We start from the raw sequence: 45,682 nt of genomic DNA, 5'->3' as shown, positions 1-45,682 counted from the left end.
AATCTTTAATCTTTAATCTTTAATCTTTAATCTTTAATCTTTAATCTTTAATCAAGGATAACCGTATCGATAACATGAATAATACCGTTAGTTGTATAAATATCAGAAACAGCAATTGTTGCGCCGCCAATCATTAACATACCGGATTCTTCATCGATACTTATCCCAACATCCGTGCCAGATAATGTTGCTAACGTTCGACCATTCGCTGCGTAAGCGTCTAATGAACTTAATGTGACTTCGCCTACTACGTGGGTGAGTAACACCTTGGTTAAAGCAGTTGTATCAGCAAGAAGCGCATTTAGCACTGCGCTATCAATTTTGTCGAACGCGGCATTAGTGGGTGCAAATACAGTAAATGTCTTCGCTTCATCAGCAAGAGTATCGACTAAATTCGCTGCGGTAAGTGCCGTCACTAGAGTAGAAAATGTATCAGGGTCAGCTAGCGCGACATCTACAATAGAATCTGTAGGTGTACCTGACTCTGTTGGCGGCATAATAACGTTATCAATAACATGAATAATACCATTGTCAGCCATAACATCTGCTGTACTGACCTTCGCACCATTAACAAACAGGGTTGAATTGGTAAATGATAAAGCAATTTTATCTCCATTAGCTGCATCTGCCAAATTTGATGACGATTGAGCTAAAGTAATTGCGCCATCGGCTAAAATCTTACCTGGTAGTACGTGGTACAATAAAATATCAGTTAGTTGTGTGGTAGTTAAACTTTCAAGTGTACCTGCAGGTAATTTTGCAAATGCGGCATCAGAAGGGGCAAAAACGGTGTAGTCAGTGTCTAAATCGGCTAAAACGGTATCTAGATTAGTTGCTTGCAATGCTGCAACTAAGGTAGTGAAACTACCGTTAGCTACGGCAACATCAACTAAACTCATTGCTGGTGCAGGTATTTCAACATCACCGACAATGACGGCATCGATCACATGAATAATACCGTTAGTTGTATAAATATCTTTAATAATGATATTTGCCCCACCAAACGTTAACATATCTGTAATTGAATTTATCACTAATGGTATTTTAGCGGTTGATGCTGTCAAGACCATTGCACCATTAAGAGAATAGGCCGTAACAGAATCTACCGCTATTTCAGGCACAACGTGTTGAAGTAATATATTCGTTAATACATCAGTATTGTCAAGCAACGTACTTATCGTCGCTTCACCAATAAGCGCAAAAGCAGCGTCTGTAGGGGCAAAAACGGTAAAGGTTGCACTTTCATCAGCTAATACAGCGTCTAAATCTGTCGCTTGTAAAGCCGCAACTAAAGTCGTGAAATTACCATTAGCAATGGCCGTTTCCACAATATTCGTTGTCGGTACAATAACATCTGCAGGCGGCATTAAAACCGCATCTACTACATGAATAATACCATTGTCAGTTTGAATATTTGTCGTAATAACCGTTGCCGTATTAACAAGTAAATTATCACCCGATAAAGAAAGTCCCACGGAGTCACCATTGACCATAGTAACCGTTGTTCCTGCCAGACCGATGGCTGTAGCAGCGTCTACTTCACCACTAATAACATGATAAGTGAGAATGTCACTTAACCTGTCTGTGTCGGCTAATAAACCATTAATCGTGTTTTGACCGAGTAATGCAAAAGCACTGTCTGTTGGCGCAAAGACAGTAAAAGAAGCGCTAGTATCAGATAAAACACTGTCTAAGCCAGTAGCCTGAAGTGCCTCCACTAATGTGGTAAAGTTGCCGTTACTAATAGCTGCGTCTACAATAGTTACCTTAGGCTCAGGTAAATCGGGCGTTGCATTAGTATCTTTATCATTACAGGCTTGCAAAAAAACTAAACTTATAATGGCTACACTTAACATTTTAAAATATTTCACTGGGCTTCCCTTATATGCATATTGAATTAATTACCTTTAAACTTACGAGAGAAAAAAACCTGAGGATCATAAAATATTTATAAAAAAAATATAAATATTTTGTAGATCTAAATCGACAAAACACGCGTATTAACTTAGTTGTTTAAATAATTAGGATGTACTTATGAATTTTCTTATTACCGGTGGTACTGGCCTTATTGGTCAAGCATTGATCAAATCTATAAATTTTAAAGACAACACCGTCACGGTGTTGACTAGAAATATAGCAACAGCTTCTTTACGATTAACAAATGACATTAACTTTATTGACGAACTGTCACTTTCAGATATAGAACACAGCGATATTGTTATTAACCTTGCAGGTGAGCCTATTGCGGATAAACGTTGGACAAGAGAACAAAAAAATAAAATTTGTGACAGCAGGTGGAATATTACGGCACAGATAACCCATTTAATTTCTATCGCGCAAAAGCCGCCCCGTGTACTCATTTCAGGGAGTGCTATTGGCATTTATGGTCGACAAAACGATATGCCGATTGATGAAGACTTTTCTGATTTCCATCAAGAGTTTACGCATGATGTATGTGCGAAATGGGAAGAGAATGCACTAGCCGCTATCTCTGCTAAGACTCGAGTTGCCATACTACGTACCGGCATCGTTTTAGATAGGGAGTCAGGTGCGTTAGCTAAAATGATACTCCCTTTTAAATTAGGCGTTGGTGGCAAAATTAGTCACGGTGGTCAATTCATGTCTTGGATCCATCTAGAGGATATGGTTTCAGCAATTATATATATTATTGGCAATAACAACTTGGCAGGGCCTATCAATATAACCTCACCTAACGCAGTAACCAATGAAAATTTTTCAAAAGCCTTAGCTAAATCACTGCATCGCCCTTGCATATTAATGACTCCTGCTCCATTACTTAAACTTATATTTGGTGAAATGGCAGAGCTGTTACTTTTTGGACAAAATGTAGTTCCACAAAAGCTATTGAATAACGGTTTTACTTTTAAACATAGTGATATTGGACCAGCTTTGACTGATTTATTAAAGTAATTTAAGTCGATGGGCAGCTCTGGTTTATTGTTTCCTTATCAAAAAACAAAGTCACTTCAGCAACTTTAATACCGAATTTAGACATAGATGTTTTATTCATGACTCTATTTTCGTCAAGTTGATACATCCAATCGTCCATAGTAACTTGTGTGATGTCACCGTCTATATTTAATGATAATTCATATTGAAATTGAAAAGCGAACCCTTGATGTTTACCTATAGCCGTACCAACAACATCTTCTGCTGTACCGGTGTAGCTTCCGTCGGCTAATTTAGTTAGTTGCCAATTTCTATAGCTAATTTCGCCATTATTAAAATAAAACTTTTCTGCTAATACACCTTTATCATCTTTCCATGTGCCATTGATTTCAACACAAAATCGTCTTTTTACTTTATTAGAATAATCTTGGATCATTCCCCAAGCAATAACTTGACGGTCAAAATAAATTTTTATATCAAATGGTTTATCTGCGGTTTTATAGTCATTTAAGACAACAGAGCAACTAGAAATAAGAAAACAGGTTGTCACAAAAACTAAAGATTTCATCAATTTATTCATCATTTTTAATTCCTAATAATTCAAGCCGTAGCTTGGGTTCACTGGTTTTTTCTGATAGCCATATATCTAGAAAAAGTTGACTAAATTCTGGTTGGTTAATTTCACCAATAAGGTTATTGTTGAAATAAAAGACACTTTTGTTATTGTTAACATACAATGACAAACTATCTCCTTCTTTAATATCTGGCCATATTTTATGGAGTATTGGTAAATAAACCGCATATAATTCTGGTTCAACACCCAGATATTGCCATTGCTCAACGGTACGATTGACCAAGTCTTTACTTGAAATACCGGTAAGGTAATTGATTTGATAAATAAGCTTATCCTTATCTGTTTGAATAGGATAAATGCCTGTTGTGGTCAATAATTTACTTTTATAAAGGTCCCAAAATAAAATAGAAAATGTGGTTTCGCCAACGGATATATAAGATTGTTCTTGAATAATATTATCTAATGTATTTAATGGCTTAGCTATTGTTTGACCCAATATAAAGTTTTGTAAACTCAAGGTCAGTATTAAGTACACGTAAAACTTAGGCATGACTCATCTCTCCTTTCATAATTTTACCTTTCAAACAATAAAACAAAATAAACAAACCACCCCACACCAGCGCTAAAACAACATAGGTGATAAACATTGAGTAACCAAAATCAACCACCATAAATTTATAACCAGCAATGTAACTTAACGGTGAAATTAAACCTCCTACGGCCAATTGCAACATTTTTGAAGACGCTAAAAAATTAAGGCTATGACAAATAGTGGCAGCAAAACTTGCCCACAGCATCATTAACCAAAATGGAATATGAGAAGGTTCAAGAAAAATAAAAAGCGCGAGTTGCTGTAATAAAGAATCAACACTTATACCAATCACACTGACGACTACTATCAGTAAAAATTCTTTGTAATTTTTTGATTGAAAAAAAAGATGTGCAAGCAGCAATAAAAAAGCAATAGGGATAAAATTATTGCCCCAGTAAACCAAGCCAAACCAAGAAACATTAAAACCAATTAAATTAATTAACATAAATCAAACCTACAACTTTATCTTAGTATACGTACAAGTAAAACGATAAGATCTATTCATCACCTATTTAAGCCTTATTTTCAGGTAAAATTATTGGATAACTTACGCGTAACATTTTTTATTAATTTGTTCAGTGAATTAGACTCGCCATACAAACCAAAACATAACGCTTCCGATTCCTTTATACTTGCTCTGCTCTGATTAACTGAATCTGGGATCATCACTATATTTTGACTAATTGCTGAATTGGCTAACGTTTGCTCTTTAGCCGCTGTTGCTAAATGTATTCATTTGGGCCAGGTTCGCCATTTCTTGAACATGTTCAGATATAAATTGCACCTGAAGGGCAAAAAAAGAAAATTGTTTGAACATTTCGTAAGTAGTTCTAGAAACAAATTAAATTTTATCGCTAAGTGGGCTATTTCTTTATTTTCATTAACCTATAATCATACGGTTAAATCGCCATCATTTTCTGTTAATGCTGTTACAGTTTTAGTGAACCCATCAATGGGTTTAAAAATCTTACCCACTAAAACCTGCACAAATGCAAAGCTGTTCAAGACAATAACTACGTCTACAATAATATTTTTATTTATTGCATTAATGATAAGCACATACTGTTTTTCCTCATGTATTTCAGCCACTAAATACCAATAAAGAGCATTAGAGACGTGCTAGATATAACATGGTCTCTTCCGTTAATTTCAATATTATAAATAGCGCTATTGTTGATAGAGAGAAGTTCGAAGCGTTGCCCTATTTATGATTTTCTACCCTAAAGCATAATTGTTCCATGACCTGAAACTAAATACACAGCACCTAACTTACCAATACGATAATTTTTTACTCGGTTAGTCATAGAATCTAGTGAACGTCCGATACCAGCGACAGCGATTCCCAAACCACCCGCCTAGACAAAGTGCAAGTTATAAACTCGTAAACGTAAACTCTACAGGGACGTTCGCATTCCCACTAAACCGTAATTTCACCGACTAAGTATTGAATGGCTTTACCTGATATATAAACGTTGTCATCTGTTATAAGAAATATTAATTTTCCTCCTCGGGCAGAAGCTTGATAAGCGACGAGTTCTTTTTTGTTTAATTGCTCAGCCCAATAAGGTGCTAAGCCTGTATGAATTGAGCCCGTAACAGGGTCTTCATCTCCACCATTTGCAGGCCAAAAATATCGAGAAACAAAATCATATTTGCTTGATCTTGACGTTACCACAACGTCATAAGGAGCAAGTTGTTTCAACTGCTCACTATCTTGTTCAACGCTAAGTACATCTTCTTCTTTTTCATAAACAACAAAATATGCTTGGTCATTTAATAAAACGTTCACGGGTTTAATCGACAAACCATTCAACAGCCCACTAGGGATTTTATCAACGACTGTAGGTTTTTTATTAGGGAAGCACATTTCGATAGCACCGTTGTTATTTTGTGTCACCGATAAACTGCCCACCGCTTGTGCAAAAAAAGTAATTTTATTCACATCGTTATTATGAGCAAAAATAACAAATGAAGCGGCAAGTGTTGCATGCCCACAAAAGTCAATTTCTGTTATCGGTGAAAACCAACGTATTTCATACTCTTTACTATTGATTTTTTTAACAAATGCCGTTTCTGAAAGGTTGTTTTCAAAGGCAATTGATTGCATAAGATCGCTTGAAAGCCAATTTTCCGTGATAATTACCGCGGCAGGATTACCTTTAAAAAGTTCATCAGTAAATGCATCTATGATATTAATTTTTAATTCCATTGAAAATAATCCTCCTGAGTATTACATGGGCTAATGGTATTATTCAGATACAGGTAAAATAAAGAAAATCATCAGTCCTGCGCTCAATATATAATTTCGCTACTCGTTTATTAGTTATGTCTATTGGGTTGATCTGTATCAATGTTTTTCAACATAAATTAGAGTTATTCATTGAATGTAACTAGACTAAAATTCAGCCTGTTAGTAGATAGTACACAATAAATTTTGTGTGATATTTCTACTAGAAAGACTTTATGAAGTCAAATAGCCTGATTTTATGATTGTTCACTCTTCCCTACAAACAATTAATGAGTGTGGCTATATTTTTTAATCATTGGAACACAAATAACTAAGGATAAACAATGAAATATACGCTCTCAACTTTATTTATCATGATGCTATTAACGTTAGCTAGTTGTGATAAAGGTGCTGATTCCCCGCGAGGCTTTAGCTTGCCTAAAGGTAATATGGAAACAGGAAAAGCCGTCTTTTTAAAATTTGAATGTTTAGCTTGTCATACACTCAAAGGCGTTGAAGACCCAAATGTTGTCAAACAGCTTGATATGTCAATTGTTCTTGGGGGCGAGAAAACTAAAATTGTTACTTATGCTGAATTAGTCACTTCAATCATTAATCCTTCTCATAAATTTTCGCCCCTTCATTTCGCTAAACAAAAAACACCTGAAGGTAAATCAAAGATGAAAGTTTTTAATGATGTTATGACTGTAAGTGAACTTATTGATTTAGTTTCATTTTTACAAAAAAATTACACCTTATCCCCTTATAAGCAAACCAAATATCAGTATTATCCTCAATAGTCATTACAGGAGTTAACATGAATATTAAATTCTTTGGCGCCACTCGAGAAGTCACAGGGTCTTGCTACTTGGTGCAAGTAAACAACAAAAACATACTGGTAGAATGTGGTATGTTTCAAGGCTCTCATGAACATGAAAAACACAATCATGATCCCTTCCCTTTTGAGGTAAGTGAGTTAGATGCCGTAATCGTTAGTCATGCCCATCTTGACCACACCGGTCGATTACCGCTACTTATCAAAGAAGGATTTCATGGCGCTATCTATACCCATAATGCGACCGTAGATTTATGTAAAATCATGTTAATCGACTCAGGCTACATTCACGAAAAAGAGGCACGGTGGGAAAATAAAAAACGCGAACGTAAAGGCTTAAGCTTAGTCGAACCTCTTTATACAACAGCAGAAGCCGAAACTACCTGCCAGTATTTTAAAGGTCTTAGCTATGATAAAGCATTAGAGATATGTGAAGGCGCAGAACTAACCCTTAGGGATGCGGGTCATATTATTGGTTCTGCCATTCTTGAATTAACCCTTGTTGAAAATGGCATTAGCAAAAAGATAGTCTTTAGCGGTGATTTAGGCCATAAAAACGCTCCTATCTTACGTGATCCCTTTATCGTTAAACATGCTGATCTTGTCATTATGGAGAGTACTTATGGCGATAGATTACATCGAAAATGGGATGATACTTGGCAAGAAATGGGAGAAATTATTGCTAAGGCTAAAAGTAGCAAAGGGAATATACTCATTCCTGCTTTTACCGTAGGACGAACGCAAGAATTACTTTATGAATTTAAACAGCATTTCGACCAATGGCAGCTAGGTGACTGGCAAATTTTCCTTGATAGTCCTATGGGGATTAAAGCAACAGCGGTTTACGCAAAACACCATGAGGTTTACGATGCAAAAGCCGAAGATATTAAACAAAAAGATGAGGGATTATTCAACTTACCTAATTTACATATGTCAGAAAAAACTGAATACTCGATGAAAATCAACCAAATATCCTCAGGCGCAATTATTATAGCAGGTAGTGGTATGTGTACAGGAGGCAGGATTAAACACCATTTTAAACATAATATTTGGCGCGAAAGTACCCATGTGATTATTGTTGGCTTTCAAGCAAAAGGAACATTAGGACGATCGCTTGTTGATGGCTGTGAATACATTAAGTTATGGGGTGAAAAAATACAGGTTAAAGCAACTATTCATACCATTGGTGGATTTTCTGCCCATGCTGACCAACAAGGCTTACTCAATTGGTATCAAGGTTGTGAAAATAAACCACCCGTAGTCCTTGTGCACGGAGAAGGTGAAGCTATGGATACACTTGCCCAAAAATTAAAACATCAACACCAAGTCAATGTTACACAAGCAAGTTATAAGCAAAATATTATTATCTAAAGGAGATCATTATGTACAAACATATTTTATTTGCCACAGAACTTACTGAAGATAAAAGCCTTGTCGAAGCTAAGGTAATGGCGTTACAGAAATTAACCCAAGCAAAATTGAGTGTTATTCATGTCATTGAGCCTATACCAAGTGCTTATTATGGCGGTGTATATGGTGTTATTCCTGACATAAACCCTATTGATAATATGAGTACGACAAACGCATTAGAAGAGCGAGCTAAGCATGCCCTAAAGCCATTAACCAAAAGGCTGAATATTCAAGAACAAGACCTGCACATACCTATCGGACATACCAGCGGTGAAATATTATCTTTTGCCAAAAAAGAAAACGTTGATTTGATTATAACCGGTAGTCATGGCGTGCATGGTTTGCAATTACTGCTAGGCTCTACCGCGAACGCTGTTTTGCATGGCGCAAACTGTGATGTGCTCGCTGTGCGACATTCAGACTAAAATAGTCGGCCAAAAAGGTGTTTTTTAATCCTGAGTGCTTAACGCCTTTATATAGACGTATATAAAGCGATTTTTTAAGTAGATATATCGTTAATTCATCTGGGGTTAAAAGTTGATGGTCTGAACATTACTGACATCAATATCACCCCATAATAACCGGTTCATATCTAATTAAAGAGGAAAGCTAACGTTATACTTTCCTTTATCATGTCAGTTATACATAACGGGAAAATACGGTGCTAACTGGACTTTCTCTTGGATAAAGTGAAGTTTGCATAAAAAGTTGTCACTACGCCCACAATAAGCGAAAGCATGGCTAAACCGAACAGTGCATTATCTTGAGATTCAAAAGCTAATAAATATAAACTTAGCGTAACCAGAAGTAGACCGACAAAAATAAAAATTTGAGGGTGCGAAATTATGAGTCCCTTAGGATGGATGTTTTTTGCCGTATGCGATTTTGAATGAGCTGAAGCTTTTCGTTTGTGCTTATTTGTTGGCATCACCAAGTCCTCAAGTATTATAATAATATGCTATGGTTACATCTCATTGATGCCCTTTTCATAACAGGTAATTAATTTATACTAATATTACAAAAAATCAAATGATTATATGTAGCTAGAGACTGCTGAATTACTTTATGATGACTTAAAACAACAAAGGTCATTAAAAATGTAGCAAAAAATTTAAATTTGCATGACTATGCCAGGAAGAACTCACTCTTTTTGATAAAGTATTAAGGATTGTTAGCAGAGCTTAACGATTTAACACATCACCTGATTTATTGACGATAATTAAACTGAATAAGTAGATAACTTAACGTTATCGGTTAAGTTATCTACTCTATACCCTAAAAAAGATTTTCTTAAGGTATTTAAATGAACTCAAAACTCATTAAAATACAAATTCTTCACTTGATAAAGCCATCATAGAATCTACGCCGCTTTCGATACAGGCAGCATGGCCCTGGGCACGAGGTAAAATACGTTGAAAGTAAAACGTTGCTGTTTTAATTTTAGCTTGATAAAAGGCTGCGTCTTCACCGCTGTCTTTTAGCTTATTTTGCGCAACAGAGGCCATTTTCGCCCAGAAAAATGCCAACGTAACATAGCCGGCAAACATTAAGTAATCAACGGAAGCACCACCAATTTCATCAGGATTCTTCATGGCTTTTTGCCCGACATCACCCGTGATCATCTGCCATTGCTTAGCGTATGCATTTAACGTATTTACATACTCAGTCATCGCTGGATTATCGGCATTATCTTTTGCAAACATAGCAACGTCGGTCATAAAGGGTTTTAAAATTTGACCTTTACTGCCTAAAATTTTACGGGCTAATAAATCTAACGCTTGGATACCCGTTGTACCTTCATAGATGCAACTAATTTTAGTGTCGCGTAGAAGTTGCTCCATACCCCACTCTTTTATAAAACCATGTCCACCAAATATTTGTACACCATGACTAGTACATTCAAAACCTAACTCCGTTAAAAATGCTTTTGCGATAGGTGTTAGTAAAGCCAACTTGTTCTCTGCATCTGCTTTAGTCTCAGCGTCTTCTGATGCGTGTGTTATATCAACTAATTGTGATAAATAGCTTATAAGTGCTCTACCACCCTCAGAAATAGACTTTTGGGTAAGTAGCATACGACGAACATCAGGATGAACAATGATAGGGTCTGCTGGTCCATCAGGGTTTTTCACGCCACTAATAGAACGCATTTGCAAACGGTCTTTCGCATAAGCTAATGAACCCTGAAATGACGCTTCAGCGGCGGCTGAGCCTTCCATTGCCACACCTAAGCGAGCAGCGTTCATGAAGGTAAACATGCAATGTAATCCGCGGTTCTCTTGACCAATTAAAAAACCTTTTGCGCTATCAAAATTAATAACACAAGTCGCATTAGCATTGATACCCATTTTATGTTCAATAGAACCACAACTCACCGCATTTCTGTCTGCTATCGAGCCATCGTCATTCACATTAAATTTTGGCACGATGAAGAGAGAAATACCTTTACTGCCTTCAGGTGCGCCTGGAAGTCTTGCAATAACAATATGAACAATATTATCTGACAAGTCATGCTCACCCGCTGAAATGAATATTTTTGTACCCGTAATAGCGTAACTGCCATCATCATTGAGTTCAGCTTTAGTGCGCAACATGCCTAAATCAGTACCACAATGTGATTCAGTTAAACACATGGTACCTGTCCAGCTACCCTCAACTAACTTAGGCATAAACTGCTGTTTTTGTTCACTGGTGCCATGAGCTTCAATAGTTGCTTGTGCTCCGTGACTTAAACCTGGGTACATGGCGAAACTATGATTTGCAGACGACATCATTTCACTAATAGACGCGTTAAGAGAATAAGGTAATCCTTGTCCACCAAACTCTTCACTTTGCGATAATGTTGGCCAACCGCCCTCAACATATTGTTGATAAGCCTCTTTAAAACCATCTGGGGTCGTTACTACGCCATCAGTCCACGTACAACCTTGTTGGTCGCCAATCTGATTTAAAGGGGCAATAACTTGTTCTGTAAACTTGGCAGCTTCTGTGATGATAGCATCGACCATATCTTCGCTGGCATCGTCGTAACCTAATTGCTTATAGTGTGTGTCGCAGTCTAATAACTCTTGCATTACAAACTTAATATCACGAACTGGGGCTTTATATTCAGGCATTCTATTGACTCCAAAAAATTCATTATTAAACGTTGATATGACTATTCAACATTATTACTTAACCAAGTGGTCATACCACTGATATTATCGACATGAAATAAATTAGTCAAATGAATTTAATTTATCTCTGACTATTCGATATCCGTATAGTAAAAATTAATACTTCTCTAGAACAATAGCTGAAAAATACCCGCCAACTATACGCATTATGAATAGGGCGTGATAATAATTATTCATTGGCTTTAGAAACATATCAGCCTTAGCATTCTTTCAGCGCTTAAATTGATTTTTACTCTATAACAGATATTATTTATACCTTCTTTTATAAGGAATGGATCACTTCCTTAAACGATTACTATAAGTGCAAGTTCTACTAGCGTTATAGCCAATAACAGATCCACAGAGATTTAGTCAGCCTCATATACTGCTTCACTTTATATGAGGAAAATTTTAAAGTATTAAGGAACATCAATGTCTTTGACCGCAATATTAGAAAAGCGCCATTCAGTGCGTGCTTTTTTGGATACACCTGTAAAGCAAGAACATTTAAATATTATTTTTGCCCAAGCACAAAGTGCGCCTTCAAATTGCAATGTACAACCTTGGCAAACTTGTGTGGTGTCAGGAGCGAAAAAAGAGTCACTTAAAGATGAGTTGACCACGACCGTCATGAGTGGAATGCCACCAAACCCTGATTTCAATTGGTTACCTAAATATGAAGGCATTCATAGAGACCGACAGTTTGGGTCAGCAAATGCACTTTATAGCGCAATTGGTGTTACCCGCGAAGACAAAAAAGGCCGCCAGATAGCCATGTTACGCAACTGGAGTTTTTTTAATGCCCCGCACGTTGCCTTTTTTACGATGGACAAGTATCTCGATATTATGGGCGCTGTTGACCTAGGTATCTATGCACAAACCCTGTCGTTAATTATGGCTGAACACGGTCTGTCTAATTGCATGCAAGGCGCACTAGGACAGTTTCCGGATCCCATCAAAAAAGCCTTGAATTTACCAGAACAACGCGGCATTTTGTTTGGTATGTCGTTTGGTTATGCAGATAAAAATGCGCCCGTAAACAAAACCTGTACTGACCGCGAAGATATTGCTAATGCTGTTAGCTTCTTTAAATAATGACGTAAAGATATACAACAATGAATCGTCGTCCACAATAAGTGGGTGAGTTATATCTAACAGCTTTATCCGTAGTTAACTATGTAAGAAAATAGTTTCATTTAGCCTTTACCCATCACATAACAACGTATACTGAGAGTTAATATGGAAGGTACTGAATTAGTTACACTTGTGAACACACAGGTTGTGCCTATTTGCATATTTTTAATTATGATGGGTATGGGGCTATCGCTTGTCCCCAATGACTTTAAACGTGTAGTTAATTACCCTAAAGCTGTTTCTATTGGCTTAATTAATCAGCTGATTTTATTACCGATTATTGGCTTTAGTTTGGCGCATTTTATGTCATTAGAGCCCGAATATGCGGTCGGCATTATGTTGTTAGTATTATGTCCTGGTGGCACAACGTCTAATATGTTTTCTCACTTGGCAAAAGGTGATGTCGCTCTTTCTGTCACCCTGACAGCCGTTGCTAGTGTTGTTACCGTTTTTAGCATACCTATTGTGTTAAATTTATCGTTAAGACATTTTATGGGAGCAGGCAGTGAGTTTGAGTTACCCATCATTAAAACCATGCTAAGTTTAATCGTTTTAACGATTTTTCCAATTACCATTGGTATGCTAATAAAAGCCCTTGCCCCAAAATTTGCTGACAGTACACAGGTTTATGTATCAAGATTTGGTATATTGTTTTTAACATTACTGCTGATTTTCTTAACCTATATTCAACAAGAAATTGTTGTTGAGGCATTTATCGCCGCGGGTCCCGTTTCGCTGATCCTCAATCTATTAACGATGGCACTAGGATATTACTCCAGTAAGTTTTTTAAATTAAGCCCCGCACAAACATCATCAATCACCCTTGAAGTAGGTTTGCAAAATAGCACTTTATCCATGTTTATGGCCTTAACGCTGTTAGCAAATTATAAAATGTCATTCGCTCCTGCGATTTATACGCTGGTTATGCTATTTACTGCCGGTATTCTTGTTAGGTTTTTACGTTCGAAATATCATCTGAGAGAGCAAAGCCTTAACTGAAAGTATGATAAAGTAGCATAATATCTCTTAAGGTAGAAAGTTAACCTTATGATTAAAGAACACTTATTCATTAACTTTATGCAAATGAATTAAAAAGGAAAAATGTAAACATGATTACTATTCATCATCTTAATAAATCACGATCTAAACGTGTTATTTGGTTGTTAGAAGAGCTTAAAATGCCTTATAACATTGTTGAGCATCAACGCGATCCGAGCACTAACTTAGCGCCGGAGAGTTTGAAATTAATTCATCCACTCGCAAAAGCGCCGATTATCGTTGATGGTGAGGTTACTTTATGTGAGTCGGGTGCGGTAATGGAATATATTCTCAACCATGCAACATCAACTAGCTTAAGACCCGCTATAGACAGCAGTGAATATTATCATTATTTAGAATGGTTGCATTTCGCCGAAGGATCGTTAAGTTTACCGGTAATAACAACATTGTTGATGTCAATGGAAACGCGCGATGCCGCCAAGCCCCTCGACGGTTATATTGCTAAAGAAAACCATCTTGATTTTTCATATATCGAAAATACTTTACGCTCAAGACGTTATTTTGCTGGTGATTCTTTTAGTGCTGCTGATATTATGATGGCTGTGATACTCGAGATTGCAGAAAGTCTTGGTTTATTAGAAAATAAAAACAACACTAAAGACTATCTCGTAAATATGAGACAAAGACCTGCTTATCAAAAAGCGGCACAATTTGGCTAAAAGCTAGTTTTATCAATGTAGACAACTATAGGAAAGAACATGGAATTAATCGATTTTGAACTCAATGAAAACATTGCAACGATCACCTTAAAAAATGGCAAGGTTAACGCGATTTCTCATCAAGTAATAACCGAAATAAATAGCGCACTAGATCAAGCTGAAGCAGCAAGTGCAGCGGTTATATTAACGAGTCAACCGGGGATATTCTCAGGTGGTTATGACTTAAAAACGATGAAAGAAAGTTCTGACTCAGCTGTCTCTTTGGTTACTGCTGGCTCAACACTTACTCGACGTATGTTGTCCTTTCCTTTTCCTATTATTGGTGCTTGTACTGGCCATGCTATCGCTAAAGGCGCCTTTTTATTACTCAGCTGTGATTATCGCATCGGCAGCATAGGATCATTTAAAATAGGACTTAACGAAGTGGCTATTGGTATGACGATGCACCAAGCCGGACTTGAGTTAGCACGAAATCGTGTGCCTATTAACTACTTAACTCGCTCGGTGATCAATGCTGAGTTATTTGATCCCCAAACAGCTGTCTTAGCGGGTTTTCTTGACACGCTAGTTGAACCTGAAGCATTAATGGCGACAGCAAAAGCCGCAGCGACTCAATTATTAACCCTTAACATGACAGCACACCATGGCACCAAGTTAAGAGAAAGAAAGCAAATATTAACCGCATTAGATGCTGCAATAGCGATAGATTCGACCATGACCCTCGATCTATAGTTAACATGGCACGCCAAAGCATAAATATAGCCATTAACAATAAGATTGTTCATTATTTTTTAGGTAGTTAACTGATGATAAAAAAAATAGCACTGTTCTTTGTCTTATTATTTTCCTGTGTTTACTTTGGCAGTGCCTGGTATTTTTCTTCGAAAATATTAATGCTACCGATCACCGAATGTACGCTCGCGCGTTTCTTCTATTGTGGCGAGCCAAGCGAGCAAGGTATTACCTTTAAAAATATTGTTTTCAAAACAAGTGACGGTTTAACTTTACCTGCTTGGTATATGCCTTCTAGTAATAAAAACGCCAAAAAAGCCATTTTATTAGTTCATGGCCGCACAGCAAATCGGACCGAAGGTATGCGATACGCTAAAGCTATTATCGCAGCCGGCTATAATCTCTTAGCCATTGACCTGCGTCATCCTCGCCAAGACCCTACGATTATTTCTACAATGGGTTATCACGAGAAAAAAGACGTGATTGCCGCTTTAGATTATTTAACGGTTGAGAAAAATATCGACTCGATTGGGGTCATGGGTTTTTCAATGGGCGCAGCAACTAGCATGATTGTGATGGCTAAAGATCCACGGATCAAAGCCGGAGTCTTTAGTGGTGGCTATGCTAATTCGATGGACGTACTCGCTGAACAGGCAAAAGTACTATACGGTTTGCCTCGCTATCCGTTGATGCCAATGGTGGCGAAATTTTTTGCCTGGCGTGGCGATTTAGATATTGATGAGATCAACCCTGAAAAATACATTGCGAAAATATCTCCCCGTCCTATCTATATCATGCACGGTACCGCTGATAAAACAGTAGGATTTAAACATGGTCAACGTTTATTTGCCGCAGCCAAAGCACCTAAACAGTTTTGGCAAGCTGAAAATGGTGAGCATACTAAGCTATGGCAACTCGACAATGAAAAAGCTGAAACGAGTGTGGTGAACTTTTTTGATCGCTACCTCTAACCGCATGACGGTGAAACACGTTTAGTTGACTCCTACTTGACCCTCTCAAGCTAAACACAACGGTCACTGTCTTTAACGTAATTATTTTATTAGGTGTTTATAAACTTATATGTCAAAACCTGTTATTAATTTTGTCCATGCAAATGGCTTCCCTGCTGGCAGTTATCGCACTTTCCTATCACTATTTTCAAACGATTATTCAACCATTGCCTTAGAGCAATATGGGCATGACGATAATTACCCTATCCATAACAACTGGCAATTTCTAGTGAATGAACTGGTCGACTTTGTTAAAAAACAAGAGCAAAAAGTTATCTGTATTGGCCACTCTTTTGGTGGTGTCATATCTTTTATGGCGGCGTGTCAGCATCCTGAACTCTTTCGTGGGGTAGTGATGTTAGACCCTCCAGTATTTTCTGGCCCCTTGTCTTGGTTTTTAAAAGTTGCTAAAAAAACGCCTTTTATTGATAAAATATCACCCGCGGGGCGTGCTAAAAACAGACAAAAACATTGGCCTTCAGAAACAAAGTTAGTTAATAATTTTGCCAATAAAAAGCTCTTTCGACATTTCGATCCACGGTGCTTACAAGATTATGTAAACAGCGCAGTCACGCTAAAAAATAAAAGATGGGAGTTAATGTTTTCTCCCGACGTCGAAGCGGACATATTTAGACACTTACCTTGTAATTTAACAACGTTTAAAAATAAGCTTACTGTGCCGTCTGCTTTGATATATGGCGAGAAAACAGATGTTTTACCGGTTAGTTATTTTAATCGCTTTGCTAAAATGAATGATATACCACTGACTCAAATAGCCAATGGCGGCCATATGTTTCCGCTTGAGCAACCAGAAAAAACAGCGGCAATCATAAATAACATCATACAAGACTGGTAACAGGCCGACTAAGCTAAGATTAAATCGGCAAAAACCTAGCTTAGCTCTTTAATCGCTCTTCCTATACCGTCCACGGTTAAAGGAAACATTTTCTCGTTGATTAAACGCCTGATCACTGAGATAGAATGATGATAATCCCAGTGGCTTTCTGGTTGTGGATTTAACCAAGCCACTTTATTAAAGTGCCCAACAATTCTTTGCATATAATCAATACCCGGTTTTTCATTCCAGTGTTCTACACTGCCACCAGGCGCAGTAATTTCATAAGGCCCCATTGTTGCATCGCCAACAAAAATAACTTTATAGTCAGCACCAAACGTTCTAATAATTTCTTCTAAATCGACCGTATCACTTCGTCTTCGACTATTATCTTTCCATAGCCTTTCGTACACACAGTTATGAAAATAGAAAAACTCAAGGTGTTTGAACTCAGTATGCGCGGCCGAAAATAACTCCTCACACGTATGAATGTATTCGTCCATAGAACCGCCGATATCAAAAAACATCAATACTTTAACAGCATTATGACGCTCTGCTTCCATATGCACATCAAGTAAACCGCCATTTTTTGCCGTAGCACTAATGGTGGTATTAATATCAAGCTTTTCACTCGCACCAGTTTTAGCAAATTTCCTGAGCTTTTTAAGCGCTAATTTTATATTTCGAGTACCGAGTTCTCGGTCTTGATCAAAATTTCTAAATTCTCGCTTATCCCAGACTTTAACCGCACTGTTATTTCGATTTTTATCTTGCCCAACTCTTATTCCTTCTGGGTTATAACCATAGGCGCCAAAAGGCGATGTTCCACCCGTACCCACCCATTTATTTCCCCCTGCATGACGTTTTTTTTGCTCTTCAAGACGTTCTTTTAGCGTTTTCATTAGTTCGTCTAAACCGCCTAATGCTGTTAACTTGTCTTTTTCTTCTTGGCTTAAGTTTTTTTCAAACTCTTTTCTTAGCCAGTCGTCAGGCAAGCTTTTATCGAAAATATCAATCGCTTGAATACCTTCAAAATATTCTGCAAAGGCACTATCAAATTTATCATAATGAATTTCATCTTTAACCATTACAATTTTCGCTAAGTGATAGAACTCTTCAATGTTCGCAAAAACCACACCTTTTTTTAATAGCGCAATAAGGTCTAATAACTCGCGCAAGCTGCAAGGAACTTTGTGTTTTCTTAGGGTTAAAAATAAATCTATAAACACGCTCTTTACCTGTTTCTACGACTGATAAAAGCAAGCTTTTCAAGCAAAGATACATCTTGTTCATTTTTTAACAGCGCGCCAAATAAAGGAATGATATCGGTCTTTTTATTGATCAATATATCTTGAGCTACATCGTCGGCTACCAGTAATTTCAACCAGTCAATCAATTCTGAGGTCGATGGCTTTTTCTTAATACCCTGTATATCTCTAAGATTAAAAAACACTTCTAAGGTATGTGCAAGTAGTTCTTTTTTTACATCAGGGTGATGAACAGCAATAATTTGCTCCATCTCTACCTTGGTCGGAAATTTAATATAATGAAAAAAACAACGCCTTAAAAATGCGTCTGGCAGCTCTTTTTCATTATTTGAGGTAATAATGATGATCGGACGTTGTTTCGCTTTAATGATTTGCTGAGTTTCATAAACATAAAACTCCATTTTATCTAATTCTTGCAGGAGATCATTAGGAAACTCTATATCCGCTTTGTCTATTTCATCAATCAATAAAATGGGACGTTGTTCTTCTTCAAACGCCTGCCAGAGTTTACCTTTTACAATATAATTTCCGATATCGTGCACACGTTTATCACCTAACTGGCTGTCTCGTAATCGTGATACTGCATCATATTCGTATAAGCCCTGCTGTGCTTTAGTCGTCGATTTAATATGCCATTGATATAATTTACAATGGAGAGATTTTGCTAATTCTTCGGCTAACTGAGTTTTACCTGTGCCAGGCTCTCCTTTAATCAACAGTGGTTTTTCTAGGGTAATTGCCGCGTTAACTGCTAAGCGAAGTTCGTCTGATGCAATATAATTTTCTGTACTGTTAAACATTTCATTACTCTCTTGGGCTTAAATATTTACTAATAAGTTATCGTCGCATAAATTATCATCTATGCGACTTTAATGGCAACGGGTATCCCGTTAAGTGCGGCGTGCCCGTTAGCTATCTAGGCAATTCGCGTCGGTTATCACCACTACAATGTCTACTTCGTCAACAATTGAGCTAACGATCACATACTGACCTTTAGTCATACCATGACTAAATGAAAGCCATGCGGTTACGTTAAAATGTATCTTCAAACCATTTTTTAGTTAAACCAATACTGACCATGCTCTTAAGTTTGAAAAGTGCCATCCAGTCGCCATCTTCAGGAACGGCATCTTCGCAGCGTGGGTCTGAACGCTGAAGTGCCCCCGTCATTTTATGATCAATAGGAATGGTTTCACAGCCATGGCCTGATTCACAAATGAAATCCCAAGGCTCACGAGCGGGTGCATGACATGAAAAACAATTACCACCGAAACGATTCACGACATCAACAAAACCACGTTTTCCTATGGTTGAACCCTCTTCATTTACTTCAAGTTCAAAGAACTCCCAATCTCCGGTTGCAGGAAAGGTGCCTTTTTCTCGCTTAACCATGGCTTCTGTGGGAACAAGTTGTACAACTGAGCCAACAGGATACTTAGCGCCTTCTGGTGCATTAGCGGCAGCCATAGTGCTTTGTATATCACCCAAAAGATTATCAACATAAAAATGCCTTACCGGTGACATTTTTCTTATACATTGAAAGCTATTTTCATCAACATTCACTTTCATAGATTCTGCAGCCTTATTGGCCACTTTACTGTCATGAGCACCGACGGCTACATTGACTTGAGGGGTATCTTCTGTTTCGGCATGAACAGATAACGAGACTAAAAAAATCAGCACTACACTGCGCATCAAAGTATGTAAAATTTTTGGGGACATATTTATTTCCATGTTAATTAAAGTGCTCGTTTAGGGGGTAACTTTATTCTTATTTGAGATACTTTTTTTAGTGCCCATTTAGCGGTTAATTTAAGTAGTAAATGGGCACTCATTTAAAAACTAAGCCAACAACTGCTTGATGTTTTTTATCTGGCTTATATCTTGATTTTGGTAAAACTGGTCGAACGATTCAGCGAGTTTTTCGCTGTCAGTCATCACTTGTTGCCAATATAACATGCGCTGCTCTCGCGTCATCACAACAAAGTCTTTTCTGTCAGGTATTTTATGATGAGGTAAGGCATCAATAAATTTTGCTGAAGGACAGATCAGCACCGTATTGTCATAATGCTTTAGCCTAACTTTTCTTGATAAATTTTTATCAAACCAACCCGCTTTAAGCGTTGAGCTAAAATGAGGATAAAGCGTTAACCCTAGATTCTTAATGGCAAAATCAAAGTGATAATCAACAATACCACCATCTCGATACATACCTTTAGGTGTGTTCTCAATATGGTTAATACCTTCCATTACCATAGGGATTGAACCTGAAGCGAGTAACGCGTTACGAATGTTTGCTATTGAAAATGAAACACGTGTGGTGGAAATTTTATCGGGATCATCGAGCTGCAGGTCGCTGTGGCTCGACTGAAAAATAAAACGCTCGTACTGGCTGTTTAATCGCGGGCGACTAATACGGTTATTCACATAACTTTTGGCTAGACCGATCCCTTGTAAAAGTTTATTTTTAGAGCCAACAAAACCATTACATTTAGCGACGATAAAATGTGCTTTAAAATGAAGATTATCAATTATTTCTTGTTCGCCCGTTTCACCAAAAACAGCGTCCATCATTGCTACGGCTTTTTGACTAACCTCTTCAGATTTAGCTTTATCCGTATAGGTGGTTTCATAATAATTTTTGGCTAAACGTTCTATCGCAGCAAGAGGATCTTTTTGCGCAAAACAGGCATTTCTAAATGCACCTACACTTGAACCAATAAGATTTAAGTCTTGTTCTTTATTGTTAAAAAATTCACTAAAGAGGTACTTATCTAAACCATATAAAGTAAACCATTTAGGGCCACCACTTGCCCCTAAAAAAGAGGTAAATAACTCAGGTGAAAATCCTTTTTCTTTAATCGTCTTTAAGGCTGATTCGCCAGCATAAATTTCTAACATATTGTGTAGCATCTTATTGAGTCATTTGCTTTTAGGTAATAATCACAACCATTATTATAAGGATAATGTAGGGTAAACGTTAGAAATAAATTAAACAAATGAATAGTACTTATGGCTCATTATTCTTTTAAAGAATACAAAGTAAGGGATCGCTGAGAAATATATAACAAGTAGGTCGAGAGAAATAAGGAAACTATAACAAGATAATTAGAGTTTCCTGCAACCAAGTTATAAGTTTTTATTGGGGTTAATCAAGTATTTTCCACCCGTTTTTTTCGCGTTGTATTGCAAAACAATTGCTGGGGTCATCGCTTGTTCAAAGCTTAGCTCTTCAGTAAAGGTACAGGCAAAGGTTGTGGTGATTTCATTAGCCACTTGTTGTTGTAACTTAACAATTTGCTGGGGTTGCAACTTAGCTAAAAATCTCATCAGTAACCAGCCGCCTATGCCCCACGTCATGCCATAAGCACGATTTAAAATACTTGGCGAGAAGTCTAAACCGCCATAAATATAAACTTGTTTGTTAGATTCAGAGCCATAAGTATTAAAACCTACCGCGTCTTTACTACCTGATTGTTCCATCGCGGTAAGAATATCGCTGACAATCTCGCCGCCGCCAATAGCATCAAAAGCTAGAGTTGCCCCTGTTTCGTTAATCGCTTGATAAAGATCCGCTTTGAAGGTTTTACTTGAAGAGTCGCAAATATAGGTCGCGCCAATCTCTTTAAGTATCTCGGCCTGTTGCTGATTTCTAACAATATTAACCAGTGATATGTCTTGTGCGAGACAAATTTTATTCAGCATTTGCCCTAAACTCGATGCTGCCGCTGTATGCACTAAGGCTGTATGACCTTCCATACGCATGGTTTCTACCATACCTAATGCGGTCAAAGGGTTTACAAATGAAGACGCAGCATTAATCGCAGACGTACTCTCTTTGTGCACAATACACGCTTGTACTGGTACGCAACAATATTGAGCATAGGTGCCCCCCGTCAATATGGCGACTGTTTTTCCCATTAACGATTGTGCAGCCTCACTGTCACCAGCAGCTATCACAGTACCCGCACCTTCATTACCAATAGGTAGCACTTGGTCTAAACGTGATTTAATACGTGGTAAAATACCTTTATGTACCGGCGCACTAAATGTTGATTTATCTTCGCTAAGTACTGCTTCCGCCAAATTAGCCGGACCAAACATTGGCCACATATCTGATGGATTAATAGGAGCAGCTTCAATGCGAACAATGACTTCATGTGCTTTAGGTTGAGGTACATCGACGGTCTTTAAAGATATTTCAAGTTGTCCCTCATTAGAAATAAGGGTAAATAGTTGTTTTGACGTTTTCATTATCGCGTGCTCTCCATCTGTGATCGTTTTTATGATTATCGTTTATAGCGCTAATTTCATTGGCCCTACAGGGCTAAAGTTAGCAATACGGACATAGGTTAATGGCTTAATGCCCATCACTTTGAATAACGTTATGTTGGTCGATACTATATTTGCCCGTACCTAACCCCGTGATCATTAATAAACCTGCCATAATACCCATATTTTTGAATAGATTTTGCAATTCATGACTACGTGCTAAACCTTCTTCCATTACCCAAAAGTTATGCATATATAAGCTAATGACCAAGGTTAGACCTGCTAATATAAACGCCGCTATTTTTCCTTTGAATCCAACAATAATCGCAGCACCTGCAACCAATTGAATGATAATAGTCACCACTAATAATACTGAGATCATGGGAACATTATGCTGTTCCATATAGGTCATTGTGCCGTCAAATTTGTTGATTTTACTAACAGCAGGAAGAATGAAATAGCTTCCCATTAAAAAACGGCCCAGCAAAAGGCAGCTATTTTCAATAATACTCAAGAGTAAATCCTTTTTATGTATCAACCGGTGTTAACTTGCTATCAATTTTTAAGGCGATTGGCCTCAACGTTTGATTGAGGCCACACTAACATACCTTTATGACTTATTTATAGCCCGCGTAAGTGAGCAATTTACGTTACTGAGCTTTCGTTTATGTACGTAGCGCTTTGCGTAATACTTTACCGACATTGGTCTTTGGTAGCTCATCAATAAATTCCACCAATTTAGGCCGTTTATAGTTTGTCAACTGTTCATGACAATGGTCTAGAATATCTTGTTCAACTAATTCCGGGTCTTTACGTACAATGAAAACTTTGACCGCCTCACCCGTTGATTCATGAGGTACACCAATAGCAGCGGCTTCAAGTACCCCACCATGCATAACAAGCACTTCTTCAATTTCATTGGGAAAGACATTAAAACCAGAAACAATAATCATATCTTTCTTGCGATCAACAATTTTAAAAAAGCCATTCACATCCATCGTGGCAATATCACCCGTGGCTAACCACCCATCTTTTAAGACTTCATCCGTTGCCTCTTGACGGTTGTAATAACCTGCCATTACTTGTGGGCCTTTGACCCACATTTCACCCGGCTCACCAAGTGCAACTTCTTTGCCGTTATCATCCATTAGGCGAATATCGGTAGAAGAAACAGGCACACCAATTGACCCATTAAAGCTTGCTTGGTTATAAGGGCTCATGGTCACTAAAGGTGCACATTCTGTCAGGCCATAACCTTCTAGTAAGCGGGTTTTTGTGACCTTCTCCCAAAGCTCTGCAACCGGCCGCTGTACAGACATGCCACCGCCAAAACCAAGCTTTAAAGGTGTGAAATCTAGTTGGTCAAATCCTGGGGTATGCAATAACGCATTGAATAAGGTATTTACACCGGTGATTACTGTAAAAGGATATTTAGCCAGCTCTTTAACAAACCCCGCCATATCTCTGGGGTTGGTAATTAAAAGATTAGTACCACCAAAGGGCAAAAAACATAAACAATTAGAGGTTAGCGCATAGACATGATAAAGCGGCAGCGCGGTAACCATGAATTCTTGACCAACATCATAGACATTCTTGGTTGCTGCATTAGATTGTTCAAGGTTAGCGACCATATTACGGTGCGTTAACATGACCCCTTTTGATGGCCCCGTGGTACCGCCAGTATATTGCAAAAAGGCCAGATCAGCTCCGGTAACCTCGACCGGAGTAAAACTTAACCTAGCACCTGTTTCCATCGCTTTATTAAAACTGACGGCTTGAGGAAAATTAAAACTTGGCACCTGTTTTTTTACATACCTAAGTACACTATTTACCAGTAAGCCTTTTACTTTTCCTAATCGGTCGCCCACACCAGTAATGACAATATGTTCAACATCTGTTTTATCAATAACCGCTTCAAGTACATGGGCAAAATTTTCAAGGATAAGAATACCCTTTGTACCTGAGTCTTTTAGTTGATGTTGTAATTCTCGGGGTGTATATAACGGGTTAACGTTAACGACGGTTAAACCTGCCATTAACGCACCAAATAAGGCGACAGGATATTGTAAAAGATTAGGGATCATGATGGCAAATTTATCACCTTTAACTAATCCTAAGTCTCGCTGTAAATAGGCAGCAAAGTCTTTAGCTTGCTCACCCAGTTCTTGATAAGTAATACTCGCGCCCATATTAATAAACGCGGTATTATCTTGATATAGCTTAGTATATTTAGTAAATAAGCCAGCTAAAGAACTATATTTATCTGGATTTATTTCAAAATCAACACCGCTTGGATAACTCTTTTCAAGCCAAATTTTTTCCATTATTTTCGTCTCCCCAATCACTTATTTTATGCATGACATTATTATTATAGTTATGCCACGTTAAATGTTTTATTTTAAATCGTTAAAGCCCCTACGGTAAATTTTACCCATTGGAGTTCGGGCGGTAGATACTATTACGGCTTCTCTCATCGATGTTCCTTATTCGTTATTATTTATTAATCGCGCTTTAATCATGGCTATTACTGCTGTGATTGCATATATGCCATCGCTTTACTGACAAATTTCTCACCCTGTTTAGCACCACAGGTTAAGGCAACTTGGTCTGTTTGACGGCTAAGCTCGCTCCAACATTCACGCACTTTTTCGGGGCTTTGACTGTTTTGTGGAATAAAACAGCCATCGGTTTCAAACATACTGGCACTTGAATATCCCCCCGCTCCCGCACATAAAATAAAGCGATTAGGCGCATCATTATCACACAGTGTCAGCATGCCAGCGGTTACGGCTTCTGGGGCAAAGGCTTTGACAATATTTTCTGGCATTAAATCTTCGGTCATTCGTGTCCCCGCTGTGGGTGCAAGTGCATTAATACGAATATTATTTTTAGCACCTTCAATGACTAACGTATTCATTAGCCCTAGAACCGCCATTTTAGCTGCACCATAATTTGACTGACCAAAGTTGCCGTACATACCACTTGATGAGGTAGTCATCACAATGCGCCCATAGTTTTGTTCGCGCATGATATCCCAAACAGCTTTAGTACAATTAACGGACCCCATCACATGCACATCCATAACAACTTTAAAGTCATCTAAGGTCATTTTTGTGAATGATTTGTCGCGTAGAATACCCGCGTTATTAATGAGAATATCAACACGTCCCCATTTATCCATAGCTTGTTTAACCATATCTTGTACTTCATCAAAGTTGGCAACATTGGCGCCATGGCTTATCGCTTCACCGCCATTGTCTTCAATTAAACGCACTACATCTTGTGAGGCTTGTGAAGAAGCGCCGCGACCATCTCGGGCGCCACCTAAATCATTGACGACAACTTTAGCGCCACGTGCAGCAAGCGCTAAGGCATGCGAACGACCTAATCCATTACCTGCGCCTGTAACAATAGCGACTTTACCTACAAAACTGATTGTCATAATATTTCCTTAATCGATTTTCTAATGATTCTATTCACGTTAACCTCAGCAATAAAGGCTTAAATCTGTAAATTAGCTTTTAAAAATATAAAGTGCATAATTTATAAAACTAGATGATCATTTTTAATTTATTAGCACGCATAAACTCGCTAAGTTGCGTTGTTATTTAACCATTTGTACTGAAACCCACTCAGCAACCAAAGCGGGTGTATCACCACCTTCAATCTCAACCGTGACTTCTGTACATAAGCGGTATTGACCGAGCTTTTTTTCGTCAATCGCCAACGTTTTTGCATGTGCACGAATACGGCTATTAACATGAACCGGCTGTAAAAATCTCACTTTGTCAAAACCCGCATTTAAGCCCATATAAAAGCCATCAATAATCACGCTAAAATCTTTGGCAAAATAAGACAACATCGATAAGGATAAAAACCCGTGCGCTATCGTAGTGCCAAACGGTGTTGCTTTAGCCTTCACTTCGTCAACATGGATAAACTGATGGTCAAGTGTACAATCTGCAAATAGATTAATTTGCGCTTGGTCAATGGTATGCCAAGGCGTAGGTGCGGCTTGATAACCAATGTACTGTGCTAATTCATCTTTTTTAATTATTGTTGGCATAAGCTATCTCTTTATTATTATTTCTATTAGGGGGCTTACCATTAAGTGTTTTTTTCATAGACTTATGACTTTTTCACCTAATTAAAGTGCTTTAAAACCATGCGGTTTTCATCTCATAGGTACTGTTGTCGGTGTTGAGTAAAAGCGCTGCCCATAACGATATTTGTGGCAATTCAAAGCGATAAAAATACTGAAGCGTTTGCAGTTTCCCTTGATAAAAACAAGCCTCATCTTGATGAGGCTTTAATTCAAGACCTTTAGTAGCAACAAGGCCTTGTTTAAGCCATAACCAGGCAATAATAACGTGACCAAATAACTCTAAATATTTAACAGAATTAGCTAATGCTAAATCTATATTTTTAGTCGTCATCGCGGCCAACACCGCTTCAGTGGTCTGTTGTAACGTAGCCACCGCTTCACTTAGTTGCTGAGTAAACTCTGATAAGCTTTCATACTGTCTAGCTTGTTCGATGGTTTTACGTATTTCAGCTAGGGTGGCTAAGTATCCAGCCATGTTGTTCATCGGTACTTTGCGCGTTAATAAGTCTAATGACTGAATTCCCGTTGTACCTTCATGAATCGTGTTTAAACGATTATCACGGTAAAATAATTCAACGGGGTGCTCGTTAATATAACCATGTCCGCCTAATACTTGAATGGCTAAATCGTTGGCTTTAGTGCCATATTCTGAAGGCCAAGTTTTAATAATGGGGGTAAGGAAGTCGAGTAATAAGTGGGCGTGTTCTTTAGCGGCAACACTCGGTGCTGTTTTTTCGTCGTCACTTAATTGTGTGCCGTAAAGCACTAACGAAAACGCACCTTCTGCATATGCTTTTTGTGCTAATAACATACGGCGAACATCGGCGTGCTCTATGATATTAACCATAGGAGAAAGCGGGTCTTTGCATGAAGGCAAACGACCTTGTGGTCTGTTTTTTGCGTACGCTAATGAGTACAGATAACCCGCTATACCGATAGCAGCAGCGCTTGTACCAACCATAATGCGGGCTTCATTCATCATATGAAACATGTATTTTAGCCCTTGGTTTTCTTCACCAACCAAGTAACCAACAGCGCCATTTTTTTCACCAAAACTTAACGAAGTAGACGTTTGTGCTCGACCCCCCATTTTGTGAAATAACCCTGACAAGGCAACTTCATTGTCTGCACCGATTGAGCCATCATCATTCACTAAGAATTTAGGCACAACAAAGAGTGAGATGCCCCTGATACCTTTTGGCGCCCCAGCTAATCGAGCCAGCACTAAATGTACAATATTTTCGCTTAGGTTATGATCGCCACCCGAGATGTAGATTTTATTACCACTGATACGATAACTGCCGTCTGCTGCCTTGGTCGCTTTGGTAATTAAATCACCTAAGCCTGAACCACTGCCCGGCTCTGTCATGGCCATCGTACCCATAAAACGTCCAGCACGCATAGGCTTCACCCATTTTTCAATCAGTGCGTCACTGCCATGTGCTTCAAGTAAATTAGCATTAGCGGTGGTTAACATGTTGTAGCCCAAACCAACACCACCCGCGACAGTCAAATATGAACTGGCAATACTTGCGATGATTGGCGGAAGCTGCATACCATTAGTGTTGTAATTAGCGGTGGCTGAGGGTAGACCTGAAGCAATAACGGCATCAATAGCGGGTTTAAGTTCAGGGATTAAATGTACGTTTTTACCATCAAAAGTAGGCTGATGCGTATCAAGTTTTTGACGAATAGGTAAGAAGTGTTTTTCTGCTATTGTTTTAGCCGTGGCAATAACATCATTAAATGTTTGACGATCATGGTCTTGATATCGTTCTCTTTTTAATAGTGATTCACTATCAAAAAATTCATAAAGCATGAATTCGATATCACGTGCATTCATTAATTCATTGAGCATACTGTTCTCTTCTTATTCTGGTATCAAAACATAAAATCAAAGGCTAGATTAAAAGTAGTATTAAAATAAAGGTAAACAAAAACAGTGATTTGAGCTTACCTTTAAGGCTTACTGCGCAGATACGCCGCCATCTATCGCGATGCATTGCCCGGTCATATAAGTATTAGCAGGCGACAACATCATCAGCATTACCGCAACCACTTCTTTAGGTTCAGCGAGACGTTTCATCGGCGCACCTAAGCTCATTTTGCTTTGCATATTTTCATCAGCCATATCTGTTACCATTTGCGTTAAGGTAAAAAATGGGCAAATGGCATTGATGCGTATATTATGACGACCGTATTCAACAGCGCCTGTTTTGGTTAGACCAATCACAGCATGTTTCGCCATAGAATAAGCGCCTACCTTTGCCGCGCCGCCAAGCCCGGCCATTGAGCTAACATTCAAAATAGCGCCGCCTTGTTGTTTTAACATTTGTTGAATTTGATGACTCATACCAAACTGAACACCTTTAACATTTACCGCAAATTGTTTATCCATGAGCGCTTCGTCAATCTCGTGTAACGCATGGAACTCATGGGCAATACCCGCGTTGTTGACACCAATATCAACACGACCAAAATGTTCAATGGCGGCATCAACCATCGCTTTACAGTCTTCATTTTTAGCAACATTGCATTTTAATGCGATAACGTGTGCCCCAGTTGCCGCAATTTCATCCGCAACGCTATGAACACCGGCTTCGTTAATATCACTGATCACTAACTTAGCACCACGTTTAGCCAGTTCTTCAGCCAATAATTTGCCAAATCCTTGAGCTGCACCGGTAATAACCGCTACTTTTCCAGTAAAATCTAATAATGGATCCATGTTTTTTTCCTCACAGTAAAATATTGCCTGACCGTTGTTTGGGTCTGTTGCTCAAGCTTGCGTTTATGCCTATTTTTATATTCATCTTTAATTATTATTGCGCCTGACTCTCTTGCTCAATGATCTGTAATGCCATTTGAGCTAAAGGCTCGACAAACTTACCGATTTTATTAGCATTTTCGTTCGATGCATTCCCTTGGGAAGCTCTCTTAGCAACACCTTGCACAATAGCGGCTAACCTAAAAAAGCTAAACGCGAGATAAAAGGTCCAGTTGTCTATTTTTTCAATGCCCATGCGCTGACAATAAGTAGCCACATATTCGGCTTCGCTGGGTATACCTAAACGTGTTCTATCAACGCCTTTTAGTCCATCTATACTGCCCATGCCTTGTGGCATTCTTAACCCCATACATTGATAGGCTAGATCAGAATACGGATGCCCTAAGGTAGAGAGCTCCCAGTCAAGAATGGCGATAATTTCAGGCTTATTTTTGGCAAACATCATGTTGTCTAATCGAAAGTCACCATGTACCAGGCAAACTTTGCCGTCATCTTGGGGTAAGTTAACCTCAAGCCATCGACTTAAATTATCCATAGCATCTATTTTTTGTAGTTCTGAAGCGCGATACTGTGAAGACCAACGACCATATTGACGTTCAAAGTAATTACCTGCTTTTCCATATTCGCTTAGCCCTATGTTGTCAACATTCACGCGATGTAAAGCCACTAAAGCATAATTCATTGCATCATACATTTGGCTACGCTCTGTATTGGTGGGTATCTCAGCTAACGAGGCACTCCAATAAACGCTGCCATCACAAAATTCCATGATATAAAACATTGAACCAATAATGCTTGTGTCTTCACAAAGTTGATAGACCTGAGCCACAGGCACATTAGAATCTTTTAGCGCTGCAAGGACCTTATATTCACGGTCAACCGCATGAGCTGATTTGAGTAATTTCCCTGGTGGTTGGCTGCGTAAAACATAAGTTCCTGACTTCGCCATTACTTTATAGGTAGGGTTAGATTGTCCACCTGAAAATTTGTCGAGTGTTATCGGCCCAACAAAACCTTCAAGATGGCATTCAAGGTACGAGGTGAGTTTTTCAACATCAAAAGGAGCTATTGCCGCCATGTATTTATTCTCTTTCATATGTAAGACTTTTATTTTAAACAACGATATAATTACGTAGATTTTTTGACTAAGTCTCGGCCTAACTGCATCATGTGAACTTGATCAGGACCATCCGCTAAACGCAAGGTTCGCTGTCCCGCATAAGCATGGGCTAAAAATGTATCTTGGCTAACCCCCACTGCACCATGGCATTGAATGGCACGGTCAATAACATCAAGTGACATATTTGGCGCCACTATTTTTATCATGGCAATAATATCTTTCGCCGCTTTATTGCCTTCAAGATCCATTTTTTGAGCCGCTTTTAACGTCATCAAACGGGCTTGTTCAATTTGACACGCTGAAATAGCAATGTCTTCACGTATAGATTGTTGTTTGATCATCGGGCGACCAAAAACAATACGTTCATTGACACGTTTACACATTAAATCAAGGGCGCGTTGAGCAACACCAATCGATCGCATACAATGGTGAATGCGACCCGGACCTAAGCGACCTTGAGCTATTTCAAACCCTTTACCCTCAGCAACAATAATGTTTTCAACGGGAACGCGAACATTTTCGAAAATAATTTCCGCATGCCCTTCGGGAGAATCATCATAACCAAACACCTTCATTGGTCGTACCATCGTAACTCCAGGGGTTTTCATCGGCACGAGTACTTGAGATTGTTGAATATAACGATTGTCATTATCAGGATCTGTTTTACCCATAACAATCATAATTTCACACTGCTTACGGCAAGCGCCACTGATGTAAAACTTTTTACCATTGATGACATATTCATCACCGTCACGGTCGATGCGTAATTCAATATTGGTGGCATCACTCGATGCTACTTCAGGCTCTGTCATCGCAAAAGCTGAACGAATCTTCCCTTTTAGCAAGGGCTCTAGCCATTGTTTTTTTTGTGCTTCACTACCATATTTGGCGAGAACTTCCATATTACCGGTATCAGGTGCCGCACAATTAAAGACTTCTGGCGCCCACATCACTTTACCCATAATTTCAGCTAAAGGTGCATATTCTAAGTTAGTTAATCCGGCACTGTATTTGCCATAACTTAGCGGTAAGAATAAATTCCACAGCCCTTGTGCTTTAGCCTTCGCTTTTAGTGTTTCCATTAACGGCGGCGTTGACCAAGGTGCTTGCGCAACTTGTTCATGCATTTCCTGTTCAGCAGGATAAACATAGGTGTCCATAAATAAGTTTACACGCTTGATTAACGCCTTAACTTTGTCACTGTATTCGAAATCCATGAGAGATCCTTTTAGTTTAATAACGCCCGTTGAACATGCGCTAGTGATTAATACGCTGTGGTAATAACATTTTGAAAATCAATTCGCTATTGAATTTTTTAGTTAATAGCTGACAGTCATTAATTTAGCTCAACTTCATTAATGCGTCTTTATTGAAGGGGGCTATTTGGTCTTCTTTTTTATCTCGAATTTTATTTACCCACTCAGGGTCGACTAGCAACGCACGACCAATAGCCACCAAGTCAAATTCATCGTTATTTAAGCGCGTGAGTAAGCCCTCAATACTGGTAGGATTAGAAGCACCGCCTAAATCCGTGTTTCCTTCACCGGTAAAATCACTGTCGAGACCAACACTACCAACGGTTATTACAGGCTTTTGTGTTAATTTTTTTGTCCATCCGGCAAGGTTTAGCGTTGAACCTTCAAATTCAGGTAACCAAAAACGACGCGTACTGGCATGAAATATATCAACACCAGCATCACTTAATAACGATAAAAAGAGCGCTAATTCTTCAGGGTTTTGGCAAAGTTTTGCATGATAGTCTTGCTGCTTCCATTGAGAAAATCTAAAAATAATAGGAAAGTCATTACCTACCGCAGCGCGGATAGCTTGTACAATTTCTACACCAAAGCGGGTACGGTTTTCTAATGAACCTCCGTAGCCATCAACCCGCTGGTTTGTACCTTCCCAAAAGAACTGATCAACCAAGTAACCATGAGCGCCATGAACTTCGACGCCATCAAAACCTACGTTTTTAGCGTCAAGAGCGGCTTGTGCAAAAGAAGCAACCACTTCATCAATATCAACTTGGCTCATTTCAACACCATTGGGTGCTCCAGGCTTGTATAATCCTGAAGGGCTATAAGCAGGCACCGATTTATCAGGGCCAATACCTTCTTTTCTTACGGAGCCGACATGCCAGATTTGTGGAACAATTTTGCCACCCGCAGCATGAACCTCATCAACAACATGTTTCCAACCCGCTAACGCTTCTTCACCAAAAATAGCAGGTACGCGTTCATAGCCATTCGCCGCTTTATGGGAAATAAAGGTCCCTTCTGTAATGATTAAGCCGACATTTCCTTCAGCTCTTCGGCGATAGTATTTTGCAACATCGCTATTAGGAATGTAGTCAGGCGAGAATGTTCGCGTCATGGGCGCCATAACCGTTCGATTCTTTAACGTTAGTCCACCGACTGTAAATGACTCAAAAAGTTTATCTGAATTATTGTTACTCATCTTATTTCCTAAATTTAATACTGTTATACATTCATTGACACACGTGACTTTATGCTTTCGCGTTGTATTTTTTATTTTAATCAATAGATTACCTAACCAATTAAATAACCACCATCAACATTAATCGCGCTACCTGTGGTATAACTTGACGCATTTGAAACCAAGTAAAGTACCGTCCCTGCCATCTCTTCTGGCTGGGCAATACGTTTCATTGGTACGTGATGCAGCATTTGATCGAGTATTTTGGGATTATTAACTAACGTTGAGGCAAATTTAGTATCAGTGCCGCCAGGCAATAGAGCATTCACGCGGATATTAAATTGGGCACATTCTTTGGCAAATGTTTTAGTCATAGAGATAACCGCGGCTTTGGTAATTGAATAGATGCCTTGAAAGTCACCCGGGATAACACCATTAATAGAAGCAACATTAACAATAGCGCCACCACCGTTTTCTTTCATGAGTTTAGCGCCCATAACAGACATGAAAAAATAACCACGAATGTTAACGTCTACTGTTTTTTGAAAGGCACTTAAATCAGTATCTAATACATGACCAAAATAAGGGTTGGCCGCAGCATTATTCACTAAGATATCAAGCTTGCCGTGTTGTTTTTTTATCGCAGAAAAGATATGTTCTATTTGCTCCATCTCACCAATATGACAAGCTATCGCTTGAGCACTACCGCCTGCTGCAATAATATCGTCAACAACGGTTTGACACCCAGCCACCTTGCGGCTCGACACAATCACATGAGCACCACTTTGTGCCAGTAATTTTGCAATTTGTTCACCAATGCCACGACTTGCGCCCGTAACTAAAGCGATTTTTCCTGTTAAGTCAAATAGATTATTCATGTTAAGTTTCCTACTTAATATCTAATGTTTATTGATTATCTAAACGTTACCCAGTCACTACCTGCTGAGGTTAAATGGCTATAGTTATTGAAATAATCAATGTTTAAATTATTTTCTGAAAAGAGTAATTTAGTAACGCTTGTATTGCGTGATTGCTGATTAATCACTAATGTTTTTTCATCAGACAAGCCTAAAATATGTTGAATAATCACCGCTATGGTGCCACTTGAAGTAAAAATACAGATATGATTAGCATGTTGATTACTTTCAGTGATTAATGATAATTTTCTGGCTGTTAATTCTTGTTTAATAACATCTTGTAATGCACTAATGCAGCGTTTTTTAAATTGACTCCAGCTTTCTTTATAATCTTGGTCGTACTTGCCACTGATCCAACGGTCAAGCGCAAGCGCAAACTCTTTTTGAAAGCGTTTATTTGCGTTGGGTTTTTTACTTATGGCCGCAGCCATTTTTGCAAAGTCTCGCCATTGTGAGTCATAACAAATCAACAACTCTTCATGATTAAATTCATTAAACCCTGAATGCAAGGTAACGGGTGAAAGTGCACCTTGGTAACCAAGCAAAAAATGCTCTAAGGTTTGTCCATGGCGTAGTAAATCTCCTGAATAAATTTTGTCAGGTGCAGATCGCCAAGACTCACCAAGCAAACGCGATTGTTCATTGCCTTTTTCAGAGAGCAAGTCATAGTCGGCTTTACCAAAGGATGCCTGTCCGTGGCGTATAAGATACAGAGCAGTCATTCGCTTAAGACAGCCCGTTAATAGATGGATTTTCGAATCGATTAAAACATTTGCTTGTTATCATTTATTATCACTCACTATGATCATTTAATCGCCAAAACTTTGATTTATTGATAGTAATCCCAAGCTCTTAATTAAACAAATGAATAGTTCTTATAACCCACTATTCATTATTAGAATAAAGAATCAGTATTAATTGTCCACTTTATAAAATGTTAACCCGTAATATTTTTATTATTTACATAAAAAAGCCTTGCACATCTAGAGTGCAAGGCTGATTACTTTTAAAGGACTGCAATACTTTTTCAGCTAAGGTAACGCATTAAAAGTTATAAGAAATACTCGCTCCATAGGTGCTCGGCTGACTCGGATAGGCATTAAAGCTACCCGCTTGAATAGGCACAGGAAAGGCAGAATGAAAATATTCATCATTATTTAAATTACGTGCCCAAACTTGTAAGTTAACCCCATTGGGGAAGTTAAGCCCAGCACTGGCATTAAAAGTACTCACTTCTCGTGTTAGGGAATCAGGTACATTTTCAGCAAGGGTAACCTCGCTTTCATAGAGGTAATCGGTACGAATATATCCATTAATACCCGCACTTAATTCGAAATGGTAAGTCACACCAGCTGTAATACTTTGTTCATGTATTCCTGCAGGTTTTTTACCCGATAAATCGATAGGACCATCAACACCTGATGCACCTTTAAAAGCATCATAGGTGGGGTCAAGAAAGATACCCGCTAAGGTAAATGCCCAGTTTTCGGTTAGGTTGTAAGCAGAATCGAATTCGATACCTTGTGTACTTTGCTTACCGGCATTAGCCAAAACGAAGCCTGTGCCAACAAAAATAGCCGACTGAAACCCTTCTATCGTTTGGTCAAAGGCCGTTATGTTGAAGGCAACTTTTTCAAATCTGGCTTTCATACCCAATTCATAAACCGTTGATTCTTCTGGTAAAGCATATCGACCGCCATAGCTTTGATTTTTTTGTACTAGACCATTAGTTATAAGCGCATCACTGTCTGCAGCGAATGGACGGGTATCACGGGATAAATTCCATGATGATGCTTTAAAGCCCGTTGCAGCGGTGGTAAACAAATTAATATTGTTATTAAGTTCATAGGCTAAGCGTAATGACCACGTAGTTTTACTATCAGCGGTATTATCGTCTTCAACTGAGTTTGGTAATTCAAGCATGGGTGGCATGAACTGCAAACCTTTTAATGTCGGAATAGCTGGCGCTAATGTCGGTATGAAAGGCATTGGCACACCAAAAAGGGTTAAATCATTGTCTAAATCAATCGCTGAAAGCGTAGAGTTATTCTGTTGAGCAACAATGACATCTTTTTCATCATGGGTATAACTCACACCAAAGGTTGTCGTGAACTTTGCTGAAATTCGATAATCAATATTAGCAAAAATAGAATAAGCATTATTATTTTGCATAAATTGAGAATCAACAACAGTATCTGATGAAATAAATGAACCCGGCGCAAGGCCGTAAACCCCCTCTACCCCACTAAGCAAACCAGCAGCACCTCCTGCAGCTAACAAGACATCAAAATAGTTTCTCATATCATCGCCATAAAATAAGGCGTCTTGGGCGTCAACGTCTTCTTGGAAGAAGAACGCGCCTAGCATCCAGTCTAGTTTGTTTACGCCAATAGAATTCAAACGTAACTCTTGCGTAAAGGTATCAATTTTAGTGTCACCACTTTCTCGGATAATATCTAAACTGGTGTAATCTATATCGTGTATAAAAGTAGATTCATTACTACGTAATGCGGTAATTGAGGTGAAAGCAAAACCATCGTAATCAACATCGACCTGTATAGATATCCCGCTATCTTCTACGGTATTTCGAGGGTCCATATTAAGGGCTGATGTATAGGAAAACGGGTCGGCTGAATCATTAACCATTCCACCTAAAAATTGAACCGCGCCCGTTGTGGAGCCATTAATCGCATTGGAAACAGTGCAGCAAGCTTCATCAATCTCACTGTAGTCAGCAATAAAACGCACAGTAACATCTTGGTTAGGTTGATATAATGCTTGTGCACGCATATTCCAACGGTCTTTGTCATTCAGTTTATTTAAACCACTTACGCTGTCAGTGTAACCATCACGCGCGTTGTAACCACCCGATAAACTAAAAGCCAATTCGTCTGTAACACCGTTAGTGATATAACCTTTCACCAATTGTTGATTGTAGTTACCATACCCCACTTCAACATTACCTTCTAAATCGAAAGAAGGCGCCATAGTGCGCACATTGATAACACCCGCAGAAGCATTTTTGCCGAACAAGGTACTTTGCGGACCACTGAGTACTTCAATTTGCTGCAGTCTGGGTAAATCACCAATTTGAGCAGCGGCGCGAGAACGATATACACCATCAATAAATACCCCCACCGAAGGTTCAATACCGGTGTTGTTGGTACCATTACCAAAACCACGTATTGAAAAGTTAGTGTTCGTTGAACGTTGTAATGGAGTGACTCTTAATGTTGGCACGAGTGTTTGCAAATCATTAATATCTAAAACTTTTGCTTCTTCAATATCTTTACCCCTGACAACGGTAATGGCAATAGGCGTTTCTTGTAACCCAGTAAGTCGTTTAGACGCGGTTACCATTATACGTTCGATACCTTTCTCATCGTCTTGGCTGGCTAATTTTATTTCTTGAGCATTAAGCACAGAAGTACCCAATGCACTAATGACTGCTGAAACGAGTAATGATCTCTTAAAGAGTTGTGATGCTAATCTTGGCGTCATGCTGTGTCCCCATTTATTTTTACTAAACACTTATTGATTAAATGCGATTCTGCTCAAATACTTTGTTTGAGCATGATTCTTGTTTAAGCGTAGACAAAGTTTTATCAAACCGAAATGCTATACCAAGTTACCTTTGGTTTTTTACACAGTTATCGCACAATATTTACGCTACTTGACTATGCTAGGAGCAACCGTTAAATTAAACAAATGAATAAATTTCATAATCAACTATTCATTATATGAATAGAGTGGAATTATAATAATGATCATTATTTGATGGATTAGGTATTTATATATGAAGGTCGACTTAAATTTGTTTGTGGTATTCGAAGCGATTTACTGTGAAGGAAATATTACTAAAGCAGCATCTGCACTAAACTTATCACAGCCCGCGGTGAGTCATTCACTGAGTAAACTACGTGCTCACTTTGACGATCCGCTTTTTGTTCGACAAGGTAATGAAATGCGCCCTACCGTTGTTGCCAACAATGTTGTATCGGATGTGCGCGAAGCTTTACGTCAGTTACAGATATGCTTAGCACAATCCAAACAATTTGAGCCAATGAGCTCCCGTAAAAGCTTTACGATATCTTTACACGTAGCTTTAGAGGCTTCTTATTTACCTCCTTTAATACAAAGAATAGCCAAAGAAGCACCATGGGTTAATATACAAAGTAGCCGCAGAGTCAACCGCCATGAATTAGAAAACAAACTCGCCAGTGGGGATATTGATTTAGCTATTGATACATTATTGCCCGTAAGTGACAACATAATACATACCCAACTAGAAAAAGATAAACTTGTGGTTGTTGCTCGCAAAAATCATCCTAAGATTAAATCTACATTAGCTTTAGACCAATATCTTGCGCTAGACCATATATTGGTTTCATCTCGTTCAACCGGTCCAAGTATTGAGGATTTTGAACTCGCTCGTCTTGGATTACAGCGAAAAATAGGCTTAAGGTGCCAACACACGTTTTCAGCATGTCGTGTGCTTGCCGGTAACGATATGTTACTCACAGCTACAGAGACAACCGCTAAAATGTATGCTCAATTACTCGATTTAGTTATTTATCCATTACCGGTAGAGTTACCCGATATTGATATGCATTTATATTGGCACACAAATCTGGACTTCGAACCTGCAAATAAGTGGTTAAGAAACAAAGTTATTCAAGCGACTCCTGGTACTTAAAATTCTGATACGACACGCTTTTAAACTAACTAAAAATTAGACATATTGTATTTATTAATGGGAATAATGAGCGTAAATGACGATTAAATTTCAACAAAAGCCGAGCATAATAATCAAACCTATCGCGAAGCATAATGGCATGTTTCTCTGCGTTTTGGGTGGCCTGCTTTTGTGTGCTACGGTATTAGTGGCTCAATTTTATTGGCAAATATTTAGACTTGCCCATATTTTTGTTATTTTACTCAGCCTCGTTATTATCTTGGTTGGGGTCGTTAAACTTTTAGAGCCTGATATTAGTCTGTATTTGACACCGGATAAAATCATCTTCAATCACCGTTATGGCCATTGGCAATTAACATGGCAGGACATACAAAATATTCAGCCAGTTTCTGAAGTTATTGGCCTAGATAGAGAAGCATTGCCATACATAGGTATACGATTAGTACATATAGATAAAATCGCTAAAAACATATCAATTCGATTGGCTAATCGGTTGATTCACCAACAAAAAGGGCTAATTGTTTATAGTGTATTACATCAATTAATGACCTTTGAACAAGCTCAAATTAATTTTGATCCCTTTGTCTTGTCAAATGGCGAATCTATAAAAGGCCCCATCGCCGCATTTCTTCATCAATCGGAGCAATTATCTGCGGCATTTGGCTATCATTTGTTCCTACCTGCCGATAGCTTTGACCGAGGTATTAATGAATTCAACCACTTACTTAAACAGTGCAAAATGGCAAGTGCAACGTATCAAGAGACTTAGTTTCCTCATTTCTCAGTGTTTTTCTGCACCTTTTTCAATTGTACTTTTATCTGTTGTTGATATTTATTCATATCGGTTAAATACTCTTCTTTTTGTTTAGCCGTTAGTACCTGATACATTAATGCTTCAAAACATCGTGTATACGAGATAAAGCTGACCGTCAGTGAAGGAAATTGTTGAGTAACTAACATTGAAAATTGACTGGCTGGCATAGCAACTGGTTTTTCTAGTCCTTTAGCTTTTAATATTGCTAATATTTGCTGATACTGAGCTAACCATTGTACTAAAGGTTTACTTTTAGAACGTTTTATATTTGTTAACCACATAATAATCATCACTAAAAATAATGAGCCACCAATAGCACCTCCTATTTTCCATGCGCGTAAATCGCCAAACCATTGAGTGAGTAAATCATATTGTCTCGCAGAAGAATAACCTAGCACCAAGCGTGTCCATTGATAATCTAGTGCATCAAGCTGTAAGCGAAAAGTGTTAATCAAAGCAAGGTGTTTGTAACGATGTAAATTCAGCAAATCATTATTAAAAAATGCATCTTGCTGTAACATTTGAGAGAGCCCGCTTTCGACCCGCTCAGGGTTTACCGCCGCGGTAGGATCAACCCTTACCCAACCTTTGTCTTTAACCCAAATTTCGGCCCAAGCATGAGCATCATATTGGTAGATACTTAAGTGGCCACCTTGCTTGTTGTATTCACCCCCTAAATACCCCGTCACTAACCTAGCAGGAACGCCAGACGCTCTCATTAAAAAGGTAAATACACTAGCATAATGAACACAAAATCCCTTTTTCGTTTGATAAAAAAACTGATCTAAAACATCTCCAGATAACAACGGTGGCGATAACGTGTAATAAAAGTCTTGTTCTCGAATCATATCCAAAACAGCTTGTGCTCTTTCAATTTCATTTGGATAAGCACCATTGAGTTCTATTGCTTGTGCCTGGAGTTTAGGATTACTGTTAGCTGGTATGTGTAAATTTTTGGCTCTTTCACTATCACCTAATGGCGAATTAAGAAATGAGTGGGTATAACTGGCAATTTCATAACTCGTTGTTTGACTAACAGGCTTACTCTTTTTAATGGTGTAGTTAGCTAATTGCCTGATATCTATTTGATTACTCAACAAACTTTTAGGGTCAACCACCGCTAATGAAAAAAGCCAAGGTTGATAACTCGGTTCAACCATCACTTGGTAACGTGTTGGTAACCCCGTTAAGGGTAGAACATCAACAGGCACATTATCTGGCTTACCTATTTTAGTTGAGAGGTTATTTTTGTTTTGTTGCCATGTACGCCCGTCAAACTCATCCATCACCATTACTCGCCAATACAACTGATTGTATTGAGGTATATCAGTAAAAAAATTCACTCGAAAAGCAAGCGCTGAAGATCTTGCTAAATGAGCAATATCCCCAGGAGTAACACTTTCTGACAAACCTGTTTGCGCTGATTTGGCTGACGGCACCTGCCAAAATGGAGAGAGCCGAGGGAAAACAATAAATAACACCACAGCAAGAGGAATGCTTTGAATGACCATTTTAGCACTGTTAATAAAGGGCTGTTTGTACTTTCCCGGTGGTAAGAAGTACGCAAGCAAAACAGTTAAATTCAAAATAAGTAAGCCAAAGACAAGCAGCGACATGAATAAAGACTGAGAAAAAATAAGTACAGACGCAAGAATGAAAATACCCAGTAAGATAATTTGGTAAAAATCTTTTCGAGTCGTTAACTCTAAACTTTTTAATGAATAAGCAAAACAAAGTAGATGCAACATACTTAATAGTACGCCTAATTCTCGACCATTAACCGCTATTGCGATACATCCAGAGCAAGCAAGCAATAAGACAACATATCGGTGAGGTTTTACTGTCGGCTTAATAAGCGTTAACGAACGCCAGCATAAACACAAACTAATGATCGCCAACATCCAAACGCTTAATTCACTTATAAGCAAAGATAAATTAAGGCATTGGCATACGAATAAACCCCAAGCATTTTTGCGGGATAAACTGAAACATTGCAAACCATCGTGACTATTTTTCATCAGAGTAACTTAGGATAAAGCGCTAACGCCATCAAACACTGGTTAAAATGTTGTTGGCCTTGCGAGGGTTTGATTTTTTCTTGTCCTAAGTCCAAACCAAATATTTGAGCCCCATCGTTGTATTCTTTTACCAGAAAACACAAATACTGTAATTGCTTCTCTAGACCATGCTTTGGCATATCCGTGAGTTTCAACCAACACGTTGCTCCTTGTTGTTGATGGTAATGCTTAGTCAATCGACCTTGCCCTCGGGCAAATTGTTTCCATGCAACACGTGATAGTGGTTCGCCAGGAATATGTGTTTTAAGCTCGAAAAATTCATCGATGCCTGGTTTAGTATTTTCTAAAAATGAATTTTGCTTTACAGAGCCAGCAAAGTTGCTGGGTATATGCCTAACAGGTTCAGCTGCTGGATACAGCATGCACTTAAAATCAAAATCTATTCTTGTCCATGTTATAAATAAGCCTAATGGATATTCACTCCATATTTTTAAGCGACCCGGATAATGAACCCCTCTATTTTCGTAACGACAAGAGACATAAACGGTTTGATTTCCTTGTACAGTTTGAGGAAGATGAGACATTTTCTGGTGGTCAAAACAAAAATTGAAGTCTAGACGATTGTTGGGGGATAATATTTTTACTGGCACCATAATATATTGTTTTGCATATCCCTCCACTTGCTTATCGGTAGATACCTCGATGCCCGATAAATTAAAAAAACTGTGCATCATCGTCGTAATAAACACACTCGCCATTAAGTAACTCAATAGCATAATGACATTATTTTGATAGTTAGTGGCCAAAAGGAATAACAACACCACAAAAACAAGATAAACAAAGCCAAAGCGTGTTGGCATAATGAAAATATTGCGGTTTGATAGCGTATGCTGACTGGCAGGTGGAATTCGGCGTTTTAGCCACCGATTAAGTCGCCTCTTAATAATGCAACTAATAAAACTTTGTATCGGTATTACAAATCTCGTCACGAGTATCTCTATATTTATGGAAAATATTTTTGATAGTGTTATGTATTAAATGGATTTAAGACATTAACTTGTGCAATAACTTGGTTGGAAATTTTTTCAGCGTGATCACCAAAGCGAGTTGCCGTTGACTCAAGCCTATGCTGACATACAGCGCCAAATACCGTTTGAATATCTTCGGGTATTACATACGTTCTTTCTGCCATAAAAGCCCATGCTTTAGCGGCACTCACCAATGCTTGTCCTGCTCTTGGTGACAAAGGTCTGCCCGCAAAACCTTGACGCCTACTGACATGATTTAAGGCGATAACATATTCAATAATATTATCTGAGACAGTCACCTGTGACACCATCGATTGCATAGCTATAAGTTTACTGGTATCAACACAAGGCTGTAGCTTTTTATAGCTATCGTGACTACTTTCACTCATTAAAATTTGTTTTTCTGCTGCAATATCAGGAAAACCGAGCGATATACGCATCATAAACCTATCGAGTTGAGACTCAGGCAGTGGGTATGTTCCTGCATGTATTAGAGGGTTTTGTGTAGCAATAACAAAGAAAGGTTGTGGTAATACGTAAGTTGTCCCATCAATGCTAACTTGGTGTTCTTCCATCGCTTCGAGTAAAGCACTTTGTGTTTTAGGACTTGCCCTATTAATTTCATCACTTAGTACTACCTGATTAAAAATCGGACCTTGATGAAGTTCAAATTTTTTACTTTCAGGGTTAAAAATAGAAATACCAATAACGTCAGCGGGTAACAGATCACTGGTGAATTGAGTTCGTTGATAGCTGAGCCCAAGGGTTTTTGCTAACACCTGTGCAAGGGTAGTTTTACCCATACCGGGTAAATCTTCTATCAGGATATGACCTTTTGCTAATAAACAGGCAAGTGCCAAACGTATTTCTTGAGGCTTACCTAAAACAATACCGCCTACTTGAGCTAAAATTGCTGAAACTAAACTTTGCATAATATGATGACCACGTTATTTAACATAATTGATATCATTCAATATACCCCTATTAAAGTGCCAAGGATGCTAAAACAATATCAACTAATAGCATCACGATACAACTTTATTTAATCAGTAAACATAAGCAGTGAATATAAATTCACCTCAGCGATGCAAGGTATTTATGTTTATTTGAAAAGACTTATTCTAGGAGATTATCACAGCAATAGGTTAAAGTAGTGTAAAGAACATTCATAAAAACAATTCAAATTTTTACAAATAGCGAGTGTCTGCATTAATAATTAAGACACTCGCTATTTCAGGAGTGCATTCAAAGATGTTAGAAATAGCAGTTATCTACTTAGTTGCAGCATTTGTTGCCGTACCGGTCGCCAAAAGGCTTGGCCTAGGATCAGTTTTGGGCTACCTGTTAGCCGGTATTTTAATTGGACCTAATTTATTAGGCCTCGTTGGCGACCAAACAAGTGTTATGCATTTTGCTGAATTCGGCGTAGTAATGATGCTATTTTTAGTGGGATTAGAGCTTCAACCGGCGCGACTTTGGAAGTTGCGACATTCAATTATTGGCTTAGGCGGTTTACAAGTTTTAGCAACAACCGCCATTATATTTGCGCTTTGCTTTTATATATTTACTTTTGCTTGGCAAACAGCTTTAGCTATTGGGCTAATGTTAGCGCTGTCTTCAACAGCGATTGTTTTACAAACATTGACAGAAAAAGGTTGGATTAAACAAGCTGCAGGACAAAACGCTTTTTCTGTCCTCCTTTTTCAAGATATTGCGGTAATTCCTATTCTTGCCCTATTACCGATACTCGCCTTTCAAGATTTAAGCTCGGTAGCGTCGTCAAGCAATAGTTTAATTGCCCATTTACCTGTTTATGCTCAGGTGACTATTTCGTTGGCAGTAATAGCGGCTATTATTTTAGCTGGGAAATACATATCTTCACCTTTATTTCGATATATTGCAGAAACAAGATTACGTGAAATATTTACCATTGCAGCGTTATTATTAGTTATTTCTATTGCACTTATTATGGAAAAAATAGGGTTGTCACCCGCATTAGGCACCTTCTTAGCGGGGGTGGTTTTAGCTGAAAGCGAATTTAGACACGAGTTAGAGGTTGATATTGAACCTTTTAAAGGACTACTATTAGGACTGTTTTTTATCACCGTCGGAGCTTCAATAGACTTTCCATTACTCCTTGATAAAATTACTATTGTTACATTTGCCGTCGTAGCCCTTATTGCGATTAAAGCGCTTGTTCTTTATGTACTTGCTCACTTTTTTAACATGAAAGGAAGTCAAAAAATATTATTCACTTTGGCTTTGGCTCAAGGAGGTGAGTTTGCTTTTGTTTTACTTTCACTCACCAGTGACCTACTTATTACATCGCCAGAGCAAACTAAGTTAATTACACTTATCGTTGCAATATCGATGCTTTGCGCACCATTACTACTCATTATATACGAAAAATTGTTAGCTAGAGATAGCTCGACAGGACCTGATTTTGATTCAACTAAAGAAATTGAAGCAACCAAAAATGTTATTATTGCGGGTTACGGACGTTTTGGCCAAATAATAGGTCGGCTATTAACCGCTCAGGGATACCATTTATCGATTCTTGATCACAGCCCTAGCCAAATTGACTTACTCAGACGCTTTGGCAGTAAAGTTTTTTATGGTGATGCGGCTCGCCAAGATTTATTAGAAGCGGCAGGAGCAAAAGAAGCAGAAATGCTTGTGATTGCTGTAGATGAACCCGACAAAACATTAGATATTATTAAGCTGGCTCAAAAGCACTACCCGCACTTAAAAATTATTGCTCGTGCTATTGATCGGCGACACGCGTACCAAATTATGCAGCTTGGTGTTACAAACTTTAAACGAGAAACATTTGACTCAGCAGTAAATCTTGGCATCGAAGCGCTAGTACTGCTCGGTAATGAGCAAGCTGAATCTGACAGAGCAGGGAAACTCTTTACTGAACATGACCTTGAATCAATGAACATTTTAGCCCACAAGTGGGGAGATGATAAAAGCTATGGCGTAGCGGTTAAACAACGTACAGAAGATTTAAAACAAGTGTTGCAAAACGACAAAATCGAGCAAAACAAACTGAATACTTGTCAAAATAAAATAAAATAAAATAAAA

Annotated in this window: 42 protein-coding genes; 13 read left to right on the top strand and 29 right to left on the bottom strand. The window is 38.4% G+C overall.

Annotated features, from left to right (window positions below; translation table 11 throughout):
* Positions 1-47: 47 nt before the first annotated feature.
* A complete protein-coding gene (locus H4J52_RS15120) occupies positions 48-1,871 on the bottom strand; it encodes a fasciclin domain-containing protein (RefSeq protein WP_310649988.1) in 1,824 nt (607 codons plus the stop codon).
* Between the two features lie 163 nt (positions 1,872-2,034).
* Here H4J52_RS15120 and H4J52_RS15115 point away from each other — a divergent pair, with 163 nt between their 5' ends.
* A complete protein-coding gene (locus H4J52_RS15115; protein ID WP_182225076.1) occupies positions 2,035-2,931 on the top strand; it encodes a TIGR01777 family oxidoreductase in 897 nt (298 codons plus the stop codon).
* Between the two features lies 1 nt (position 2,932).
* Here H4J52_RS15115 and H4J52_RS15110 read toward each other — a convergent pair whose 3' ends face one another.
* The 6 genes from H4J52_RS15110 to H4J52_RS15090 all read right to left on the bottom strand — a co-directional run bounded on the left by H4J52_RS15110 (position 2,933) and on the right by H4J52_RS15090 (position 6,285).
* Positions 2,933-3,493 (bottom strand): DUF3833 domain-containing protein, encoded by a 561-nt coding sequence (locus H4J52_RS15110; protein WP_259367868.1) that lies wholly within the window; start codon positions 3,491-3,493, stop codon positions 2,933-2,935.
* A complete protein-coding gene (locus H4J52_RS15105) occupies positions 3,483-4,034 on the bottom strand; it encodes a chalcone isomerase family protein (protein WP_182225074.1) in 552 nt (183 codons plus the stop codon). Before H4J52_RS15105 ends, H4J52_RS15110 begins: the two co-directional genes overlap by 11 nt.
* Positions 4,027-4,521: a DUF2878 domain-containing protein gene (locus tag H4J52_RS15100; RefSeq protein ID WP_182180936.1), complete on the bottom strand. Its 495-nt coding sequence runs from the start codon at positions 4,519-4,521 to the stop codon at positions 4,027-4,029. The genes H4J52_RS15105 and H4J52_RS15100 overlap by 8 nt, the downstream gene beginning before the upstream one ends.
* 446 nt (positions 4,522-4,967) lie before the next feature.
* Positions 4,968-5,165: a hypothetical protein gene (locus tag H4J52_RS15095; protein WP_182180937.1), complete on the bottom strand. Its 198-nt coding sequence runs from the start codon at positions 5,163-5,165 to the stop codon at positions 4,968-4,970.
* A gap of 131 nt (positions 5,166-5,296) precedes the next feature.
* Positions 5,297-5,422, bottom strand: a complete 126-nt coding sequence (locus H4J52_RS20095) for a hypothetical protein (protein WP_259366685.1) — start codon at positions 5,420-5,422, stop codon at positions 5,297-5,299.
* A gap of 71 nt (positions 5,423-5,493) precedes the next feature.
* Positions 5,494-6,285, bottom strand: a complete 792-nt coding sequence (locus H4J52_RS15090; protein ID WP_182225072.1) for a PhzF family phenazine biosynthesis protein — start codon at positions 6,283-6,285, stop codon at positions 5,494-5,496.
* Positions 6,286-6,647: 362 nt separating this feature from the next.
* On the opposite strand from H4J52_RS15090, the gene H4J52_RS15085 reads away from it, so the two are divergent.
* The 3 genes from H4J52_RS15085 to H4J52_RS15075 are packed head-to-tail and all read left to right on the top strand — an operon-like array spanning position 6,648 to position 8,973.
* Positions 6,648-7,103: a c-type cytochrome gene (locus tag H4J52_RS15085; RefSeq protein WP_182180939.1), complete on the top strand. Its 456-nt coding sequence runs from the start codon at positions 6,648-6,650 to the stop codon at positions 7,101-7,103.
* Positions 7,104-7,120: 17 nt separating this feature from the next.
* On the top strand, positions 7,121-8,509 hold the full coding sequence (locus tag H4J52_RS15080) for an MBL fold metallo-hydrolase RNA specificity domain-containing protein (RefSeq protein WP_182180940.1): 1,389 nt from the start codon (positions 7,121-7,123) through the stop codon (positions 8,507-8,509).
* 11 nt (positions 8,510-8,520) lie between these two features.
* Entirely contained in the window at positions 8,521-8,973 is a 453-nt protein-coding gene (locus H4J52_RS15075; RefSeq protein WP_182180941.1) for a universal stress protein, read from the top strand.
* A 239-nt stretch (positions 8,974-9,212) separates the two neighbouring features.
* Here the strand turns inward: H4J52_RS15075 and H4J52_RS15070 are convergent, their stop codons facing one another.
* Both H4J52_RS15070 and H4J52_RS15065 read right to left on the bottom strand, forming a co-directional pair.
* The gene (locus H4J52_RS15070) at positions 9,213-9,476 is read right to left on the bottom strand and encodes a hypothetical protein (RefSeq protein ID WP_182180942.1); all 264 of its coding nucleotides are present in this window, start codon (positions 9,474-9,476) and stop codon (positions 9,213-9,215) included.
* A gap of 391 nt (positions 9,477-9,867) precedes the next feature.
* Positions 9,868-11,664: an acyl-CoA dehydrogenase C-terminal domain-containing protein gene (locus H4J52_RS15065; protein WP_182180943.1), complete on the bottom strand. Its 1,797-nt coding sequence runs from the start codon at positions 11,662-11,664 to the stop codon at positions 9,868-9,870.
* 471 nt (positions 11,665-12,135) lie between these two features.
* Here H4J52_RS15065 and H4J52_RS15060 point away from each other — a divergent pair, with 471 nt between their 5' ends.
* The 6 genes from H4J52_RS15060 (at position 12,136) to H4J52_RS15035 (ending at position 17,153) form a co-directional block, all read left to right on the top strand.
* Entirely contained in the window at positions 12,136-12,798 is a 663-nt protein-coding gene (locus H4J52_RS15060; protein WP_182180944.1) for a nitroreductase family protein, read from the top strand.
* 144 nt (positions 12,799-12,942) lie between these two features.
* A complete protein-coding gene (locus tag H4J52_RS15055) occupies positions 12,943-13,836 on the top strand; it encodes a bile acid:sodium symporter family protein (protein ID WP_182180945.1) in 894 nt (297 codons plus the stop codon).
* 110 nt (positions 13,837-13,946) lie between these two features.
* Positions 13,947-14,555 (top strand): glutathione S-transferase family protein, encoded by a 609-nt coding sequence (locus H4J52_RS15050; protein WP_182225070.1) that lies wholly within the window; start codon positions 13,947-13,949, stop codon positions 14,553-14,555.
* Between the two features lie 39 nt (positions 14,556-14,594).
* Complete coding sequence (locus H4J52_RS15045) at positions 14,595-15,287, top strand: crotonase/enoyl-CoA hydratase family protein (RefSeq protein ID WP_182180947.1); 693 nt, start codon at positions 14,595-14,597, stop codon at positions 15,285-15,287.
* A gap of 74 nt (positions 15,288-15,361) precedes the next feature.
* Positions 15,362-16,258 carry an alpha/beta hydrolase gene (locus H4J52_RS15040; protein WP_182180948.1) on the top strand — a complete coding sequence of 299 codons (897 nt, stop codon included), beginning with the start codon at positions 15,362-15,364 and terminating at the stop codon, positions 16,256-16,258.
* A 109-nt stretch (positions 16,259-16,367) separates the two neighbouring features.
* Positions 16,368-17,153 (top strand): alpha/beta fold hydrolase, encoded by a 786-nt coding sequence (locus tag H4J52_RS15035; RefSeq protein ID WP_182180949.1) that lies wholly within the window; start codon positions 16,368-16,370, stop codon positions 17,151-17,153.
* Positions 17,154-17,188: 35 nt separating this feature from the next.
* Here the strand turns inward: H4J52_RS15035 and H4J52_RS15030 are convergent, their stop codons facing one another.
* The 17 genes from H4J52_RS15030 to H4J52_RS14950 all read right to left on the bottom strand — a co-directional run bounded on the left by H4J52_RS15030 (position 17,189) and on the right by H4J52_RS14950 (position 37,539).
* The gene (locus H4J52_RS15030; RefSeq protein WP_182180950.1) at positions 17,189-18,361 is read right to left on the bottom strand and encodes a VWA domain-containing protein; all 1,173 of its coding nucleotides are present in this window, start codon (positions 18,359-18,361) and stop codon (positions 17,189-17,191) included.
* A 5-nt stretch (positions 18,362-18,366) separates the two neighbouring features.
* On the bottom strand, positions 18,367-19,200 hold the full coding sequence (locus tag H4J52_RS15025; protein ID WP_182225068.1) for a MoxR family ATPase: 834 nt from the start codon (positions 19,198-19,200) through the stop codon (positions 18,367-18,369).
* 232 nt (positions 19,201-19,432) lie between these two features.
* Positions 19,433-20,122: a hypothetical protein gene (locus H4J52_RS15020; protein WP_259367867.1), complete on the bottom strand. Its 690-nt coding sequence runs from the start codon at positions 20,120-20,122 to the stop codon at positions 19,433-19,435.
* Between the two features lie 120 nt (positions 20,123-20,242).
* A complete protein-coding gene (locus tag H4J52_RS15015) occupies positions 20,243-21,301 on the bottom strand; it encodes a patatin-like phospholipase family protein (protein WP_182180952.1) in 1,059 nt (352 codons plus the stop codon).
* 228 nt (positions 21,302-21,529) lie between these two features.
* On the bottom strand, positions 21,530-22,654 hold the full coding sequence (locus H4J52_RS15010) for a zinc-binding dehydrogenase (RefSeq protein WP_182225066.1): 1,125 nt from the start codon (positions 22,652-22,654) through the stop codon (positions 21,530-21,532).
* 106 nt (positions 22,655-22,760) lie between these two features.
* Positions 22,761-23,186 (bottom strand): DoxX family protein, encoded by a 426-nt coding sequence (locus H4J52_RS15005; RefSeq protein WP_182225064.1) that lies wholly within the window; start codon positions 23,184-23,186, stop codon positions 22,761-22,763.
* A 151-nt stretch (positions 23,187-23,337) separates the two neighbouring features.
* Positions 23,338-24,996 (bottom strand): AMP-binding protein, encoded by a 1,659-nt coding sequence (locus H4J52_RS15000; protein ID WP_182225062.1) that lies wholly within the window; start codon positions 24,994-24,996, stop codon positions 23,338-23,340.
* Between the two features lie 200 nt (positions 24,997-25,196).
* Positions 25,197-26,114 (bottom strand): SDR family NAD(P)-dependent oxidoreductase, encoded by a 918-nt coding sequence (locus H4J52_RS14995; protein ID WP_182180956.1) that lies wholly within the window; start codon positions 26,112-26,114, stop codon positions 25,197-25,199.
* Positions 26,115-26,276: 162 nt separating this feature from the next.
* A complete protein-coding gene (locus H4J52_RS14990; RefSeq protein ID WP_182223545.1) occupies positions 26,277-26,738 on the bottom strand; it encodes a MaoC family dehydratase in 462 nt (153 codons plus the stop codon).
* Between the two features lie 91 nt (positions 26,739-26,829).
* Positions 26,830-28,635, bottom strand: a complete 1,806-nt coding sequence (locus tag H4J52_RS14985) for an acyl-CoA dehydrogenase (protein ID WP_182225060.1) — start codon at positions 28,633-28,635, stop codon at positions 26,830-26,832.
* 108 nt (positions 28,636-28,743) lie between these two features.
* Complete coding sequence (locus tag H4J52_RS14980) at positions 28,744-29,505, bottom strand: SDR family NAD(P)-dependent oxidoreductase (RefSeq protein ID WP_182180959.1); 762 nt, start codon at positions 29,503-29,505, stop codon at positions 28,744-28,746.
* A gap of 94 nt (positions 29,506-29,599) precedes the next feature.
* On the bottom strand, positions 29,600-30,661 hold the full coding sequence (locus H4J52_RS14975; RefSeq protein WP_259367866.1) for a phosphotransferase: 1,062 nt from the start codon (positions 30,659-30,661) through the stop codon (positions 29,600-29,602).
* Positions 30,662-30,693: 32 nt separating this feature from the next.
* The gene (locus H4J52_RS14970; RefSeq protein ID WP_182225058.1) at positions 30,694-31,902 is read right to left on the bottom strand and encodes an acyl-CoA dehydrogenase family protein; all 1,209 of its coding nucleotides are present in this window, start codon (positions 31,900-31,902) and stop codon (positions 30,694-30,696) included.
* Between the two features lie 124 nt (positions 31,903-32,026).
* Positions 32,027-33,142: an NADH:flavin oxidoreductase gene (locus H4J52_RS14965; RefSeq protein ID WP_182225056.1), complete on the bottom strand. Its 1,116-nt coding sequence runs from the start codon at positions 33,140-33,142 to the stop codon at positions 32,027-32,029.
* A 92-nt stretch (positions 33,143-33,234) separates the two neighbouring features.
* A complete protein-coding gene (locus H4J52_RS14960) occupies positions 33,235-33,999 on the bottom strand; it encodes an SDR family oxidoreductase (protein WP_182225054.1) in 765 nt (254 codons plus the stop codon).
* A 35-nt stretch (positions 34,000-34,034) separates the two neighbouring features.
* Positions 34,035-34,760 (bottom strand): histidine phosphatase family protein, encoded by a 726-nt coding sequence (locus H4J52_RS14955; RefSeq protein ID WP_182225053.1) that lies wholly within the window; start codon positions 34,758-34,760, stop codon positions 34,035-34,037.
* A 322-nt stretch (positions 34,761-35,082) separates the two neighbouring features.
* Positions 35,083-37,539, bottom strand: a complete 2,457-nt coding sequence (locus H4J52_RS14950) for a TonB-dependent receptor (protein ID WP_182225051.1) — start codon at positions 37,537-37,539, stop codon at positions 35,083-35,085.
* 295 nt (positions 37,540-37,834) lie between these two features.
* Between H4J52_RS14950 and H4J52_RS14945 the strand changes: the two genes are divergently transcribed.
* Both H4J52_RS14945 and H4J52_RS14940 read left to right on the top strand, forming a co-directional pair.
* Entirely contained in the window at positions 37,835-38,734 is a 900-nt protein-coding gene (locus H4J52_RS14945) for a LysR family transcriptional regulator (protein ID WP_182225049.1), read from the top strand.
* Between the two features lie 76 nt (positions 38,735-38,810).
* Positions 38,811-39,503 carry a DUF2982 domain-containing protein gene (locus H4J52_RS14940; protein WP_182225046.1) on the top strand — a complete coding sequence of 231 codons (693 nt, stop codon included), beginning with the start codon at positions 38,811-38,813 and terminating at the stop codon, positions 39,501-39,503.
* 5 nt (positions 39,504-39,508) lie between these two features.
* On the opposite strand, the gene H4J52_RS14935 is transcribed toward H4J52_RS14940, so the two are convergent.
* Genes H4J52_RS14935 through H4J52_RS14925 form a run of 3 tightly spaced genes read right to left on the bottom strand, consistent with a single transcriptional unit; the run spans position 39,509 to position 43,529 of the window.
* Positions 39,509-41,566, bottom strand: coding sequence for a DUF3488 and transglutaminase-like domain-containing protein (locus H4J52_RS14935; RefSeq protein WP_182225045.1), 2,058 nt, complete (start codon positions 41,564-41,566; stop codon positions 39,509-39,511).
* Positions 41,566-42,555 (bottom strand): DUF58 domain-containing protein, encoded by a 990-nt coding sequence (locus H4J52_RS20285; RefSeq protein ID WP_182180968.1) that lies wholly within the window; start codon positions 42,553-42,555, stop codon positions 41,566-41,568. Before H4J52_RS20285 ends, H4J52_RS14935 begins: the two co-directional genes overlap by 1 nt.
* Before the next feature lie 38 nt (positions 42,556-42,593).
* Positions 42,594-43,529, bottom strand: coding sequence for a MoxR family ATPase (locus tag H4J52_RS14925; protein ID WP_310649989.1), 936 nt, complete (start codon positions 43,527-43,529; stop codon positions 42,594-42,596).
* 316 nt (positions 43,530-43,845) lie between these two features.
* Between H4J52_RS14925 and H4J52_RS14920 the strand changes: the two genes are divergently transcribed.
* Positions 43,846-45,675 (top strand): monovalent cation:proton antiporter-2 (CPA2) family protein, encoded by a 1,830-nt coding sequence (locus H4J52_RS14920; protein ID WP_182225041.1) that lies wholly within the window; start codon positions 43,846-43,848, stop codon positions 45,673-45,675.
* Positions 45,676-45,682 lie beyond the last annotated feature (7 nt).

Origin of the sequence: Colwellia sp. MB02u-14 (genome assembly GCF_014076915.1) — a bacterium.
GTDB lineage: Bacteria > Pseudomonadota > Gammaproteobacteria > Enterobacterales > Alteromonadaceae > Colwellia_A.
The sequence above is the reverse complement of the archived record's forward strand: the minus strand, read 5'-3'. Positions and strand labels throughout refer to the sequence as shown.

Bases quoted from the DNA above. Each gene is read 5' to 3' on its own strand.
- H4J52_RS15115 (WP_182225076.1), top strand. From the start codon at position 2,035: ATGAATTTTCTTATTACCGGTGGTACTGGCCTTATTGGTCAAGCATTG.
- H4J52_RS15110 (WP_259367868.1), bottom strand. From the start codon at position 3,493: ATGATGAATAAATTGATGAAATCTTTAGTTTTTGTGACAACCTGTTTT.
- H4J52_RS15105 (WP_182225074.1), bottom strand. From the start codon at position 4,034: ATGCCTAAGTTTTACGTGTACTTAATACTGACCTTGAGTTTACAAAAC.
- H4J52_RS15100 (WP_182180936.1), bottom strand. From the start codon at position 4,521: ATGTTAATTAATTTAATTGGTTTTAATGTTTCTTGGTTTGGCTTGGTT.
- H4J52_RS15090 (WP_182225072.1), bottom strand. From the start codon at position 6,285: ATGGAATTAAAAATTAATATCATAGATGCATTTACTGATGAACTTTTT.
- H4J52_RS15085 (WP_182180939.1), top strand. From the start codon at position 6,648: ATGAAATATACGCTCTCAACTTTATTTATCATGATGCTATTAACGTTA.
- H4J52_RS15080 (WP_182180940.1), top strand. From the start codon at position 7,121: ATGAATATTAAATTCTTTGGCGCCACTCGAGAAGTCACAGGGTCTTGC.
- H4J52_RS15075 (WP_182180941.1), top strand. From the start codon at position 8,521: ATGTACAAACATATTTTATTTGCCACAGAACTTACTGAAGATAAAAGC.
- H4J52_RS15070 (WP_182180942.1), bottom strand. From the start codon at position 9,476: ATGCCAACAAATAAGCACAAACGAAAAGCTTCAGCTCATTCAAAATCG.
- H4J52_RS15065 (WP_182180943.1), bottom strand. From the start codon at position 11,664: ATGCCTGAATATAAAGCCCCAGTTCGTGATATTAAGTTTGTAATGCAA.
- H4J52_RS15060 (WP_182180944.1), top strand. From the start codon at position 12,136: ATGTCTTTGACCGCAATATTAGAAAAGCGCCATTCAGTGCGTGCTTTT.
- H4J52_RS15055 (WP_182180945.1), top strand. From the start codon at position 12,943: ATGGAAGGTACTGAATTAGTTACACTTGTGAACACACAGGTTGTGCCT.
- H4J52_RS15050 (WP_182225070.1), top strand. From the start codon at position 13,947: ATGATTACTATTCATCATCTTAATAAATCACGATCTAAACGTGTTATT.
- H4J52_RS15045 (WP_182180947.1), top strand. From the start codon at position 14,595: ATGGAATTAATCGATTTTGAACTCAATGAAAACATTGCAACGATCACC.
- H4J52_RS15040 (WP_182180948.1), top strand. From the start codon at position 15,362: ATGATAAAAAAAATAGCACTGTTCTTTGTCTTATTATTTTCCTGTGTT.
- H4J52_RS15035 (WP_182180949.1), top strand. From the start codon at position 16,368: ATGTCAAAACCTGTTATTAATTTTGTCCATGCAAATGGCTTCCCTGCT.
- H4J52_RS15025 (WP_182225068.1), bottom strand. From the start codon at position 19,200: ATGTTTAACAGTACAGAAAATTATATTGCATCAGACGAACTTCGCTTA.
- H4J52_RS15020 (WP_259367867.1), bottom strand. From the start codon at position 20,122: ATGTCCCCAAAAATTTTACATACTTTGATGCGCAGTGTAGTGCTGATT.
- H4J52_RS15015 (WP_182180952.1), bottom strand. From the start codon at position 21,301: ATGTTAGAAATTTATGCTGGCGAATCAGCCTTAAAGACGATTAAAGAA.
- H4J52_RS15010 (WP_182225066.1), bottom strand. From the start codon at position 22,654: ATGAAAACGTCAAAACAACTATTTACCCTTATTTCTAATGAGGGACAA.
- H4J52_RS15000 (WP_182225062.1), bottom strand. From the start codon at position 24,996: ATGGAAAAAATTTGGCTTGAAAAGAGTTATCCAAGCGGTGTTGATTTT.
- H4J52_RS14995 (WP_182180956.1), bottom strand. From the start codon at position 26,114: ATGACAATCAGTTTTGTAGGTAAAGTCGCTATTGTTACAGGCGCAGGT.
- H4J52_RS14990 (WP_182223545.1), bottom strand. From the start codon at position 26,738: ATGCCAACAATAATTAAAAAAGATGAATTAGCACAGTACATTGGTTAT.
- H4J52_RS14985 (WP_182225060.1), bottom strand. From the start codon at position 28,635: ATGCTCAATGAATTAATGAATGCACGTGATATCGAATTCATGCTTTAT.
- H4J52_RS14980 (WP_182180959.1), bottom strand. From the start codon at position 29,505: ATGGATCCATTATTAGATTTTACTGGAAAAGTAGCGGTTATTACCGGT.
- H4J52_RS14975 (WP_259367866.1), bottom strand. From the start codon at position 30,661: ATGAAAGAGAATAAATACATGGCGGCAATAGCTCCTTTTGATGTTGAA.
- H4J52_RS14970 (WP_182225058.1), bottom strand. From the start codon at position 31,902: ATGGATTTCGAATACAGTGACAAAGTTAAGGCGTTAATCAAGCGTGTA.
- H4J52_RS14965 (WP_182225056.1), bottom strand. From the start codon at position 33,142: ATGAGTAACAATAATTCAGATAAACTTTTTGAGTCATTTACAGTCGGT.
- H4J52_RS14960 (WP_182225054.1), bottom strand. From the start codon at position 33,999: ATGAATAATCTATTTGACTTAACAGGAAAAATCGCTTTAGTTACGGGC.
- H4J52_RS14955 (WP_182225053.1), bottom strand. From the start codon at position 34,760: ATGACTGCTCTGTATCTTATACGCCACGGACAGGCATCCTTTGGTAAA.
- H4J52_RS14950 (WP_182225051.1), bottom strand. From the start codon at position 37,539: ATGACGCCAAGATTAGCATCACAACTCTTTAAGAGATCATTACTCGTT.
- H4J52_RS14945 (WP_182225049.1), top strand. From the start codon at position 37,835: ATGAAGGTCGACTTAAATTTGTTTGTGGTATTCGAAGCGATTTACTGT.
- H4J52_RS14940 (WP_182225046.1), top strand. From the start codon at position 38,811: ATGACGATTAAATTTCAACAAAAGCCGAGCATAATAATCAAACCTATC.
- H4J52_RS14935 (WP_182225045.1), bottom strand. From the start codon at position 41,566: ATGAAAAATAGTCACGATGGTTTGCAATGTTTCAGTTTATCCCGCAAA.
- H4J52_RS14920 (WP_182225041.1), top strand. From the start codon at position 43,846: ATGTTAGAAATAGCAGTTATCTACTTAGTTGCAGCATTTGTTGCCGTA.